We start from the raw sequence: 52436 nt of genomic DNA, 5'->3' as shown, positions 1-52436 counted from the left end.
GGATATGTACCCGGTCTGATCCAACATCCAGGCCAGCTGTCAGGCCGCCAGCGGGAGCAAGCTCCCTCGCCACAGGTCCTGCGCCATACCCAGGGTGGTGTAGATACCGAGGGCCCGATGGCGTNAGTCACCTGATGAATCGACTGACACACCGCTATCGGGGGCAAGCCCCCTCCCACATTTGGATCGCGGTCTAACCGTTAGATGGCGCTCGTCTGCTAGGCCGTNAAGCTCCCTCGCCACAGGTCCAGCGCCATACCCAGGGTGGTGTAGATACCGAGGCCCCGATGGCGCTGAATCAGTCACCTGATTAATCGACTGACACGCCGCTATCGGGGGCAAGCCCCCTCCCACATTTGGATCGCGGTCTAACCGTTAGATGGCGCGCGTCTGCCAGGCCGCCGGCGGGAGCAAGCTCCCTCGCCACAGGTCCAGCGCCATACCCAGAATTGTGTAGATGCCCAAGCCCCGATGGCGCTGAATCAGTCACCTGATGAATCGACTGACACGCTGCTATCGGGGGCAAGCCCCCTCCCACATTTGGATCGCGGTCTAACCGTTAGATGGCGCGCGTCTGCCAGGCCGCCAGCGGGAGCAAGCTCCCTCGCCACAGGTCCAGTGCCGCGCGCGAACTGCCCCGGTCAACGCATAACCAGCCGATAGACACGCTCATCAAGCCGCGTAACGCCATCCTGCACAAACTTCCAACTCTCGCCCAGGATGTCTCGCGCCTCCAACACCTCCAAGGTCCATTTCAAACCAAACAGCACCGCTACTTCGTCATCCGTCACCGCAAACGGCGGCCCGGCCTTTTGGGTCTGGTCATAATCAAGGGTGACCAACAGCCCCTGACACCCTGGGCGCAGCAAAGTGTTCAGCTGTTCGGCGTATTGCGCACGCATCAGCGGCGGCAAGGCGATCAATGCAGCGCGATCATATAGCGCGGTGCAGTCGGCCAGATCGTCGGCGCCCAGGGCAAAGAAATCGCCGCACCACACTTCAAGCAAATCCGCCTGGTAGACCGTGAAGGCGCCGCGCCGGGTGATGTGTGGCGTCAGGCTCTGCTCGCTGAAAAACGTTTCGACGGCCTGCTCCGACAGTTCCACGCCCATGACGCGCAACCCATGACTGGCCAGCCACATCAGGTCCAGGCTTTTGCCACACAGCGGCACCAGCACTTTGGCGTCATCGGCCAGGGACAGATGCGACCAATGCCGCAGCAGGTACGGATTGACCTCGGGCAAGTGAAAGCCGATCTGATTGCGCGCCCAGCGCTCTTGCCAAAACTTAGGCTCCATGGATCCCCCCGGAAATTCGATCAAAAGGCACTAAAACTTATATTAGATTTAGATCAGTGATCTGATTGAAGATGGGCCCATGTTAACGCTCAGGACCCCACTTATGCTCCCCAGCCTGTTTATCTCTCACGGTTCGCCCATGCTTGCCCTGCAACCCGGCGCCAGCGGCCCGGCATTGCAGCGTCTGGCTGCCGAGCTGCCACGGCCCAAGGCGATCGTGGTGGTGTCGGCACACTGGGAGAGTCATGAACTGCTGGTCAGCGGCAGCCCCGCGCCTGAAACCTGGCATGACTTCGGCGGCTTCCCTCGCGAACTGTTTGCGGTGCAGTACCCGGCGCCGGGCGATCCGCAACTGGCCAGCGAGGTTGTCCAACTGCTGCATACCGATGGCCTGAATGCACACATAGACGAGCGCCGCCCGTTTGACCACGGCACCTGGGTGCCACTCTCGCTGATGTACCCGGCGGCTGACATTCCGGTGGTGCAGGTGTCCCTGCCCAGCCGTATGGGCCCTGCCCTGCAGACACGCGTCGGGCATGCCTTGAGCAGTCTGCGTGAGCAAGGCGTGTTGTTGATCGGCTCGGGCAGCATCACCCATAACCTGGGCGAACTGGACTGGCACGCAGGGGCCGAAAGCATTGAGCCGTGGGCACGGGACTTCCGTGACTGGGTGGTGGATAAGCTGGCCGCCAATGATGAGGCTGCATTGCATGACTATCGCCGACAGGCGCCCCATGCGGTGCGCAGTCATCCCAGCGATGAGCACCTGCTGCCGCTGTATTTTGCGCGGGGCGCCGGTGGCGATTTCAGCGTGGCGCACCAGGGCTTCACGCTGGGCGCGCTGGGGATGGACATCTACCGTTTCGGCTGATGGAAATCGAACTGTGGGGCTTGCTCCCACCGTTGACCGAGTGCTGATCCAGAAATGCCAGGCAAAAAAAATCCCCGAACCAGTCGGGGATTTTTTATGTTCGATCAATCAGCCCAAGGGCGGATCAATCTTCGCGATAGCGACGCAGCTTCAGCTGCTTACCGGCAACGCGGGTGTCTTTCAGCTTGGTCAGCAGTTTTTCCAGACCATCTTCCGGCAGCTCCACCAGGGAGAAGCTGTCACGCACCTGGATGCGACCGATGGCTTCACGTGCCAGGCCACCCTCGTTGAGGATAGCGCCCAGCAGGTTCTTGGCAGCGATGCCATCACGTGCGCCCAGCGCGGTACGGCAGCGAGCACGGCCTTCAGCCAGTGGCACCGGAGCGCGACGCTCACGGTCACCGCGATCTGGACGGTCACCGGTACGCTCTGGACGATCACCGCGTGGCGCGTTGTTCGGCACCAGTGGACGTTCTTTCTCGATGGCTGCCAGGGTCAGGGCCTGACCGTTGGTGGCTTTGCGCAGCAGAGCTGCAGCCAGGGCACGCGGGGTGCAACCGATATCGGCGGTCAGGCGGTCCAGCAGGTCGCCGTGGGTCGATTCAGCGTCAGCCACCAGTGGCGCCAGGCTGTTGGTCAGTTTCTTGATGCGCGCATCCAGGACTGCCTGGGCATCCGGCAGGCGGACTTCTGCAACTTTCTGGCCGGTTACACGCTCGATCACTTGCAGCATGCGGCGCTCACGTGGAGTCACCAGCAGCAGTGCCCGGCCTTCGCGACCGGCACGGCCGGTACGGCCGATACGGTGAACGTAGGACTCTGGGTCGTACGGCATGTCAACGTTGAACACGTGGGTGATACGTGGAACGTCGAGACCACGGGCGGCAACGTCGGTCGCCACAACGATGTCCAGACGGCCATCCTTGAGGGAGTCGATCACGCGCTCACGTTGGTTCTGGGCGATGTCACCGTTCAGCGCAGCGGCTTTATAGCCTTTGGCTTCCAGGGCGCTGGCCAGGTCCAGGGTCGCTTGCTTGGTACGCACGAACATGATCAGGGCGTCGAAGTCTTCGACTTCCAGCAGGCTCAATACAGCCGAGGTCTTCTGGTCAGCGTGAACCAACAGGTGAGCCTGTTCGATCGCGGTAACGGTCTGAGTCTTGGTCTGGATCTTCACGTGTTGCGGATCGCGCAGGTGGCGCTCGGCAATGGCACGGATCGACTGTGGCAGGGTGGCCGAGAACAGTACGGTCTGACGGGTTGGTGGCAGCGCCTTGAAGATGACTTCCAGGTCATCCATGAAGCCCAGCTTCAACATTTCGTCAGCTTCGTCGAGAACCAGGTGGTTCACGGTCGACAAGACTTTCTCGTCACGACGCAGGTGGTCGCACAGACGGCCCGGGGTGGCGACAACGATCTGTGCGCCGTTACGGATAGCTTTGAGTTGTGGGCCCATAGGCGCGCCGCCGTAAACGGCCACAACGGTTACGCCTGGCATTTGCTTGGCGTAGGTTTCAAAAGCGGTTGCTACTTGCAGCGCCAACTCACGGGTTGGCGCCAGGATCAGGGCTTGCGGTTCGCGCTTGGCAGGATCGATGCAATGCAGGATAGGCAGGGCGAACGCGGCGGTTTTACCGGTACCGGTTTGCGCCTGGCCAATCATGTCCTGGCCGGCCATGATGATCGGGATCGATTGCTGCTGAATCGCCGAAGGTTCTTCGTAGCCGGTCGCGATGACGGCAGCGAGAATGTTCGGGTTAAGATTAAAAGCGGCGAAGCCGCCGGTTTCCTGGGTCATGGGTCTGCCTCTAAGTGCATCCGCAAAGACCCATGCTCCAAAGCTGCGCATGCCGTGTTGAGACTCAAGAGTCGCCCTGGCTGCTTTGTCGGCGGGGATTTGCGAAAACGAATGAATGAAAAAGATTCGTCAAGGGAGAGTCCGCTGTGCGGACGTGCAGCCGAAGCTGACTTCGGGGAATTGCGCTACCTAAACGCGGCCCGGTTAAAGGCCGGCGCGCACTATACCGGAAATAGCTGAAAAAGGGAGCTTTTTTTATCGCAAAGCATTGATAAACCGAGCTGCGTCAGAGCCTTTGCAGAGAACACCGGCAGGGTCTATTTTTCAAAGGCCCGGCCCTGCTGGTCATAACGCTTAAACGGTTCACCCGACCTTTCAGGCCCTTTGGTCTGAAACCCTTCCCCGCGCCCGAGGGCACCCCCGATGAATCCAGCCAGCAGCAGCCGCGTCAGCCGAGAACTCCAGGGCCATGTCCTGTTGCTGGGCCTGGACCGGGTGGCCAAACGCAACGCTTTCGACTTGGACCTGCTCAATGAGCTGAGCCTGGCGTATGGCGAATTTGATCGAAATGACGACGCGCGGGTGGCGGTGGTGTTTGCCCACGGCGATCACTTCACGGCCGGACTGGACCTGGCCAATGTCAGCGGTGTGATGGCCGGTGGCTGGCAACCGCCGCTGGGTGGGTGTGATCCCTGGGGCGTGTTTGCCGGGCCGCGCGTGAGCAAACCGGTAATCGTCGCGGCCCAAGGCTACTGCCTGACGATCGGTATCGAGTTGATGCTGGCGGCGGATATCAATCTTTGCGCGAGCAACACGCGCTTTGCGCAGATGGAAGTTCAGCGTGGCATCTTTCCGTTCGGCGGCGCGACGTTGCGCTTTCATCAGGTCGCCGGCTGGGGCAACGCGATGCGCTGGCTGCTCACCGGCGATGAGTTCGACGCCCATGACGCGCTGCGCCTGGGTTTGGTGCAGGAAGTGATGGCCAGCGAAGACCTGCTGCCGCGCGCCGTCGAACTGGCCCACCGCATCGCCCGTCAGGCGCCGCTGGGTGTGCAGGCCACGTTGATGTCAGCCCGGCTGGCGCGCATGGAAGGTGAAACCGTGGCGGCGGCCGCGTTGCCGCCGATTGTGGATAAACTGCTCAACAGCGAGGATGCCAAGGAAGGCGTACGGGCGATGGTCGAGAAGCGGCCGGGGGTGTTCAAGGGCATTTGAGTTCAGGCAGTGATGGCCTCATCGGGGGCAAGCCCCCTCCCACATTCGACCGCATTCCAAACTGTGGGAGGGGGCTTGCCCCCGATGGCGTCGGTACAGACAACTAAGTTGCCGGCCGAATCGCCTTGATCAACGGCTGCAACGAGTACCCCAACCGCGGCGCCAACGCTTCGGCACGGTCCGAGAGCGCGCCCCTGTCCAGTTCCTGGTCCAGCTCGGACGGCACCAACAGAATCACATTGCCCTCCTTCACCGGCAGTTCCCAATAATGGCGGTGGTACAAGCCACGCAACAACGCTGCGCCCAGCGGCTTGCCATCGTCGGTCGCCCACTGGTTGATCACCAGCCAGCCGCCGGGGTTGAGTTTCTTCTGACAGTTCTCCAGGAACGTCCACGCCAGGTGCCCGACGCCGGGGCCGACATCGGTATAAAGGTCGACGAAAATCAGGTCGGCCGATTCGGCGCTGTCGAGTAACTCCAGCGCGTCGCCGACACGGATGTACAAACGCGGGTCGTCATCCAGCCCCAGATACTCGATGGCCAGGCGCGGCACATCGGGTCGCAGTTCGATGGCTTCTACATCTTCCAGCGGCAGGAACTTCAGGCACGCCTGGGTCAGCGTGCCGGCGCCCAGGCCAAGGAACAGCGCGCTTTCCGGCTGCTCATGGCACAGCGCACCAATCAGCATCGCGCGGGTGTAGTCGTACTCCAGCCAGCTTGGGTCGGCAGTGAACACGCAGCTTTGCTCGATGGCGTCGCCAAACTCGAGAAAACGGTAATCGGCCACTTCGAGCACACGGATCATGCCGAAATCATCATGGACTTCAGCCAGCAGGCGCTCGACACGCTCCTCGGTCATCACTACTCCTAACGGGTTTGCTACACGGCAAAGGCGCGATTGTCGGCGAACCGGCGGCAACAGGTCACGCACTAATTGCTGATAACATTGGCACCCGACCGTCAACCACCCAATCGAGTTCATGATGAGCCAACCCTGGAGCCCCGACAGCTGGCGCGCCCTGCCAATCCAGCAACAACCCCAGTACCCGGACGCTGCGCACTTGCTGCACGTGGAGCAAAGCCTGGCCAGCTACCCGCCGCTGGTGTTCGCCGGGGAAGCCCGCGAGTTGCGCCGCCAGTTTGCCGAGGTCACCCAAGGTCGCGCGTTCCTGTTGCAAGGGGGTGACTGCGCCGAGAGTTTTGCCGAGTTCTCCGCCGCAAAAATCCGCGACACCTTCAAGGTGCTGCTGCAGATGGCCATTGTGATGACCTTCGCGGCCGGTTGCCCGGTGGTCAAAGTGGGGCGCATGGCCGGCCAGTTCGCCAAGCCGCGTTCGGCCAACGATGAAACCATCGACGGCATCACCCTGCCCGCCTACCGTGGCGACATCGTCAACGGTATCGGCTTCGACGAAAAAAGCCGTGTGCCGGACCCGGACCGCCTATTGCAGTCCTACCACCAGTCCACCGCCACCCTGAACCTGCTGCGCGCCTTTGCCCAGGGCGGCTTCGCCGACTTGCACCAGGTGCACAAGTGGAACCTGGACTTCATCGCCAACTCCGCGCTGGCCGAAAAGTACAGCCAACTGGCCGACCGCATCGACGAAACCCTGGCGTTCATGCGCGCCTGCGGAATGGACAGTTCGCCGCAACTGCGCGAAACCAGCTTCTTCACCGCCCACGAAGCGCTGCTGCTCAACTACGAGCAAGCCTTCGTGCGCCGTGACAGCCTGACCAACGACTACTACGACTGCTCGGCCCACATGCTGTGGATCGGCGACCGCACACGCCAACTGGACGGTGCCCACGTCGAGTTCCTGCGTGGGGTGAACAACCCGATCGGGGTCAAGGTCGGCCCGAGCATGAACCCGGATGAACTGATCCGGCTGATCGACATCCTCAACCCGGACAACGACCCCGGCCGCCTGAACCTGATCGCGCGCATGGGCGCAGGCAAGGTCGGCGACCACCTGCCCAACCTGATTCGCGCGGTGCAGCGCGAAGGTAAGCAAGTGCTGTGGAGCTCGGACCCGATGCACGGCAACACCATCAAGGCCAGCAGCGGCTACAAGACCCGCGACTTTGCGCAGATCCTGGGCGAGGTGAAGGAGTTCTTCCAGGTGCACCAGGCCGAAGGCAGCTATGCCGGCGGGATTCACATCGAGATGACCGGGCAGAACGTCACCGAATGCATCGGCGGCGCGCGGCCGATCACCGAGGACGGTTTGTCGGACCGTTATCACACCCACTGCGACCCACGGATGAATGCCGATCAGTCGCTGGAATTGGCGTTTTTGATTGCCGAGACGTTGAAACAGGTGAAGCGCTGAGATTTTTAGTTGCCTTTAGGGCCTCATCGGGGGCAAGCCCCCTCCCACATTTTGATCTGTGAATACATTCAAGTGTGGGAGGGACGGTGCGACGATTCGACTTGCCCCCGATGAGGCCTTAAAGACCAACATCCATGCTGATCATCGCTACCCGCAACCGGTCGGCACTCGGCCTTTGGCAATTGAGCTGCACCTGTTCCAGCCCCAGCCAGTCGGCCATTTGCCGAAGGTTCTGCGCCAGCGCCAACATGCCCTCCTCATCCAACCCCGGCTCTTCCTCATGCACCGCATGCACGGCCAGGCGCCCACTGGCGCGTTCGGCGCGTAAATCAATGCGTGCGGCGATGCGTTCATTGTGCAGAAACGGCAGCACGTAGTAGCCGTACACCCGCTTGTCTTGCGGGGTGTAGATCTCCAGGCGGTAACGGAAATCGAACAAACGCTCGGTACGCGCACGCTCCCAGACCAGCGAATCGAACGGCGACAGCAAGGCGCTGGCCGGCACCTTGCGCGGCACTTTGGGCTCGGGCAGGCAGTAAGCCGGTTGTTTCCAGCCTTGTACCTGGCACACCTGCAGTTGGCCATCCTCGACCAATTCGGCCAGGCGATTGCGGCTGTCGGCGGGGTCGAGACGGAAGTAATCGCGCAAGTCCTTCTCGGTCCCCACGCCCAGCGCAGTAGCACTGTGCAACAGCAAGCCGCGCAGGGCCTCAGCTTCAGTGACCGTGGTTTGCAGGATATCGCCGGGAATGACCCGCTCCGGCAAATCATAGAGCCGCTCAAACCCACGACGACCGGCCACCGTGACCAAGCCTGCGGCAAACAGCCATTCCAGCGCATGTTTCTCGTCGCTCCAGTCCCACCACGGGCCGGCGCGTTCCTCTCGGGTCGACAAGCTGCCGGCCCCCAATGTGCCCTGCTCCTCGACGGTCTGCAACACACGCTGAATCGTGGCCTGCTGCTCACGCCCGAAGCGCGCCATTTGCGAATAAATGCCCTGGCCCTGCTTGGCCCGCACCATGCGCCAGCGCATCAGCGGGTACAGCGCCATCGGCAACAGCGACGCCTCATGCCCCCAGTATTCGAACAGCGAGCGCCGCCGCCCCTGGCTCCAGGCGGCTTGTTCAAGTATCAGCGGGGAGTAGTTGCCCAGACGGGAAAACAGCGGCAAGTAATGAGAGCGCACCACGGCATTGACCGAATCAATCTGCAAGACGCCCAGGCGCTCGATCATGCGATTGAGGTGCGCAGCCCTGATCAGTGCAGGCGCCTGGCGCCCGGAAAAACCCTGGGCCGCCAGCGCCATGCGTCGAGCTTGCTTGAGTGAAAACGACAGGTCGGCGGGCATGGGGTTCTCCGTGTGGGCGCGCCGACCACCCTACTGCATCCGCGATCATTTGCGCAGCGGGTCTTGCCAGAAATGCAGGTGGCGGTCCTGCTCGACGTCGCCGCGATTGAGGCCGATGTCCTTGAGTGCATCATCGCTCAAGTTCGCCAGCATCTGGCGCTCCTCATGCAGCGCCTGCCAACGGGCCACCTTCTGAAAAAGCCCGGAAAACGGACGCTTCGCCATCAATACAAACCCTCGTTGACCTTTCATCTTCTCGCCCTCCAGTGGGGATGGCGCAAGTGTGTGCCTGGGCTTAAGATCAATCCAACGAATGTTTCTTATGTAATACATCTCGGAGATTGATCAATTGTCCGGCTACCCGAGCATCGACACTGAAGTGCTGCGCACCTTCGTCGCCATCGCCGACCAGGGCGGTTTTACCCGCGCCGGCGAACTGGTCAACCGTACGCAGTCGGCGGTGAGTATGCAGATGAAGCGCCTCGAAGAAGACGTGTTGCAGCGCAAGCTGTTCGAGCGCGACGGTCGCCAGGTGCGGCTGACGCCCGAAGGCCAGGTATTGCTGGGGTACGCGCGGCGCATCCTGAAACTGCACAGCGAAGTGTTCAACACCCTGCGCGAACCGCACATGGTGGGACTGGTGCGTATCGGTACGCCGGATGACTACGTGATGCGTTTCCTGCCGGGGATTCTCAAACGGTTTTCCAAGGCGTATCCACTCATCCAGATCGAGATGCACTGCGAGGCGTCGACGGTGCTGATGCAACGTCGCGACCTGGCCCTGACGGTCATCAGCCGCGAGCCCGGCAATGAAGTCGGCGAGCTGTTGCGTACCGAACGCATGGTGTGGGTGGCCGCCCCGTGCTTCTGCGTGGACGAGCACGACGCGCTGCCACTGGCGATTTCCGGGGTCGACAGTTTCTGCACCCAGTGGACCCGTGCGGCGCTGGACGCCGCCGGGCGCGATTACCGGCTGGCCTACCACAGCTCTAATGTGGCGGCGATTCAGGCCGTGGTGAGCGCCGGCCTGGCGGTGATGGTCAGCATGGAAAGCCTGGTGACGGAAGACCTGCGCATACTCGGCAGCGAAGAAGGTTTTCCGCCGCTGCCGTCGATGAATCTGCGCTTGCTACGCAACCCGGCAATGACCTCCCCCATCACCGAATGCTTGGCGGAGTACATCCTCGAAGGCTTCAGACTTTAAAGGTCAGCATCACTGCGCACACCACCAGGAAGCCGCAGAACAGACCGCGCAATACGCGCTCCGGCAGTGCATGGGCGACCTTAACGCCCCAACTGATACTGAGCAAACCGCCGACGGCCAACGGTACGCCGATCATCCAGTCCACTTCCTGGTGCCAGGCGTAAGTCACCAGTGTCACGCCGGTGCTGGGCAATGCCAACGCCAGGGACAAGCCTTGGGCAACCACTTGGGTGGTGCCGAACAGACTGGTCAGCACTGGCGTGGCGACCACCGCACCACCCACACCGAACAAACCGCCCATGGAGCCGGAGGCGGCACCCAGCACCCCAAGCCATGGCCAGGAGTAACGCATCTGCGCGGTCGGCGGCGCGTTGCGGGTGAACATGCGCAGCAGGTTGTAGGCTGAAAGCGTCAGCAGGAAAGCGATAAAGCCCATGCGCATGGCCCCCGCGTCCAGGCCCACCGCCCAGATCGAACCCAGCCAAGCAAAGGTGAACCCCATGACGCCCAACGGCAGCGCATGGCGCAGCTCAATGCGGTTGCGTTGGTGGTAGCGCCACAGCGCCAGCATCACGTTGGGCACCACCATCACCAGCGCTGTGCCTTGGGCCAACTGCTGATCCAGGCCGAACAGCACGCCCAGCACCGGGATTGCTATCAGCCCGCCGCCAATCCCAAACAGACCGCCCACCGTGCCGAGCGCCGCGCCCAAGACCAGGTACATCACTAAATCCACCACCGTTTGTTACTCCGCAATCCCAAGCCTTGCATGCTACGCAGTCGGCTCTAGCGTGGAAACGCACAGCAACGCACAATGGCTGTGCCAATCTCGCATAAGCGGCTTTTCGATGAACCCCAATACCCTCACCGATCAACTGGGCCTGTTCCTTGATGTACTGGAGACCGGCAGCTTTTCCGCCGCCGCGCGCCGCCATCCGCTGACACCTTCGGCCGTGGCGCGGCGTATCGACAGCCTGGAAAGCTCGGTGGGCAGCCGCCTGTTCCAGCGCAGCACCCACGCGGTGGTGCCGACCCCGGCAGGCTTGGCGTTTGCCGAACGGGCGCGCCGGATTGTCAGCGAGTTGCAGCTGGCGCGGGCTGAGGCAGTGTCCCTGAGCCATGCGCCGGAGGGCCTGATTCGGGTGGACGCGCCCGCAGCGTTTGGGCGGCGGCACCTGGCGCCGGTGATTGCGGACTTCCTCAACGTGTACCCAGGCCTGGATGTGCACTTGCATTTGATCGACAGCTTTGTGGACATGCAGGGCGCGCACCTGGGCAAGGTGGACCTGGTGTTGCGCGCCGGGCATATCGTCGACACCCGGTTGATCGCCACGCCCTTGGCCAGCATCGTGCGCATCGCCTGTGCCAGCCCGGCGTATCTGAAAAACCGTGGCACGCCACTTCATCCTCGGGAGCTGAGCGAGCACGACGGGCTCGACTGGGACGGTCTGGCGCCGATGTTCGCTTGGCGCTTCGAACTGGACGGACGCCGCGCAACTTATCGCCCGCAACGCATCCGCATGAGCGCCAATAACGCCGAAGCCTTGCTGTCCGGCGCTCTGGCCGGGCTGGGTATCGCCCACCTGCCGACGTGGCTGGCCAGTGAGTACCTGGTGCGTGGCGAACTGCTGCCGCTGTTTTGCGAAAACGGCCTGCCCAGCCCGGAGACCACCGGGATCTATGCGCTGCGCCTGGAACAACAACCCAATGCGCGCAGCCGGCTGTTGCTGGAATACCTGAAAACCCGTTTCAGCCCGGTGCCGCCCTGGGACCTGGCACTGCAAAGTGGCTTGGTCTGACCGCTCGAACAGAATTATCTGGCGCATTAAAGATTTGCCCGCTAGATTCCAGCGTAGACACGCTTTTCCGAGGTACCACCATGAGCAAAAACCCTGATCCCTGCGAATCACTGATGCTGGACAACCAGCTGTGTTTTGCCCTGCACTCCACTTCGCTGCTGATGACCAAGGTCTACAAGCCACTGCTGCATGCCCTTGGCCTCACCTACCCGCAATACCTGGCCATGATGGTGCTGTGGGAAGAGGATGGGTTGACCGTCGGCGAAATCAGCAGCCGCCTGCTGACCGATCCGGGCTCGCTCACCCCCCTGCTCAAGCGCCTGGAAGCTGAAGGGCTGCTTAGCCGTACCCGCAGTCGCGAAGATGAACGGGTGGTCGTCGTAGAGTTGACCGACGCCGGCCGGGCACTGCAGGACAAGGCCATGGGCATTCCGCAGTGCATCCTTGGCGCGAGCGGCCTGGCGCTGGAGCAACTGCGCAAGCTGCAAGTTGATTTGATCGCACTGCGCAGCAATTTGCAGAACGCAATTTAGAACAGCAAAACCATGCAATGTGGGAGGGGGTTTGCCCGATAGCGGAATGTCTGTCGACAGCGATGTTGACTGAGCGACCGTCATCGGGGCAAGCCCCCTCCCACATGGGTTTCTGCTACACGAAAATATTTTATAAATTTATCTTGCGCGCTAAACATTAGCGCTATACATTCACCTCACCAACTACTTAGCGCGCAAATGTTTGGCGCTATATACCAAAAGGAAAACACCATGCTAACGCTCTATACCGCAGTCGCTACCGCCACCGGCGGCCGTGACGGTCGTGCTGTTTCCAGCGACAACATCCTCGACGTCAAACTCTCCACCCCCAAAGAACTGGGCGGTGCCGGTGGCCAGGCCACCAACCCTGAACAACTGTTCGCTGCCGGCTACTCGGCCTGCTTTATCGGCGCCCTGAAATTCGTCGCCAGCCAGACCAAACGCAAAATCCCGGATGACGCCTCGATCACTGCCCACGTCGGCATCGGCCAGATCACCGGTGGTTTCGGTCTGGATATCGACCTGCACATCAGCCTGCCGGGCCTGGCCCAGGACGACGCGCAAAGCCTGGTCGACGCCGCTCACCACGTCTGCCCGTACTCCAACGCCACCCGTGGCAACGTCGATGTACGCCTGCACGTCACCGTCTAAATGACCTTGGCCGCCCCTGGAGAAGAACATGAACACCATTGGTAAAGCGCTTACCGGCACCCTGCTCGCCCTGTCCATCACCCACGCCTTTGCTGCGACCGGTGAGGTCGAGCACACCACCCAGGCGTTCCTGGATGTGTTGAACGCAGGCACCGGCAAACCGATCGAACAGCTGACGCCCAAGGACGCTCGTGCCGTACTGACCGGCGCCCAGGCCGGCGTGAAGCTCACCTTGCCCAAGGCGGATGTGAGCCAGAAGACCATTCAGGTCGATGGCAAGCCGCTGGACCTGACCATCGTGCGTCCGGCCGGGGTCAAGGGCACATTGCCTGTGTTCATGTTCTTCCACGGCGGCGGCTGGGTGCTCGGGGACTACCCGACCCATGAACGCCTGGTGCGGGACTTGGTGGTGGGTTCGGGGGCGGTGGCGGTGTTCGTCAACTACACGCCTTCGCCGGAAGCGCATTACCCGGTGGCGATCAACCAGGCCTACGGCGCGACAAAATGGGTGGCCGAGCACGGCCAAGAGATCAACGTCGACGGCAAGCGCCTGGCGGTTGCAGGCAACAGTGTTGGCGGCAACATGGCGGCGGTGGTCAGCCTGATGGCCAAGGACAAGGGCACGCCGGCGATCAAGTTCCAACTGCTGCTGTGGCCGGTGACTGACGCCAACTTTGACACCGCGTCCTACAACCAATACGCCGAAGGGCACTTCCTCACCCGTAACATGATGAAGTGGTTCTGGGACAACTACACCACCGACGCCAAGCAGCGCGCCGAGATCTACGCCTCGCCGCTGCGGGCCACCCCTGATCAGCTCAAGGGCTTGCCGCCCGCGCTGATTCAGACGGCGGGAGCCGACGTGCTGCGCGATGAAGGCGAAGCCTATGCGCGCAAGCTCGACCAGGCCGGTGTACCGGTGACCGCTGTGCGCTACAACGGCATGATCCACGACTACGGTTTGCTCAACGTCGTCAGCCAGGTGCCGGCCGTACGTTCAGCCCTGCTCCAGGCCTCGGACGAGCTGAAGCAACACTTGAAGTAAAAGGTAACGCCCACAAAAAAGCCCGACTCAAGGTCGGGCTTTTTTCGTATCGGCAGGGCCAGAATTACTTCTTGGCGCGACCTTTGTACGAACCACCTTCGCGGGTGTCGATCTCGATCAGGTCGTCGATTTCGATGAAATCGGCGACTTGCAGTTCGGTACCGTTGCTCAGCTTGGCAGGCTTCATCACTTTGCCCGACGTGTCGCCGCGAGCGGAACCTTCGGTGTAGGCCACTTTACGCACGATGGTGGTCGGCAGCTCTACGGAAACCAGGCGCTCTTCGAAGAAAATAGCTTCGCAGACGTCTTCCATGCCTTCTTCGATGAACGGCAGAACGGCTTCGATATCTTCAGCGTTCAGCTCGTACATGGTGTAGTCGGTGGTGTCCATGAACGTGTAGGTGTCGCCGCTGATGAAGGACAGGGTCGCTTCTTTGCGGTCGAGGATCACGTCGTCCAGTTTGTCATCGGCGCTGTAGACGATCTCGGTCTTGTAACCGGTCAGCAGGTTCTTCAGCTTGGTCTTCATGATTGCGCTGTTACGACCAGACTTGGTGAACTCAGCTTTCTGAACCAGCCAAGGGTCGTTTTCGAGACGGATCACTGTACCGGGTTTCAGTTCTTTACCAGTTTTCATTGCATATATCCGAAATTTGGATGGGATTTACAAAATTCAAGGTGGCGTATCATATCCAACTTTCATAAAACTGCACCAGCGCCGTCGCAAGATCGGCCTGCAAGCCCTGTTCCAGACACCATGTTTCAGCGTGCAGGCTCACCTCCGGCCAGTGTTCCAGCAGCCTTTTCCACGCTTGAGCCATATCGGCCTCGGTGTTCCAGGCTTGCCAGAGCCCGATCAGCGCCGCCCTTGCGTCCGGTGATAAGTCGGCGGTGTACAGCTCAAGGAACGCGTCGAGCTTGTCGAGATGGATGTCTTCGTCCTGTCGATAGATGTGCCACAGCAGCGGCCGACCGGCCCATTGGGCACGCACGAACGAGTCTTCGCCGCGCACGGCGTTGAAGTCGCAGCACCACAACAGCCGGTCATATTGCTCCTGGCGGACGAACGCAATCACCTGCACCGTCAGTGCTCCGCGCTGGTGGATATCCCCCGCTGCCAGCCGGTCCAGGCCCAGCCAGCGCTGCACATCGCCGAGAATGCGCCCCTCGGGAACCAACAGATGAGTGGCACACCCGTCCGTCGATAACACCTCCAGCCAACTGGCCAGCCCAGCATTTTCGTAGGCAAACAGTGAGATCAGCCGCGCTCCGGCTGTAGGATACACGCCCAAGGCTTGCAAGAAATGTTGCTGCGCGCTGGCATCCTGCTGAAACGCCTGACGCTGCTCCAGTAATCCCGCCTCGCGCAGCAGGCCACCGGTGCCAGGCCTGAACCCAGGAAAGAAGAAGAACTTCTGCACACCCTTGAATTTCACCGACGGCAGCTTGTGGCAGCCCACCACCCATTCTTCGGCACTGAGGTAATCCAGGTTCATCCACAACGGCACACGCTCGTGGGCCGCCATGGCTTCCATGTACTCAGGTGGCAACTGGCAGGCAAACGCGGCGATCACCACATCCGCCGCGGGCGCCGCCACCCATTCGGCCGGCCAATGGCGCACTTGCACGCCTTCCTGCCATTGCAGGTCTTGCCGCACATCAATGTCCGGGCACATGCGTTCGAAGGCGCGCAGGTCGTCGACCCACAAGCACACATCACAGGCATGCTCCACCACCAATTGCCGGGCCAGGCGCCAGGTCACGCCGATGTCGCCGTAGTTGTCGACGACGCTGCAAAAAATATCCCAGCGGGCTCTCATTCCGGGCTCCAACGTTCAAAGGCTCGATTGTCCGCATAAATGCACGGATGCAGAAGGCTTGATCGCGATTATTCTGCACAGTGGCTGTGCGACAATCGCCGCCACGCCGCAAATGCCCGCCAGGAGGCAATCATGTCCGATCGTTCGTTGTCGCTGTTCAAGCTCAGTGTCTCTATCGCGTTCGGCGTGTGGCTGGGGTTTATCGCCATCGTGCTGACCACCTGGCTGGCCTCGCGCTACCTGTTCCCGCAGAGCCTGGCGCCGGTGGCCCAGGCGGTGCAGCAATTGGGCAAGCCTGCGGTGGTGGCACCGGAACCGCCGAATCGTATGTTCGAGCAATACCAGCAGAACCTGCAGAAGCAGGAACAGCAACAAAGCCTGGACCAGGCGCGCAACAATGCGCGCAACCTGTCCAACCCCAAATGCCAGTTCTGGCTGCAACAGGACCAGAACGCACCCAACGAAAAGACACGTGCCAATGTCCTGCAATTCTGTGATTGATGACCATGAATAAACACGCCGTCCACCAGCTGATCCTGGAAAAGCTCAGCGTCGATCTCGACATTGCCCAACGTGCCGCGCAGACCGCCTATGAAACCGCGACCCACGAAGAAAATATCGCCGAAAACAAGTACGACACCTTGGGGCTGGAGGCCTCTTACCTGGCGGCCGGGCAAGCCAAGCGTGTCGAGGAGATCAAGCAGGCGTTGACGCTGTGCCAGGCCATGGCACTGCGCCCCTACGATGATCAGCGGGGCATAGCGATCGGCGCGCTACTGGGTCTGGAAGACGAGAATGGCCGCCAGCAATGGCTGTTCCTGGCGCCGGATGCGGCGGGCTTGAAAGTGGACGTGGTCGGGCAACCGGTGACCGTCATCACCCCGCGCTCACCGCTGGGCAAAAGCCTGCTGGGCAAGTTCGAAGGGGATGAGGTGGAGATTCTGGTAGCGGGCGCTCGGCAACATTTCACGGTTACCGAGGCTAAATAACCCTAGGGCCGGGCTTACTGTTGGGAGGGCGTTTGCGCCCTCCCAACAGTGTCAGTGAACCGGTAGCTCTACGCCGTCGAACAGCGCTTCCAGCTCCTGCTTGTTGTGGCACTGGATCGCCTTGGCCATGACCTCACGGGTGAGGTGCGGCGCGAACTTCTCAATGAAATCGCACATGAAGCCACGCAGGAACGTGCCACGACGGAAGCCGATCTTGGTCACGCTGGACTCGAACAGCTCGCTGGCATCGAGCACCACCAGGTCTTTGTCGAGTGCGGTGTCGACCGCCATCTTGGCGACGATCCCGACGCCCAGGCCCAGGCGCACGTAAGTCTTGATCACGTCGGCGTCGGCGGCGGTGAACACCACTTTCGGCGTCAGGCCGCGATGGCTGAAGGCTTCGTCAAGTTTGGAGCGGCCGGTGAAGCCGAACACGTAAGTCACGATCGGGTATTCAGCCAGGGCTTCCAGGGTCAGCTTCGGCAGCTTGGCCAACGGGTGACCCTGAGGCACGACGACGCAACGGTTCCAGCGGTAGCACGGCATCATCACCAGGTCACCGAACAGCTCCAGGGCTTCGGTGGCAATGGCGAAATCGACGGTGCCATCAGCGGCCATCTCGGCGATCTGCATCGGCGAACCCTGGTGCATGTGCAAGGCCACGTCAGGGTACTGCTTGATGAAATCGCGAATCACCGGCGGCAACGCATAACGCGCCTGGGTGTGGGTGGTGGCGATGGACAGCGTGCCCTTCTTCTCGTTGGAGAATTCCTGGGCGATCTGTTTGATGCTTTCGACTTTGCGCAGGATCTCGCCAGCGGTGGTGATGATGCGCTCACCGGCCGGCGTGACACGGGTGAGGTGCTTGCCGCTGCGCGCGAACACTTCGACGCCCAACTCGTCTTCGAGCAGGCGGATCTGCTTGCTGATACCGGGTTGCGAGGTGTAAAGGCTTTGAGCGGTAGCGGAAACGTTGAGGTCGTGGTGCGCCACTTCCCAGATGTAGCGCAGTTGTTGGAGCTTCATATGTGTCCCTCAAAGCAGATAGACGCCACGGGTATCAGCGACGGTATATAACTATATTAAAGGTTCGATGGATAAATCTAGAACTTTTTATCGTTTTTACCCATCAGGCGTCATCACTGCGTCGACGTTGCAACGAAGGCACCAGGTAAACCGGCACCGTAGACAACTGCAGCACCCGTGCAGCGGTGCGCCCCAACGGAGTAGCCGCTGCAGTTGCATGGCTATGACTGCCTACGATCAACAGATCCACGGAAAGTTTACGCAGTTGGTCGAGTATCACCTCGCACGGGTCGCCCTGGATCACCCGTACCGAACGAATCAACTTCAGGTCCTGCTCCCCATCCCCCAACTCCTCGCGAAAACTGTCCAGCACCCGCTGTTCGATCGTCGCCATCACCGTGGTCAGCCCCTGGCTCTGCCATTCACTCAGGGCCTGCTCATCAAGGTAGCTCTGCAGCACCGATTCGGCGAACAGCCCGATGGGCTCGACCACATGAATCACGTACAAGTCCGCTTTGAACGTCCGCGCCAACGCCAGCGCATGCTGCATCACATAAGGCGCATACAGGCCGAGGTCCGTGGCGTACAGCATCGAACGAATCATAGAACCTCCTGGGCTGCCAGGATGGCGGAGATGAACTGAGCTTAGCAGCGCCCGGACGACTTGGATTGAGTTACATCTTCACCTCATTACTGATGCCATGGGGTACATGCCCGGTGGCCACAAACTCCCTGGCTTTCTCGCAATGACCGGCCTGGTCATCGAAAAACACGTCGGCGGCGAACGCTTCCAGGAACGCGGATTTTTCCAGGCCGCCGAGGAACAAGGACTCGTCCAGACGTATATCCCATTCACGCAAGGTGCGGATCACACGCTCGTGGGACGGCGCCGAGCGGGCGGTGACCAGCGCGGTGCGGATGGGGCACGCGTCATCTGGAAACTCGCGCTGCAACAAGTTGAGTGCCGCCAAAAAACCTTTGAACGGACCGCCGTGCAACGGCTGGCGTGCCGACTCCCGCTCATTGGCCTGGAACGCTTCCAGGCCGCCGGCCTGGTACACCCGCTCCGACTCATCGGAAAACAGCACGGCGTCACCGTCAAAGGCAATTCGCAATTCTTCGCTGGAAGCGCGGTTCGGGCCGCCGGACAAAATCGTCGCCGCCGCGAACCCGGCATCGAGTGCACTGCGTACATCTTCAGCATGGGTCGAAAGAAACAGATGGCAACCAAAGGCGGCCAAATAAGGATAAGGACTACGACCTCCTACGAAAGCGGCGCGGGAAATATCCAGACCGTAATGCTGAATAGAGTTGAACACGCGCAGGCCGGTGTCAGCACTGTTGCGCGACACCAGTACCACTTCGACCCGGGCACGGCCGAGTCTGGCATTCAGGCTCAGCAGCTTTTTGACCAACGGGAAGGCGTCGCCGGGTTCGAGGAATTCTTCTTCGTGTTCGATCTGGTACTGGCGGTAAGCCTCGACGCCTTGCGCGAGGTAGACCTTGTGGCTGTCGCTCAGGTCGAACAGTGCCCGCGACGAAATCGCCAGCACCAGTTTGTCGCCCAATCCTTTTGCCATGGTGTGTCCCCCGACTCAGCGGTTATGCCGATCAATAAAACTCAAGGCCTGGTAAAGCGCCTGCATCCGCGGCAGTTCGCAACCGGCGGCTTTGGCGGCGGCGAGTGGCCGGGCATAGATCGCCGCCAGTTCCAGCGGACGTTTATGCACGTGGTCGTGGTACATGCTCGGCAGGTAGTCGGCCATGGTTTCGGTCATGGTGAACATCTGCTCGGCATAGCTTTGGGGAATGTCATGGCCACAAGCGTGGGCGCCCTGCACCACTTCGGCCATCAGCGCCTGGATCAGCTCACGACTGGACTCGTCCGCCATCATGGCCGTGGTGCCGGTGCCCAATAACACGGAGAGGCCGTTGTAGGGCACGTTCCACACCAGTTTGTGCCAACGGGCCTGATGCACATTGGCCATGGCCTGGGACTCGATGCCGGCCTGATGAAACAGCGCCGCACCGGCTTCGACAATCGCCTTTTGCCGGGCGTCATCATTGGCCGCCGAGCCACTGTGGTAACCCAGGTTGACCCGGCCCAACGCCTGATGCTCGACAACGCCGGGGGCAGAACGGTGCACGCCGATGTAGCACAGGCCTCCCAACAGGTGCAGCGATGCCGGCAAGTGTTCACGCAGGCTGTCTTCGACATCGAGGCCGTTTTGCAGCAATACCACCTTGGCATCCGGCGCCGCCACCTGGGCGAGGGTCGGGGCCAGCTCGACGTTGCCGGTCGACTTGGTGCCCACCAGCAGCCAGTCGCACGGCGGCATATCGGCAGCACGGGCGTAGGCCTGCACCGGGTGCAGGTGCAGGGTCCCATGCACCGTGCTGTTCACGTGCAGGCCGTGCTCGCTGACGGCCGTGTATTCACTGCGCAACAGGAAGTGCACATCGAAACCGGCGCGCGCCAGCATCAAGCCGTAGAAACCACCGATGGCGCCGGTACCGATGATGCCGATCCGTGGCGACTGGGGTGTAGCTGCTGTCATGGCAAATCCTCAGGTGGACGGGTGAGTGCCTGTTTTACGGCATCGAAAACGTCGTCACGCGTAAGACGTGTCTGTATCTGCCCGAGGAATTGACCCTCGCACACCACGAACAACGCCGGCAAATGAAAGATCTGGTAGCGTTCGACCGCACCGCCGTTGTGCCCGGCGTCCACCCAGCACAGCCGGTCCACCGGCAGCGGCCAGCCCGGTAATTGCTGGCGCGCCCAACGGCAACTGGAACACCCATGGCTTGTGAACACGACGAGCGAAATACCTGGCAATCCCAGCAATTGCTGGTCAATATCCAGGTCGGTCAATTCCAGTTCCTTCACTATACTGCTGCCACTGCCGTCAATTGGACGGTGCTCGGAGTCCGTGTACATGGGTCGTTTTTTACCTCACCCTGATGATGTCGCTGTCGAGTTAATCCAACGCCCCTCTCCCGCTGTCCCCCGCCAACGCCTGCACACTATCGGCCTGGGCGGTGTCGCCTGCAATTGGCCGCGTGCCTGGCGCGAGGGCACGGCGGTTGACCTGCATATCCCGTCCTTGGGCCCCAGTGCGCGTTATCCGGGTTATGTGGCGTGGTGCCGCAAGGTGGAAACCGGCTACCGCGTCGGCATTTCGTTTACCGATGAACATGCCTTGTTCGGTGCACGCATGGGTGAGCAAGCATGCCGGATAGAGCGTTACTGCCGCCAGCACGAAGATGCCGAGCCGACACCCCAGCAACTCGAAACCCTGGCCCGCGAGTGGGTATCGCGTCATGCCAGCGAGTTCTCCCATGAGGCCTTTGTGGCGCCAGCGCTGGATTAAAGCGGGCTTTGCCCATTGTCGCGGGCCCGTGTTACGCGCTAAGGTTCCTCCCCCCTGCATCCAAATCATGCTGTGCTCCGCCGCACGGGGATGGCTGGCGGCCGGCACCCGTGACCCTGACGAGTAACACGATGGCTGATTTACCGATCAATGACCTAAACGTCGAATCCAACGAGACGCTGATCACACCCGACCAGCTCAAGCGCGAAATCCCCCTGAGCGACGCTGCCCTGCAGACCGTCACCAAGGGCCGCGAAGTCATCCGTGACATTCTCGACGGCACCGACCATCGCCTCTTCGTCGTCATCGGGCCTTGCTCGATCCACGACCTCAAGGCTGCCCACGAGTACGCCGAGCGCCTGAAAGTGCTGGCGGCGGAAGTGTCGGACACCCTGTACCTGGTGATGCGCGTCTATTTCGAAAAACCGCGCACCACCGTCGGCTGGAAAGGCTTGATCAACGACCCGTACCTGGACGACTCGTTCAAGATCCAGGACGGCTTGCACATCGGCCGTCAACTGCTGCTGGACCTGGCCGAGATGGGCCTGCCCACCGCGACCGAGGCCCTGGACCCGATTTCCCCGCAGTACCTGCAGGACCTGATCAGCTGGTCGGCCATCGGCGCACGCACCACCGAATCCCAGACTCACCGGGAAATGGCGTCCGGCCTGTCCTCGGCCGTGGGCTTCAAGAACGGCACCGACGGCGGCCTGACCGTGGCGATCAACGCGCTGCAATCGGTCTCCAGCCCACACCGTTTCCTGGGCATCAACCAGGAAGGTGGCGTGTCCATCGTCACCACCAAGGGCAACGCCTACGGTCACGTGGTGCTGCGCGGCGGCAATGGCAAGCCCAACTATGATTCGGTCAGCGTTGCCCTGTGCGAGCAGGCATTGAACAAGGCCAAGATCAAGCCGAACATCATGGTCGACTGCAGCCACGCCAACTCCAACAAGGACCCGGCCCTGCAGCCGCTGGTGATGGAAAACGTCGCCAACCAGATCCTGGAAGGCAACCAGTCGATTATCGGCCTGATGGTCGAGAGCCACCTGAACTGGGGTTGCCAGGCGATTCCAAAAGACCTGGCCGACTTGCAGTACGGCGTGTCGATCACCGATGCCTGCATCGACTGGTCCGCCACCGAAAACACACTGCGCAGCATGCATGCCAAGCTCAAGGACGTCTTGCCGAAACGCAAACGCACCTGACTTAACGCTGCGCGCACAAAAACGCCGGGCTTAGCCCGGCGTTTTTCATGGTGCGGTGTATGGCTTACAGCTTCGCGGCATGGCGCTGGTGGCGCTCCATGTAGCGTTCAACATAGGAGCAGGACGGGATCACCGTATAGCCAGCCTCTTCGGCGAACTTCAAGGCCTCCTCGGTCAGTGCCGCCGCAATACCACGACCCCGCAGTGCATTGGGCACGAAGGTCCGATAGATATCCAGGGTCTGTTTCCCGAGGTCCATATAGGTCAGATAGGCACGATGACCGTCCACATTGGTCTCGAACTGATGACCAGCCTGGTCATGGTGGATGGACAACGCCTCGCTCATCACTACTCCTCGCGGGTCTTGGTTTCTGACCCCTACCTTACCGATGTTTTTCCGGCGAAGGAACATCTACGCCACCCCGTGCCGGTTTCGACAACGAGAAAACCTTGAGCGCTTACAACCAGCACGTAGGGAATAGTAGGCGCCAATCCCGGGATTGCTCAAGGCGCACTCGTCATCCCCTGCCGCTGGTGGATATAGAAAGGGCCCCCGATCAACCAACGATCGAAAGCCTGAACATTGCCGGCAGTTGAACCTTGAGACGAACAGGCGCTCTTAAAGTCACCTCTACATGCACAAAAGATGCAGGGCAACACAACGCCGTGCTGAACGGAAGTGTCAGCGCGGATATATAAAATTTCATCTGTTTACAGGGCTTAACACATGCGGGCCGGCCCTTTCAGCCTGGATCCGGTGTTCGCCTGAATGAAAAAATTTGGACAGTTTTTATACAAACCTCCAAAAGATTAGCCAAAATAGATTCGGCGCATGAATTTTTTTTGCTTCTTGCGCTACGTCAGTTTACTTACTACAAGTAATGGGTAGTATGTACGCCGGCTATTAGCTCACTCTGAGAAACTAGCCATCTAATAGAAAGTCCTTGAAGGGGAACACGATGAACAACGTTCTGAAATTCTCTGCACTGGCCCTGGCCGCAGTTCTGGCTACCGGTTGCAGCAGCGTCTCCAAAGAAACCGAAGCACGTCTGACTGCAACTGAAGACGCTGCAGCTCGCTCCCAGGCTCGTGCAGACGAAGCCTACCGTAAAGCTGATGAAGCGCTGGCTGCTGCTCAAAAAGCACAACAGACTGCTGACGAAGCTAACGAGCGCGCTCTGCGTATGCTTGAAAAAGCTAGCCGCAAGTAATAATCCCTCGGGATTGTTATCAAGCCGATCCATTTATGGGTCGGCTTTTTTATTGCCTGGGGTTTGATCACAAGCCCCACTAGCAGGCTTTTTGTGGAGAGGGCGCTTGCTCCCGTTGACTGCGCAGCAGTCCCCGCTTTTGAGGACCTTTAAACAAGCCTGCTAGCCACAACGATCTCGCGCCTATTGCAGCTCGATCGGAGCGCTTGCCGCGACCGAGGCTGCGCCAGGCACGCCGATTTCCGTCGGCAACCCATCTTCCGCCGCGACCACGTCACGCACCTGATCCCAGTTGACCCGCAGGTTGTTGGCCAGGTCTTCAAGCTTGAGCAAGGCGTTGATCACCGCGGTGTGTTTGTCGACCACCGACGGTGTACCGTCATCGTTCAACGGCGTATGCGCTTCCAGGTACACCTTGCCGCCACTGCTGCCGAACTTGTAGGCATCGTTGATGATGCGCACCGACGTCCCCACCGGCACCATGCCCGCCATCTCCAGCACGTTGTTGTTGAACATACGGAAGCAGCCGTGGCTTGTACGCGTGCCGATACCAAATTTCATGTTGGAGCCGTGGATCAGGTAACCCGGCGTGCCCAGGGTGAACTTGAACGGGCCCAACGGGTTGTCGGGGCCGGCCGGCACCACGTTAGGCAGCGGGTCGCCGTTGGCGGCGTGCTCGGCCTTGATCGACGCGGGCGGGGTCCAGGTCGGGTTGGGTGTCTTGGCAATGATGCTGGTGTGGGCGATGGGCGAACCCCAGCCTTCACGACCGATCCCCAACGGGAACGTGTAGACCACGTTCTGGCCCTTGGGGAAATAATAGAGCCGGTATTCCGCCAGGTTGATCACGATCCCTTCCCGAGGACCGGGCGGCAGGATGAAGCGCGTCGGCAACACGATCTCGGTGCCCGCCCCCGGCAACCACGCATCCACGCCGGGGTTGGCGGCGACCATCTCCGAATAACCCAGGTCATAGGTGGTGCCCAGGTCGGCAAAGGTGTCTTCGTACTTGGCCTTGATCACCTGGACCTGGCCGACGATGTCTTCACCCGGTGGAGGCAAAGGCAACTGCAAGGCTGAAGCGGAGCCAACCGCACAAAGTGCAGCGAGGGACAGGCAGCAGGTGACGACGGAAAGGCGCGACAACATCCGGAAAATCCTTCGCAGAACGACGGGTAGGTAAACATCGATTGTATACGTGAAGCGCGCTTCTAGCTGCCCCCTACAACTCGAAACGCAACTCCGGCCAGATCGGCGGCGTCCCGCGCTTCTGGGACTCCAGGATGGCGCGGCACAAAGGGCACAGGCGCTGGTCCTGGAAGATCGAACGATCCACCAGCGACCAACGCGGTTGCGCCGGCAATAGCGTGCCGCACAAGGTGCGATCGATGGTGCCGCCCAGTTCCAATTGACGCGTCACCAGATGCACCCGCACTTCCTGGCAGGCGAACAGATCCAGCTGCTCGTCCGGCTCGATCAGTTGATAGTTAAACAGGGACCAGGCAGGACGCGACATCGAGGGCTCCAAATCGGGGGGGCGCCACCTTAGCCGAAAGCCTGCCGGTAGAAAAGCGTCATAACAGTGGTTTTAGCGTCGGCCAGACATTTTCCAGCAACTTGCCCTGGGCGCCGACCGCCGGGTGCAGTTGATCCGCCTGCATCAGCTCCGGATGACCACCCACGCCATCGAGGAAAAACGGTACCAGCGGGACGTTTTTTTCCTTGGCCAACACACCATAGACTTCGGCAAATGCGGTGGTGTATCGCGGGCCATAGTTGGGCGGCAGCTGCATACCCAGCAACAACACCTTGGCACCGCCGGCCTTGGACTGGTCAATCATCGATGCAAGATTTTGTTTCAATTGCGCCGGCGGTTGCCCGCGCAAGCCATCATTGCCGCCCAACTCGATCACCACCACGTCAGGCTTATGCTCTGCAAGCGCCGCCGGCAGCCGCGCCAGGCCTCCGGCACTGGTGTCGCCACTGATGGAGGCGTTGACCACTTTATCGTCGAAACCCTCCTGCTTGAGCCGTTGCTCCAGCAGTGCCACCCACCCTTTGCGGGTATCCAGGCCGAAACCGGCACTGATACTATCGCCAACGATCAGGACTGTACCCGCCGCTGCGTTCTGGGCCATGCACATCAAGGCCAGGCCAGCACTCAAAAACCACATTCGCATCGGATTCTCCATGGGCGCAAGCATTCTCACCGCGCGGAACCTTAGCAAAGTGGTTCCCAGCGCGGAAGGTGAACTGACTATCCTGCACGAACTGAGCCTGGAACTGAACAAGGGCGATAGCCTGGCTATCGTCGGCAGCTCCGGTTCCGGCAAATCCACTCTCCTGGGCCTGCTGGCCGGCCTCGACCTGCCCAGCAGCGGCGAAGTCACCCTCGCCGGCCAAGCCCTCAGCACCCTGGACGAAGACCAGCGCGCACGCATCCGTGCCGAGCACGTGGGCTTCGTGTTCCAGTCGTTCCAACTGCTCGACAGCCTCAACGCGCTGGAAAACGTCATGCTGCCGCTGGAGCTGGACGGCCGCAAAGACGCCCGCGAACGCGCCCGGCACCTGCTGGAACGTGTAGGCCTGGGCCAGCGCCTGACCCACTCACCACGCCAACTTTCCGGTGGCGAGCAGCAACGGGTGGCGATTGCCCGTGCCTTTGCCGCAGAACCGGACGTGCTGTTTGCCGATGAACCCACCGGCAACCTCGACAGCCACACCGGCGAACGCATCAGCGACCTGCTGTTCGAACTCAACAAAGAGAGCGGCACGACCCTGGTGCTGGTCACCCACGACGAGCGCCTGGCCCACCGCTGCCGACGCCTGATCCGCCTTGAAGCCGGCCTGATGGTCGCGCCCCTGGAGCCTTGATGGCACGTTTGCCGCTGTTGCGTCTGTTCAGCCTTGCCATGCGCCAATTGCTGCGCGATGCCCGCGCCGGTGAGTTGCGCGTGTTGTTCTTCGCCCTGTTGGTGGCCGTGGCCGCCAGCACCGCCATCGGCTACTTCGGTGCGCGCCTCAACGGCGCGATGCTGCTGCGCGCCACCGAATTCCTCGGCGCCGACCTGGTGCTCGAAGGCAGCTCGCCGGCCCGCACCGAGCAAATCCAGTCCGGCACCGAGCTGGGCCTGGATCACGCCCGCGTCGTAGAATTCTCCAGCGTCATCGCCACCGATAACGGCATCCAGCTCTCCAGCATCAAGGCCGTCAATGAGCAGTATCCCCTGCGGGGCCAGCTGAAAAGCGCCGCTGCGCCCTTTGGTGACGAGACGCCAGGCGGCGGCCCAAAACCCGGAGAAGCCTGGGTGGAGGCGCGGCTGCTGACGGCACTCGACCTCAAGGTCGGCGACAGCATCGATGTGGGCATGAAGACATTGCGCCTCGCCCGCGTGCTCACCTACGAGCCGGACCGCGCCGGCAACTTCTACAGCCTCACGCCCAGGGTAATGATCAACCTGGCGGACCTGGACGCCACCGGCGTCGTGCAGCCCGGCAGCCGCGTCAGTTACCGCGAATTATGGCGCGGGCCACAGGGCAGCACGGTGCTGCAAACCTACCGTGACCTGGTCAAGCCGGGGCTCGCCGCCAACCAGCGTCTGCAGGATTCACGGGACGGCAACCAGCAGATCGGCGGCGCGCTGGGCAAGGCCGAACGCTACCTGAACATGGCCAGCCTGGTGGCCGTGTTGCTGGCCGGCGTGGCCGTGGCCTTGTCGGCCAACCGCTTTGCCACCCGACGTTTCGACGCCAGCGCGTTGCTGCGCTGCCTGGGGTTGTCACGTCGGGAAGCCATGTTGCTGTTCAGCCTGCAACTGAGCGTCCTCGGCCTGCTGGCCAGCCTGACCGGCGCGCTGCTCGGCTGGCTGGCGCAGTTTGGCCTGTTCTACTTCCTCCACGACTTGCTGCCGGCGGACGTTCCACCCGGCGGGCTATTACCGGCGATTGCCGGGATCGGCACCGGGCTGGTTGCCCTCGCCGGTTTCGCCCTGCCGCCCTTGGCCGCCTTGGGGCGCGTACCACCGCTACGGGTGTTGCGCCGCGACCTACTGCCGATCCCCTCCAGTACCTGGATGGTCTACGGCGCGGCGCTGTTTGCATTGGGCCTGATCATGTGGCGCTTGAGCCTCGACCTGGTGCTGACGTTCGCCCTGCTCGGCGGTGGCGTGGTCGCTGCATTAGTGCTTGGCGGCCTGCTGCTGCTTCTGCTGCAAAGCCTGCGCCGCCTGCTGGCACGCGCCTCCCTGCCTTGGCGCCTGGGCCTGGGCCAATTGCTGCGTCACCCGCTGGCAGCCGCCGGTCAATCCCTGGCGTTTGGCTTGATCCTGCTGTCCATGGGCTTGATCGCCCTGCTGCGTGGCGAACTGCTCGATACCTGGCAAAACCAACTGCCCAAGGACGCGCCCAACTATTTCGCCTTGAATATCCTGCCGGCCGACAAGGAAGCCTTCGGCGCACGCTTGCTGGAAGTGCAGGCACAATCGGCGCCGCTGTACCCCGTGGTGCCGGGCCGCCTGATCAGTATCAATGGCGAACCGGTCCAGGAAATCGTCAGCAAGGACTCCAGCGGCGATCGTGCGGTACAACGTGACCTGAGCCTGACCTGGGCCGCCGACCTGCCGCCGGGCAACGCACTGACCGCAGGCTCCTGGTGGTCACAGCAACCCGCCGACGAAATCCCTGGCGTCTCTGTTGAGGCCAAGGTGGCGGAAAGCCTCAAGCTCAAGCTCAATGACCACCTGGTGTTCACGGTGGGCGGCGAAAATCGTGAAGCGCGGGTGACCAGCCTGCGGACCATCAATTGGGATAACTTCCAGCCCAACTTCTTCATGATTTTCCAGCCGGGCACCTTGAAGGACCTGCCGACCACCTACCTGACCAGCTTCTACCTTGCGCCAGGCCATGACCAACAAATCGTCGACCTGTCCAGGGCGTTCCCGGCGGTGACCATCCTGCAAGTCGAAGCGCTGCTGGAGCAGTTACGCAGCATCCTCGCCCAAGTGACCCTGGCGGTGGAGTACGTGTTGTTGTTTGTCCTCGCAGCAGGCATGGCGGTGTTGTTCTCCGGCCTGCAAGCCACCCTGGATGAGCGCATCCGCCAAGGCGCGCTGCTGCGCGCACTGGGCGCCGAGCGCAAGCTGTTGGTCAAGGCCAGGCGTATCGAGTTCGGCTTGCTGGGTGCCGTCAGCGGGCTGCTGGCGGCGCTGGGCACCGAGCTGGTGACGTTCGTGCTGTACCGCTACGCGTTTGACCTGGCCTGGCACCCTCACCCGTGGCTGTTGCTGCTGCCGTTGATCGGTGCGGTGCTGATCGGCGGTGCCGGTGTGTTCGGCACCCGCCGCGCACTGAATGCCAGCCCGCTGACCGTGTTGCGCGAAGGTTAAAACGCGATGGGCCCGCATTCCTTACAGAATGCGGGCCCATTTCGCTCACTTTACGTACTCGATCCCGGTGATCCACCAGCACACGTCACCACTGGGGGTCTGAACGATGGCCTCATCGTCCACTTCCTTGCGCAACAACGCACGGGCCATCGGCGAATCGATGGAGATGTAGTCCATGCGCTCATAAATCTCGTCATAACCGACAATGCGAAAACGCTTGGTCTCACCTTGCTCGTTTTCGATGTCCACCCAGGCACCGAAGAACACCTTGCCCTCCTGCTCGGGCATGTACTCCACCACGCGCATGTCTTCCAGGCGCTTGCGCAGGTAGCGCACGCGGCGGTCGATCTCGCGTAGCAGCTTCTTGTTGTACTGGTAGTCGGCGTTTTCGCTGCGGTCGCCCAACGAGGCCGCCCATGTCACTTTGCGCGTGGTGTCCGGGCGTTTTTCACGCCACAGGTAATCCAACTCCTTTTTCAGCGCTTCATGACCTTCTTTGGTAATCAGCTTGGTACTCAAACGCGTGCATCCCCAGGCATGTCCATAGGTACCGAGATACCTGGGTTTCACACCCGGGCCTCGGCTGGCTGGCCCTGATGATAAATGAACCCGTGAAAGTAGCCAGGCCAGTCTAGCCATCCAACGCCTGATCCAGCTCCAGCAGCATGCCCCGCAGGCTCTGGCGCAAGCCCGACACCTGCGACGTCATGGCCTTCAGGGCTTCAGCCCTCTGGCTGACAGCAAGCGAATGGTCATGGAGTTGAGTGGTGCGTTGCTCCAGTTCTCGAACCTTCTGATCCAGTTGACTCTGCTCTTGCTGCAATCGCGCCTGCCATTGCTCAAGTGCCGACTCCCGTTCGAGTGCTGCGCGTTTTTGCTGGGTCAGCTCCTGAGCGACACGGGCAAGGTTGGTCAAGGTGCTGTCGACTTCGAACAACGTACTGTGCTCGCCGGATGCAGGGAGATCCGATTGCGTCGGCGCATCAGGCTCATGCGGGATAGCAGGCACGGCCGGCGTCATGATCACGGGCGCTTCGACGCGCGCCTGCCGGGGCTCCTCAACAGGTTGTTCATGCACCGGGGGCCGGGAAGACTCGGATGCGCCCGCCCCTTTGGGAGGAGACGTCATTTGCGACGAGAACCGAATGGACGGCACGATCACTGAGGCACTTTCGATCGCCGGTAGCGTTGGCGCCGACATGCCCAAGGTGATCACTTTCATCACCAACGCCTTCTTGATGATCACCGAATGATGATCCTCGGGCCTGGCAGGCGGCAGCTTGCAACCTTTCAAATCGAGAAAATGATAGGGCACCTGCGTTTCGGTAACCCCCCCCGCCTTAATGCCCGACGCGGCCAACGTCAGTATTTGCTTAAACACATGCAAGGCTACTTGTAGATCTTCCTTGGACTCAACGCCACTCAAAAAATAGCGGTCAAGTTTCTTACGCAAGGCCGCGATATAAACCCTCGAACTTCCGGGTTCGACCTCTTCATCCAAACTATAAACAAGAAAGTTGGAGGCCGCCTGACCTACAGCAAACCCACAGAGCAAGGCACCGTTAACCGGAGCATCCTGACCATTGCGTTCAAGAATAAGGGTACGTAGCAGCATCATGGCAATCAGGCCTCAATATGCGGGGCAGAAAGTTTACATAAACAACAAATAAACACTCGAAATCCGGACACTCTAAAACACGCCCCATTGTTTCAGTGGCCCGCCTGACTCGCACGTAGGACTTCTCTTATTAAGACTGATCGACGTTCCCAAAAACGATCATTACCCGTACCCTTTTTTTAGCCCCCCTACGTCATGCCAAACTTATTCGGTAAAAAAATGATCGAAATAAGCAATCTGACAAAATACACGGGTAACACAACAATAATCAGTGACTTTTCATTCATTGCACACCCACAAGAATGTCTGGGGCTGTTCGGGCAAGACCCTATTGTCAAGACAGCCTTGCTCAATGTAATAGCCGGTTCAACGCAACCCTCCAGCGGCGCTATAAATATCCAGGGGTTCAACACACAAACCCATGCACTTAAGGCGAGGCAACTCGTCGGCTATCAACTGTCCAAGGACCTCGGCCATCCGACGATGTCCGTCAAAGCGTTCCTTGACTTCATCGCCGCCCTCCGTGGTTTCCACGGTGCCGAAAAGCGCGCCAGGTTGGAACAGGCTATCGCGCGACTGGAGTTGTTTGCGGTGCTCAACGCGCCGCTCGACGCTCTTTCCATCGGCTGGAAACGCAAAGTCGCCATCGCCCAGGCCATCCTGCATGGTCCTTCCCTTTTACTGCTGGATGAACCCAGCGAAGGACTCGCGCCTGATCAGAGGCATACATTCCAGGCGCTGATCCATTCATTGACGCAAGAAATGACCGTGATCATCGCCTCTCGCCACTGCGATGAATTGTCCGAGCTGTGTACCCGCGCCTTGGTCATTGCAGGCGATCGCCTGGTGGCCGATACCCCCCTTCCCGATCTACAGCGCGACTCGCGCCACTTCCAGGCCGTCACGCTCCGTGCCGAGACCCCGCTGGATTTACTCGCACTGGCCGTACTGCCAGGCGTGGCAGGCATCGAAGAGCACCGGCATGCACCCGGTACGGTGACCGTTCTCGCCATGCCGGGACACACCATTTATCCCCATATCAACACGCTGATTGCCAGCCGCCGCTGGAAAATCAACTCACTGAACCTGGAGCCAGGTCGCCTGAATGATGTGGTCCACCACCTGAGCCAGGAGGCGCCCCTTTGAAACTATTGCTCGTCATTTTAAAGCGTCAGCTCACCAGCTATGCGCGCGCACCCAGTACGTACCTGAGCATCGCCATCTTTCCGATGCTGTCGGTGGCACTGGGGTTCTACATAAGCCCGTGGCTGGAACAAAATGGCAGCGACCTGCAGGTGTTTTTCCAGTTCCATCCTTGGCTCTATCTGCTCCTGATTCCCGCCCTGGCGACGCAACTATGGTCGGACGAAACCAACGCGGGGTTTTACGGCCTGATGAAAACCATGCCCATCACGCTGTTTGAATGGGTCATCGGAAAATTCATCGCCGCCTGGCTCGTGGCAGGCACCAGCCTGTTGCTGATGTTTCCTCTCGTTATTATCGCCAACTATCTGGGTAAGGCAGACAACAGCGTGATCGCCTCGCAATTCTTGGCGAGCTGGCTGCTGGCGGGAGGCTACCTGTCCGCGGGATGTTTTATTTGCGCGCTTGTATGTCAGCGCACGGTCATTTTCGTACTGACCGTGGGTTTATTGCTCACAGCCAGCGGGCTTTCTTCTCTACTGGATGCGCTTGAGCACCAAGTGCCTATAGGGTTCGCCGACAGTTTAGTGTCCCTCAGTCCTTCCTGGCGATTCAGCAGCATCGACGATGGAAAACTCACACTTCACGACTTACTTTACTTCTTCAGCATGATCCTCGCCTTTCTCACTGCGACCACGGTCACACTCAACTACAAACACAGCTGAGAAGGGAAACCCCTAATGCGGTCCATTCTGCGCACCGGTATGACACTTACCGTTATCTTGCTGCTATTCCTGGCTTTTAACCTGGTTTGGATAGGTAAAATTCCTGATGCAAGGTGGGATCTTTCTCAACAAAAAGTTCACACTTTATCGCTGCCGGCACAACAACTACTCGCGACACTGGAAAGCCCGGTGGACTTATATTATTTCAATTCAAACAACCATCCGAAAAGAAGCTACGCCGTGAAACGCTACGGCAAACGGATTGAAGACCTACTGAAGGAGTACGAAAAAAACGCCAAGGGCATGATCAACCTGCACGTTATTGAACCTGCACCTTTTTCGGAAGACGCCTACAAAGCCCGGCTATCGGGTCTCGACGACAACGCTGGATTTCTCGGCCTTATAGCCACCCGCGCCGGTCACGGCGTGCGACGTATTGGATCCTTCAGCCTCGACCGGGAGCCGTTGCTCGAGTATGAAATCAGCCATCTGCTCTATAAGTTGCAGCACCCGGAGCGCCCGGTGATTGCGCTGCTGTCGGGTCTGGCGATGGACGAATCTGCAAGTCGACTGCTGAAGGCGCTGCAGCATGAATTCGATCTGGTGAATCTGGAACCGTCTGCCGCGCAAATACCCGAAAACATCCACACACTGATGGTTGTGCACCCTCAGACGTTTTCTGAGCGAACCCTGTACGGGATTGAACAATTTGTATTGAGAGGCGGTAGGTTGATGATGTTTATCGACCCGTTGAGCGACCAACGCGCCAACGCCGGTCCAGTCAACACTCGGCTGGACGAACTGCTTGCCGCTTGGGGCATCCAGATGCCGGCGCACACGCTGGTGTTCGACTACCTCTATACGCCTTTGGAAACCCAAAACGCCCCCAATCAGGCCAGGTTGAACCTGCCCCGGCAGGCAATGAACCCAAACGATATCAGCACATGGAACCTCAATAGGGTGACCGCCTCGAGCAGTGGTGCCCTCACACGAGTGAGTAAAAGTCGAACGACCTTCACCCCTCTCCTGCAAAGTTCCGAACAATCGGTGCTGCTGGATGCCGGCAGTTTTACCAGCGCAGCCCCATTCGACGCATTGATTGAAGAGGCGGCGAGCAAAGAGCAACGCCATGTCATTGCCGCGCGTATCGAGGGACCGACCTATTCGGTATTTCCCGATGGCATCCAGGGGCAGCACCCAGGTTTGCAGAAAGCAACGCAGATCCACGTCGTGGTCATTGCGGACACGGACATGCTCACGGATAAGGTCAGCGACTCGGCGCCAGACAGCAACGCCCTGTTTGTCCTGAACACATTGGATAACCTGTCCGTCCCCGACAGGCTTGCTGCGATTCGTCCTCGAGTGGCGCAGCAAATGCCGCCGACGGTACTGGAGAACATGCGGGAAGCCGCAAAACACGCCTATCGCTCAAAGGCCGGTGAACTGGAACGACGCCTGCTACGAACCGAGCAGGAATGGCAGCGGCTGACCCCTTGGGCAACGCCCCTCGGCACTCAGGCCGTGGACACCACCACCCAACTACAAGCACTCAACAAAGAACGCCTGCGCCTGCCCATGGAGTTGCATGCCTTGCAGCACCAAGCGTATGCCCAGGTGCGTCGCCTGGAACTGGTCATCAAGTTGGTCGTGACCTTTGCCATACCGCTGACGTTGTGCCTGATCGCCTGGACGGTCTTTCTAGGCCAGCGCCGTCGTCGGCTGCAAGCCGGCAACGTGATTCACTGAGCGTTCAACGACGGGCAATCAGCCCCTGCCGGGCAACGCGGGTCAATTCGCGGATGACCTCATCGGCATCACTGGCGCTGGGGGCCTGGATAACCGCGAGGTCAAAACTGTTGCTGGCAAAACGCGCCAGGGAATCGCCGTCCTCGACAAACTGGATGAGGAACGCTGACGGTCGGCCTGTGCGACGCGGCCAACCATCCAGGTAACGCAACAGCGTCGGCTGGTGCTTGCCGCCCAGGAGAATTTTCGGATTGCGTTGAGTGAGGTCCGCAGTGATCGGAGCCAGGCGTATCAGGGGGCGTAATGCATTCATCGTGTCGTGTCTCTGCCTCAAAAGTCTGCGGGCAGGTGAGAGGCAACACCGAACCAGCGCTTTAGCGGAATTTCGAAGCATGGAGCATGCTTCTGTCGGGATCGATAACGATCACCCATGGCGCCCCGCAATTAGCTGTTTAAATCGGCGCATGAGCGGCATCCTAGAGAAGCCGGTGGGGCGGTGTCAAGAATCTCGAGCAACGAAAAGGCCCGCGCATGGCGGGCCGATTCAGGGTTCTGCAGAATGATCAGTGAGCGATAGCGCGGTCGGCAGACAGCTTGCCGGCACCTTCCAGCAGCACCGCAAGGGAGCCGCCCAGCAAGGCCAGTGCGAACTCATAACCGTTGTTAGCCATGAACAGACCGTTATGGATATGCACCGAGAAAATCGCCACCAGCGACAGGATAGTCAGGCCCAATGCCGCTGGGCGAGCCAGCAGGCCGATGATCAGCGCCAGGCCCGCGAAGAACTCGGTACCGCCCGACAGCAGCGCCATCAGGGTACCTGGGGCCAGGCCGATGCTTTCCATCCACTGGGCAGTGCCCGCCAGACCGTAGCCGCCAAACCAGCCAAAGAGTTTTTGCGAGCCGTGGGCGGCGAAGATGATGCCGACCACAATACGCAAGAGGGTCAGGCCGTAGCCGGCGCGGGTAGACAGAATGCTTTTGATCAGTGGGCTCATGGTGATAATCCTTTTCTAAGTAGGGGTTGGTTGGCCGCTATATTAATCAGTTTAAAGAATGATAAAAGCCGAAAAAATGCCTGATTAATATCGAAATAACCGATTACTTTCGCGAGGCGATTTTCGGCGTCGGCGGCTCCAGGGACTCCCGTTCCCGGTCGAACGCCAAATAGTATTTGTTGACGCTATTAACATAGCTGACGCCGCCCATCCCTACTTGCTCCATGGCTATGCGTTCAACCTGGAAAAACCACTGATTGGGGTTAAGCCCCCGGCGCTTGGCCTCGGTGCGCATGCCCTGCACCCGCTCGGGCCCCATGTTGTAGGCCGCCAGCACAAAGGCCATGCGCTCACGCTCATTGAGCTTGGGGCTGGCGAAGAACTTGCGACGGATCATCGCCAGGTAGCGTGCCCCCGCCTGCACATTGCTATCGAGGTTCTCGATGTTGTTGACCCCCACACGCTGCGCCGCCGACGGCGTGATCTGCATCAGGCCGGTGGGGCCACCGCTGTTGCGTGCACCCGGGTCAAGCGCCGACTCCTTGAAGGCCAGCGCAGCGAGGTTGAGCCAGTCCATGCCCTGCTCGCGAGCATGCTTTTGCAAGACGGGGCGCAGTTTTTCCAGGCGCTGGCGGTCGACGCGGGCCAGTGGGTTGCGCACCTGATAGAGGCGACGGTAGATACGCTGGAACGCCACGTCTTGATCGGAGGGGGTTCGATAGGTCTTGAGAAATCGATCGATGCTGGCCCGCAGCATCGACGCATCCTGGCGCACAAACCAATATTCGTCACCGGGTGCACTGACCACCACCTGCTTATCGAAACGCAACTTGGGCAGGATCTTCGACCAGCGCTCGGCAATCGGCTTCTCGACAATAGTCAGGTGGAAAATCCCCGCCTGAACCATCTCAAGCACATCCTCCACGGCCAGGGTCGGGTCGACCCATTCCACCTTGATCGGTGGCTGTTTGTGCAGGGCCAGCTTCTGGTTGACCTGGCTGATGGCATCCGCCGCCGCGCTGCCGGTGGTCAACGCCAACGTACGCCCGGACAATTGCTCCAACTTGGTGAACCGTCGCTCGCCCTTCACGCCTACCAGCCACAGCGGCACATCGCTGGCAATCGGGTCGCTGGTGCTGATCTTGTGCACGGCCTTCACATCCAGCAATTCACCGGGTGCGACCAGGTCACCCTCGCCACGCGCCAGCGCGCCGAGCAACTGGTCCTTGGCCTTGGGAATGATCTTGAGGTTGATTTCCTGGCCATCACGGGCGTGGCCGTTGAGGTATTGCTCGAAGGCGCGCAAGCGATGGTATTCCACACCAATGGCCTGGCCCTGGACCTCGCCGGAACTGTTGCGACTCTGGTTGACCAATACGCGCAGGGTGCGGCTCGAGCGAATCTCCGCCAGATCGCGAACCTTGCCGGGCTTGGTCACTTCCAGCGGCCCGTCCAGACGCGCGACCGCCTCCAGGGGCAGCCATAACGTCAGGCACAACATAAGCAACGCCGAGGGTCGGATCATCCGCTCTCCGGAAAGAATACTGGCCAACGCCCTCGCGAAAAATGAAGGCGTGGGAGTCAGAAACAGAGCGCTTTATGCGCAGGCTTTGCGCGCAACGGTGGCACGGGCAAGGCGTTGAGCCAAACACAATGTCACTTGCGACGTTCAAAGACAGCTATAACTCGTTGTAGTTCTTCGATTTTCTTATAAATCTACAGCTCTGATATGCTTTCCGGCCGCAGGCGGAGATAGCACCATGCAACTCATTGATATCGGCGTCAACCTGACCAACCCCAGTTTCGACGAGAAGCACCAGGCCGTGCTCGAGCGTGCCTACGCCGCCGGCGTGCAACAATTGGTACTCACCGGGACCAGCGTCGAGGGCAGCGAACAGGCCCTGGAGCTCTGCATAAAACAGGATGAAAGCGCTCAACGCCTGTTCAGCACCGCCGGCATTCACCCCCACTCCGCCAGCGACTGGAACGGCGACAGCGCCCAGCGCTTGCGTGGATTGCTCGGTGAAAGCCGCGTGCGTGCCGTGGGCGAATGCGGGTTGGATTTCAACCGCGACTTCTCGCCCCGCCCCCAGCAGGAAAAAGTCCTGGAAGAACACCTGGCCTTGGCCGTCGAGCTGAAACTGCCGGTGTTCCTCCACGAACGCGACGCCAACGTGCGCCTGCTGGAGATCCTCAAGGGCTACCGCGACCACCTCACCGCCGCCGTGGTGCATTGCTTTACCGGCGAACAGCAAGCGTTGTTCAGCTACCTCGACCTCGACTTGCACATTGGTATCACCGGCTGGATCTGCGACGAACGCCGTGGGACGCACCTGCACCCACTTGTCAGGGAAATTCCCCGAGGACGTCTGATGCTGGAAAGCGACGCGCCCTACCTGCTGCCACGCACACTGCGCCCAAAACCGAAAAATGGTCGCAACGAGCCCGCCTATCTGCCGGAGGTACTGCGCGAAGTCGCCCTGCACCGCAACGAAAGCGTGGAAGATCTGGCCCAACACAGCACCGCCAGCGCATGCGCTTTTTTCGGTTTGCCTGCCATTGTTTGATGCGGCACATTGACCCATGTCAAAACGGTTTTCCTGAGTAGCGGCACAATAATGGCACCTTGCCAATGCTGTTTCCGCTATCAGAGAAAACCTTCCATGGGTGCCTGGCTTAGCAATATCTCGCTGAAGTACAAATTCTGGGCCGTCAATGCGGTCGCCTTCATTACCACGCTGCTGCTGGTGCTCTACGCCGTGCAGCTTGAACAACAGGCCCGCAGCACGGCGTCACACGCCTCGGCGCAGGCGCAAGCGCGGTTACTCAGCGTCTGGCCGGCGGACAAAACGCTGCCCAAGGGAGAGCTTTGGCTGACGTTCGCAGGTGGCCAAGTCCCACAACTGGCCGATCAAGATCTGTCAGCCCTGAGCAACGCCAACGGCTGGGTCGAACTCAATCACATGCCCCTCTTTGGCGAAAACCCACTGATGGGTGCCGAAGTGATCGCCCGCACCGACGGGCAACACGTCGCCGTGCTCGCCTACGCCCCCAGCTTGAGCCAGGTGTTCGCCGAACGCTTCGCCAACTACGCGGTGGCGGTGTTGATCCTGATGCTGGCGATGCTCGGTGCCTCGCAATTGCTGATCCGCTTCCTACTCAGCCAGCTCAACACGCTAAAAGACGTGATGCTGCACGTGGAAAAAACCGGCGACCTTTCCGCCCGTGTGCCCTTGGCGTGCAAGGATGAAGTTGGCCAGATGGCCAGCGCCTTCAACGCCATGCAGGCCGGTTACCAGCGCGTGGTCAACACCGTCGCGCGTACCGCCAGGCAACTGGACGAGGGTGCTGCGCGGCTGGCCAGCAGCATGAACGAGGTGCAGCACGGCATGCTCGGCCAGCAAAGCGAAACCGATCAGGCCGCCACTGCCATTAACGAGATGACCGCCACCGTCCACCACATTGCCCAACATGCCGGCGCTACCCGGGATCTGTCGCAGACCGCCGACACCCTCGCCGGCAGCGGCCAGGAAGTGGTCACCCGTGTGCAACGCTCGATTGCAGGCCTGTCCACGGGGGTGCAACAGACGGCCGAAATGATCCAGAAACTCGCCGAGGACAGCCAGAAAATCAACGGCGTGGTCAGCGTGATCCACAGCATCGCCGAACAGACCAACCTACTCGCCCTCAACGCCGCCATCGAAGCCGCCCGCGCCGGGGAAATGGGCCGTGGCTTTGCCGTGGTTGCCGACGAAGTGCGTAACCTGGCCAAACGCGTGCAAAGCTCCACCGACGAAATCACCCGCATGGTCTCGGCACTGCAAGACGGCACCCGTGACGCAGTGGACTTCATGCAGGAAAGCTCGTTCAAGGCCGACGATTGTGTACAGCAAGCCCAGGAAGCCGGCGCCGCACTCGCCGAAATCACCGGCGCGGTGGCGCAGATGCGCGAAAGCAACACCCAGATCGCCGTCGCCGCCGAACAGCAGAGCCACGTCGCCGAAGAAATGAACCGCGCCGTGGTGAGCATACGAGATGTGACCGAGAACACCGTGCAGCAAACCGTGGACTCGGCGACCACCAGCAATGAACTGGCAACCTTGGCCGGGGAGTTGAGCAAGGCAATTGGGCAACTGAAGCTGTAGGACTGTTCAACCTGTAATCTTCTGCCTACACCAAAACCACGGTTTACCCGAGGTTTTGGCGAAACTTCCTAGCGTTACCCGCGAATAACGCCGACATCTTTTCCCTTTCAACCTCTCCAAAGTCTCTCGCCTGATCAATCAGCGCGAGGGACCGCCGATGCACTTCTCTATCCGTGCCCCACTGAATGGGGCCGTCGCATGATTCCGGTTATCGCCAAGTTCGTCCTGTCCCCCATGGATGGCAAGAAGCCGGACGTCGACAGCGTTTTTCGTGACTTCCGAGTTCTTCTGGCAAGGCGACACACTCATCGCCGAGCACCACCAGGACCGTCACCGCAGCTATGTCTACGAACCCGAAACCTTCCGCCCGCTCGTCCTGCTGGAAGGCTTCGGCCCAAATGAAACCAAGGCCTACCATTACCAACTCGACCACCTCGGCACCCCACAAGAACTCACCGCCCCAGCTGGCGAAATCGTCTGGTCCGCGCACTACCGCGCGTACGGCGAAATCACCCGACTCGACATAGGAAAAATCCACAACCCGCTGCGCTTCCAGGGCCAATACTTCGATCAAGAAAGCGGACTGCACTACAACCGCCATCGCTACTACAATCCGGATATTGGACTCGGTGAAGCTGGCGGGAGGGATCAATGCGTACCAGTACGTGCCCAACCCTACGGGATGGATAGATCCTTTGGGGCTCAGCGCAAATTGCCCTGGGCCGATTAAGAAAAATCCTGCTTGCTCAACTCCTACTGAACCGGACGTTCCAGAAGTTTCTCGTAAGGGGGCTTTCAGGCAAGCTAAAAGGGATGCCCATATACCGATGAATCAAAGCCCAGATATTTCTATCCACCCTACAACAGGACAGCGACACAGTACAAAACAGAACCAATGACCGATAAAAGTAATAAAAAAATACTCAATGACGCCGGCCAACCAATAGAGACCAGGGTATATCAATTTACAAGAGAAGATGGCTCACAAGTACTTATTCAGGATCACTCAGCAGGACACAAATTCGGCAGAGCAGATGGAGTTGGTGATCAAACAACACACTTCAATTTACGACCTATTGAGCAACCTCGAAACGGCAAACTCAGCGATGCTGAAGCACATTATTTCTTCAGGAGAAAAAAATGAAATACTGGAACGAACTCGATAAGAACATATTTCTTGAGATGATTTTCAGCCAGCCTGTCGAGATAGGTGAAATCACACTAACCTCTCTACAGATAGACAATGACCGCCCGAGCCTAGGTGTCGGTTTCGACATATCTGAATTCCCAGATAGATTACCAAAGAAATGGGAAAATAGAGGCTACAACGTTTGTAGATTTGGCATTGACTGCTACGAAATTAGGGATCTAAAAATACTAAATATACCGACTTATAAAAATCTCACTTTAAAAATAATAAAAAAACCTGACCACCTTCTATTCCAAGCCACCAACAAAGACTCTTTAGTCGAATTTAAAGCACAATCCATTTCACTTTGTGATCCAAACGTTTACATCAAAGGCAACGATGAGAATTTTTAAGAGGCAGGCATCAACAAAAAAACAGACATACAGAAGAAACCAAAAAAATGAAGCACTGGAACGAACTAGATAACAGTAAATTTCTCAGCAAGGTTTTCAGCCGTCCTGTCGAAATTGGAAAGATCGCCCTTTTTTCTTTAAGGATAGAAAATGATCAACCTTGTATTGGAATGGGTTTCGACATACCCGAATTCCCTGACAACCTACCAGAAAAATGGAAAAACAAAGGGTATAACATGTGCAGGATTGGCATAACCTGCAATGAAATTAAAGACCTAAAAATCTTGGACATTCCTGCACATGAGATATTTACCGTAAAAATCATCAAAGACAATCACTACTTCACATTCGAAGCTATAAGTGACAGCGCCTCAATAAAATTCAATGCAAAATTTATTTCACTTGGCGGACCTAGTGTCTACATCAACGGCTCGGACGATTACTACTTCAAATAGCTGAATGACACTTAGCAAATAAAGACTCCACTACCTATCGGCAAAGACTCCTACACTTACTTCACGAGGTAATCAATGAACACAGTACTAATACACGAAACCGGCATTCACCCTTGGGAGCAATTGGATACTAGTACTGATGAAAAATTCATAACGATGACATTTCTCAACCAAGAGTATGCGGGAGCGTGGAAAACCTGGTGCGAGGTCAGCTTATCAATTCAAAAAAAATGGCCAAAAATTGTGAAATGGCACACAAAACTATTACCTCACCACAGTAAAAGCCAAGAATATATATTACAAAAAAAGTTCTATGCGCATTCAAAACCAGAGGATATTTATAGAAAAAACGAATCAACCAACATCTACTCCCAAATAATTAATTTAGACAGCGACGTTTATAATACAGACCCTAAAAGCATGACAGGCCATCATACATCCATGGTACTTATACTGAAAAAACATACCAACCTTGATGATCTATGGAGCAAACTAAGCAATCTCACTGACATTTCAAAAACTGAAAATTTAAAATTGATACTTTCCGGTGAAAGCTCCATCTATCTTAGATTCCACGACTCAGAAACACATGGCGTCACCCAACTCATCTTCCATTCAAAACATTTTCCACTCTTAGAAAAAATCATCAAAAAAATTAATCTAGAAGAAATTCAGCAGGAAGATGTTTACGAGTTCATCCACAAATAGCGCATAAAAAAATAATTTTCACCTTTTAATCTACGCGTTTACAGTTTCAAAAAAGCCTGAGCAGGGCAGATAGCCAGCGCCTATTATTTTATGTCAAACCTATAGACCCCATAGCCAACCCCAATTCGCCCCCCCACCCAACCCCACCTAAACTCTCTCCATGTTGTTTCAACGGACAGAGGATTCACCATCATGGGCAAACGTCATCCCAATCTCCCCGCCTGGCAATGGCGTAACTACCCGCAGAACCATCAGCACCCGACCAACCTGGCGTTGCACCTGATTGCCGTGCCGCTGTTTATCATCGGGTTTCTGTTGATCGTGTCCGGTGTGTTCAGCCTGAGCCTGGCCAGTTTTGCCATCGGGGTTGTCGGTATCCTGGCCGGCTTGGCGCTGCAGCGGCATGGCCATAGCCTGGAAGCCCAGGCCAGTGAGCCGTTCAGTGACCGTAATGATGCGGTACAACGCCTGGTGGTCGAGCAGTTCGTGACCTTTCCGCGTTTTGTGTTGAGCGGTGGCTGGTGGCGTGCCTGGCGGCAGCGCCACAGGCATTGAGGTCAGGCGAAGACCACCACGGTCTGGCGGCTGATGGCGATGAGTTCGCCGGTCGGGCTCCATAGCGCGGCGGCGGCATGGCCGTAGCCGTCGCGGGCGTGCTCGATGTTGACGTAGTACTGGCACCAGTCGAGAGTCGTGAGGTCTTGCAGGGGCTGGATGAATTCGATGGTCCACGTCAGTGTGCTGCCCGGTGCCGGTTTTTTGAGGTGCGGCAACAGTGCCGGGGGCCAGGCATCGACCAGGGCGAGTATATGTGCCTCGGTCAGTGGCTCTTCTTTCACATCTCCACGTAACCGCACCCAACCGCCCATATCGCGGGATTTATTGCCCGTGAACGGCAAGCCGCCGACGCTCCAGCGCATCGCCAGGTGGCGCATGAATTCGGGGGTGACGCCCTTGATATAGGGCACTTCCTGGCACTCATCCCAGTGTTTGAACACGGGTGGCGCTTGACTCTCAACCGCAATTTCCGACTCACGGGACGCGCCAAAACTGGCTTGTACCAACGTTGCCACTTCTCCGTTCTGCACCACGCGGCCGAGCAACTGGCTGACCGCTTTGCCTTCGCGTAACACTTCGACTTGATAACTGGCGCAAACGTCGGGCGCTACAGGGCCAACGAAGGTGATTGCCAGCGACCGCAGCGGGCGATCGGCCGGCACCTGGGCACGCAGGGCTTCGTATTGCAATGCGGCGACCAACCCACCAAAGGTCGCGCGACCCTGGCCCCATTCGGCGGGAATGGTGACATCCAGCGGGTTGCTACGGGCGGCATCGAGCAAATCACTAAAGCGCATAGCGGTCTCACATCAAGAGGAACAGATGAGCGATCTTAACCATCGAACCGGCCAGGTACAGCGCCTATTCCGGCCAAAAGCCGGACCGGCTCAGAAACAATCGGCGCTGAGTTTGTCCAGCACCCGATCCGCCTGCCCTTCAGCCTTGGCCATGGTGCGATGCCACACCGCAACACAAGGTTGCAGATCCGCCTGATGCTCGGCTTGCGCCAACCATTGCCAGCAATCATGCCAATCCCCCAAGGCGCCTTGGGCCTTTTTCAGCCGCGACAGGGCGTTGGCAGGCAACTTGTCCAATTCGGGGTAAGCCTCAGCGGCGTATCGCACACGCTTGATCAACAACCGCAGGCGATGGCGATCATGGTCGGGGTCCTTCAAGGCTTCATCGAGCTTCTGCCATTGCTTGGCCAAGCGTTTTTCGATTCGCGCACGCAAACCTTTGAGCAGCTTCTGGTGTTCAGAAGCCCGGATGAAACGTGGGAAAGCGTCGAGGATCAGCAGCAAATGCGCGAGCTCCGGGCTCTGCGCCACTTGGCGATAGGCAGCGGGTTGCAGGCGCAGTCGCCGGTCGGCGGCCTCGTGATGACCATGCTGAAGTAAATAAGCCGCCAGCACCTCACGGTCGCGTAGCGGCGTCGTCAATTGGCCGACAGTACGGGCGGCCGATTCAAGCTGCTCAACCCCAGGCAACCCACGCAAGGGGCGCAACAAACTGCGCAAACGGCGCACGGTGGTGCGCAGGTCGTGCAGGGCTTCATCGTCGGTGACGGCGGCGAGGCGAGCCTGGCAGCTCAGTAACCCTACTTCCAGGCCAATGACCTGAGCGACTAACTGATCGACCAAAGCTGACATTCTGCCCTCGCTAGCTGATGAAATGTCCTACTCACAGCAGGTTAACGCCCTGCGCGAGACTCTCGGATATAGAACCGCGCTTTCTCGGCCTTGTTGGAGCAGCCTTCAAACGCCTCGAACTGTTGCTGGGTCTTGGCCCCTGTCAACAAAGACAAGGCTTTGGAATAGCTCACGGTCCCGGCAAAACCTTCCGCCTTGGCCAAGTCCAGCTCTTTCCAGGCGGCGTCCAGTTGCGAGCCGCAGCTGTCGCGATACGCGGTTTTCCCGGCGCAACCGGCAAGGGCCAACACGATCACAGGCACACACATCCAGGCTTTCATCGATGACACCTCAAAATAAAGAAAAAACAGTCGTACGCTGTAGACGTTGCCTACATGGAAAAGTGCCTGTCCTTAGCCTGAAATCGATAGTACCTACATACCCGAGCAATACCAGAGCATACCCGAGCACTGCGGCTATCCTGGAAAAATATTGCAGGCCCCGCGAAGATTGAAGCCGCCCCCTCAATGGGTGCATTGTGGGCACCTGCTTTGGGGAGGACATGGACCATGAATAAACGTGTTGCCTTGGTGCTGGGCTCCGGCGGGGCCCGGGGCTACGCGCATATCGGCGTGATCGAGGAAATCGAACGGCGTGGCTATGACATTGCCTGTATCGCCGGGTGTTCCATGGGGGCAGTCGTCGGCGGGATCTACGCCGCCGGCAAACTGGATGAATATCGGAACTGGATTGAAAGCCTCGACTACCTCGACGTGCTGCGCCTGGTCGACGTGAGTTTTCGCTTGGGGGCCATTCGTGGCGAGAAAGTCTTCGGGCAGATCCGCAAGATCGTCGGCGAGATCAATATCGAAGAGCTGCGCATCCCCTACACCGCCGTCGCCACCGACCTCACCAACCAGCAGGAGATCTGGTTCCAGGAAGGCTGCCTGCACCAGGCCATGCGCGCCTCGGCGGCGATTCCCAGCCTGTTTACTCCGGTGATGCAAGGCAATCGCATGCTGGTGGACGGCGGCTTGCTCAACCCTCTGCCCATCGTGCCGGTGGTGTCGAGCCACTGTGACTTGATCATCGCGGTCAACCTTAACGCCACCAACCAGAAGCACTACCAGTTGCCGGTGATCCAGCGCCCGCCAGCGTTCAAGAGTCGCTTCAACAACTTGGCGAAATCACTCGGTTCGCACTTGCCGTTTCGCCGCAAGCAGGCCGAACAACTGATGAAGCTGGAGCAGGAAGCCTTGGAGGCCCAGGCGGCGGAGATCAACCCGTGGCTGGAGTCTGCCGAGCCCGAGTCCCAGCAATCCGCCGCCGCGCCGGAAAAGCCCGGCGCCCCCAAGTCAGCGACCGGTTCGTTCATTATCGATAACGTCGGCCCGGCGTCGCTGCTCGACCTGATCAACCAGAGTTTCGAGGTGATGCAGACGTCGCTGGCGCAATACAAGATTGCCGGTTATCCGCCGGATGTGTTGATTAACGTGCCAAAGCGCGTGTGTCGGTTTTTCGAGTTCTACAAGGCGCCGGAGTTGATCGCGCTGGGCCGGGAGATCGCCAGTGACACGTTGGATCGCTATGAGAGTGAGCAGCGCTGAGACCCTTGGTGATGCTGATGGCCCCATCGCAGGCAAGCACCAACGATCTACCCGCCTAACAACCGATACCCCACCCCCGCCTCAGTCACGATAAACCTTGGCTGGGTCGGGTCATCCGCCAGTTTTTGCCGCAGATGCCCCACCACAATGCGCAAGTAATGGCTGTCTTCCGTATGGGTCGGCCCCCAGATATCCTTGAGTAACTGTTGCTGGGTAATCACCCGCCCCGGATGCCGCGCCAGTTGCGCCAGCACCGCATATTCCTTGCGGGTCAACGCCACTTCCGCCCCGTCCAGCAGCACCCGGCGATAGGCCAGGTCCACCGTCAACGGGCCAAAACTCAAGGCCGCTTCCTGCGCTTCACCGGCCGGGGCCTGACGCAGCAACGCGCGTACACGGGCGAGAAACTCCTGGATGCCGAAGGGTTTGGTCACATAGTCATTGGCACCGCTGTCGAGGGCCTCGACCTTTTGCCCTTCGCTGGCCCGTACCGACAGCACCAGCACCGGCACCGTCGACCATTCGCGGAATTCGCGCAGCACCTGCTGGCCGTCCATGTCCGGCAGGCCAAGGTCGAGCACCAGCAAGTCCGGCTTGCTCAGCGCCGCCTGGGCCAGACCTTCGGTGCCGGTGCCGGCCTCGATCACTTTGTAGCCCTGGGAGGCCAGGCTGATGCGCAGGAATTTGCGGATCTGCGGTTCGTCATCAATGACCAAAATCGTCGCGGTCTGGCTCATGGTGTCCAATCAAAATCCGTGAAGACAGCAGGGTAGCTCATGCCTCGCGCTCCAGGCCAGGCTGTGTCGGCAAGGGCAGGAACAAGGTGATGCAGGTGCCACGCCCGTCGATACCGTCGGCCACGCTGATATGCCCACCGTGGGCACCGACCATGCCTTGGCAGATCGCCAGGCCCAGGCCTGTGCCCTGCCCGCCCCGATCACCGCGAGCGGCGGTGTAGAACATGTCAAAGATCTTTGCGCGTTCGTCTTCGGGAATGCCGGGGCCCTCATCAGCCACGGCGAAAAACAGCTGGTTATCCAACACCCCGGCACTCAGTTGCAAGCGGCCTTGCGGCGGCGAAAAGCGTGCGGCGTTTTCCAGCACATTCACCAGGGCCTGCTCGATCAACGCGGCATGCACATACAACAACGGCAACTCCGGCGGCACATCGGCCCTCACCTGCAACGGCGCCAGCACCGCCCGCAAACGACCGAGGGCGCTGCCGACGATATCGCCCGGCGAGACCCAATCCCGCGCCAGTTTCAACGCACCGTGGCCAAGGCGTGTCATGTCCAGCAAGTTCTGGATATAGCGATCCAGGCGCTCGGCCTCATCGCGGGTGCCCTCGAGCAATTCGCGGCGATCCTCCAGGGGGATGGCCTCACCGAGTGCCAGCAGGCTTTCGATGCTGCCGCGCATGGAGGTCAGCGGCGTGCGCAAATCATGGGACACCGAAGCCAGCAACGCACTGCGCAGTTGTTCGGTTTCGCCATGCAGCCGAGCGGACTCAAGCTCCTGGGCCAGTTGCGCCCGCGCCAGTGCCTGGGCCAGCGGTTGGCTCAAGGCGGTCAGCAAGCGACGGCGTTGACCGCTCAATTCAAGACCGGGCCTGGGACTGACCCCCAGCAACCCCAGCGGGCCCTCTTCGCCCGACAGCGGCCACCACCACCAACGCCCGAACGGCAACGTGCCGGTGCCCATGCCCGCCGGTTGATCGTGCTGCCAGGCCCAGTCGGCGGCGGCGCGCTCGGCTTCGGTCAGCGTCAGCGGGCCCCCGGTCTCAATCGCCCAGCCGCCCTGGCCGTCGCGGTTGACCAGGCACAGGTCGAGGTCGCTCCAGCCTTCCAAATGATGCGCCGCCGCGCTGATCACTGCCTGGCGATCGGTAGCGGCGGTGAGTTTGCGTGACAGGTCCAGCAGTTCGCTGGTTTCTTCCTGGGTATCGCGCAGCGCCTGCAACTGGCGGCGTTGGCGCGCAGCCAGGTTGCCCGTCAGCGCCGCCATCAATAGGAAGAACAACAGGGTCAGTACGTCTTCTTCGCGCTGGATGGCGAAGGAAAAATTCGGTGGGATAAACAGGAAGTCGTAGGTCATGAACGACAACCCCGCACACACCAGCGACGGCCCCAGGCTGCTGCGCACCGCCACCAGCAATACCGCGGCCAGGAACACCAGCGAGATATTCGGCAACGGCAACACGCTGGACACCGCCCAAGCCACTGCCGCCGCAACCACCGTCGCCACGACCGCCAGCGCGTAATCGAACCACACCAGCCCGCGCACCTCCGGCAAACGGGGCGACGCGGGCATGTCGTCGCTGTCGAGGATGTTGATTTCCAGACCCCGCGCATGACGCAGCAAACGCGCGGCCAGGCCACCCCCGAATAACCGACGCCGCCAACGCATCCGCGATTGCCCCACCAGCAACAGGCTGGCACGGCGTTCGGCGGCATGCTGGATCAGCGTCTTGGCCACCTCCCCCGCCCGCAGCAACACCACCTCACCGCCCAAGCGTTCGGCCAGTTGCTGGGCATTCTGCAGGCGTAGCCTCGACTGTTCATCCCGCGCCCGGCCGTTGTCGATATGCACCAGGCTCCACGGCAAATGGCGGCGCTGGGCAACGCGGCTGGCGTGCCGTACCAAGCGTTCGGCCTGCGCATCGCCATCCACCCCCACCAGCAAGCGCCCGCGCACCGCCGGCGCGGACTGGCCCAGTTGGCGATAACCCTGGGCCAGATCGTCATCGACGTGGGCGGCGGCGGTTTGCATCGCCAACTCGCGCAGGGCCATCAGGTTGGTCTGGGTGAAAAACGCATCGATGGCCGCGCGGGCCTGTTCCGGCACGTAGACCTTGCCGTCGCGCAAGCGCTCCAGCAATTCGCGGGATGGCAGGTCGATCAGCAGCAGTTCGTCGGCCTCTTGCAGCACCCAGTCCGGCAAGGTTTCGCGCACCTGCACGCCGGTGATACCGCGCACTTGGTCGTTGAGGCTTTCCAAGTGCTGGACGTTGACCGTGGTAAACACGTTGATGCCGGCGGCAAGCAATTCCTGGATGTCTTGCCAGCGTTTTTCGTGGCGACTGCCGGGGGCGTTGCTGTGGGCCAGTTCGTCCACCAGCACCAGCCTGGGCTTGGCGGCGAGCAGGCCGTCGAGGTCCATTTCTTCGAGCATCACGCCGCGGTATTCGCTGCGCAGCAAGGGTTGCTGTGGCAGGCCGCTGAGCAAGGCTTCGGTCTCGGCGCGGCCATGGGTTTCGACCACGCCGGCAACCAACCGCACGCCTTGGCGCAACTGCGTGTGCGCGGCCTGGAGCATCGCGTAGGTCTTGCCCACCCCCGGCGCAGCGCCGAGGAAAACTTTGAGCCGGCCACGGCCGTCCCGGGGCAGATCGGCTAACAGGGCGTCGGCGCGGCCGGAGTCGCTCATGCTCGGGTTCCTTCAGATGTTTATGGGTTGCACCTCAGGCCGCCATCGCGGGCAAGCCCACTCCCACATTTGGAATGCATTCCCCTGTGGGAGCTGGCTTGCCTGCGATGCCGGAGCCACTGCCTACAACTTTTCCAGGGCCATATTCAGCGCCAGCACATTCACCACCGGCGGGCCCACCAACGGGCTTTCGATGTGTTCATCCAGCAACCGCTGCAGGGTCGACACCGGCACATTCCGCGCCGCCGCCACCCGCGCCAGTTGATAGGCAATCGCCTGGGGTGGCAAGTGTGGATCAAGACCGCTGCCAGAGGTAGTCAGCGATACCAAGGGCACCGGCCCCTGGCTCGGCACTAACTGTTTGCTCGCGTCATCGAAGATACGCGTCGCCAGCGCCGGGTTGCTTGGGCCGAGGTTACTGGCGCTGCTGGAAACCGTCGCAAAAGCACCGGCAGACGGACGCGGGTGGAACCAGCCGTCGCCGGTAAAGTCCTGGGCGATCAGGCTGGAACCGCGCACTTTGCCGCTGGCGTCGCGTACCAGGCTGCCATTGGCCTGGTCCGGGAAGGCGACTTGGGCGACGCCGGTCACCACCAATGGGTAGGCGACGCCGGTGATCAGGGTCATGAGCACCAGCAGGCTCAGGGCCGGGCGGACGATGTTGGACATTTCGGATTCCTCAATTTGTGGGACGCTCTGCTGTGTTGCAATGGGGCTGCTTCGCAGCCCGGCGCGGGGCAAGCCCGCTCACTACAAAGAGCAGGTTCGGTTACACCAGGTGCAGCGCAGTCAGCAGCATGTCGATCGCCTTGATGCCCACGAACGGCACCAGAATCCCGCCCAGCCCGTAGATCAACAGGTTGCGCCGCAGCAACGCCGCCGCACTCGCCGCCTGCACGCGTACACCGCGCAGCGCCAACGGAATCAGCACCACAATGATCAAGGCGTTAAACACAATGGCGGAGAGAATCGCGCTCTGCGGGCTCTGCAAGTGCATCACGTTGAGCACGCCGAGTTGCGGGTAGATCGAGGCGAACAACGCCGGCAGGATCGCGAAGTACTTGGCCACGTCGTTGGCGATGGAGAAGGTGGTCAGCGCGCCACGGGTCACCAGCAATTCCTTGCCGATCTGCACCACGTCCAACAGCTTGGTCGGGTCGCTGTCGAGGTCGACCATGTTGGCGGCTTCGCGAGCGGCCTGAGTGCCGTCATTCATGGCCATGCCGACGTCCGCCTGGGCCAGCGCCGGGGCGTCATTGGCACCGTCACCACACATCGCCACCAGGCGGCCGTCGTTCTGTTCATGGCGAATGCGCGCGAGTTTTTTCTCCGGCGTGGCTTCGGCCAGCACATCATCCACGCCCGCTTCGGCCGCAATCGCGGCAGCGGTCAGCGGGTTGTCGCCGGTGACCATCACGGTGCGGATGCCCAGTTTGCGCAGTTCAGCGAAACGCTCACGAATGCCGGGCTTGACCACGTCCTTCAGGTGGATCGCGCCGAGCAACTTACCATCGGCACACACCAGCAACGGGGTGCCGCCGCTTTGGGCGATCTTGTCGATTTCCCGCGACAGCGCGGGCTGCAGGTCGCGACGTTGTAGACCGATGAACGCCAACAGCGAATCCACCGCGCCTTTGCGAAATACGCGGCCCTGATAATCGACACCGGACAACCGCGTTTCGGCACTGAACGGCACGGCCGTCAGCTCGTCCGCAGTCGGCTCGGCCTGAGGGTGCAAGGCGCGCAGGTATTCGACGATGGACTTACCTTCCGCCGTGTCATCCGCCAGCGAGGCAAACAACGCGCCTTCGGCCACTTCCTTGCCACTGACGCCAGGCGCCGCGACCACCGCCGCACAGCGACGATTACCAAAGGTGATGGTGCCGGTCTTGTCCAGCAGCAACACATGCACGTCGCCCGCCGCTTCCACGGCACGCCCGGACTTAGCGATGACATTGAGGCGCACCAGACGGTCCATGCCGGCGATACCGATGGCCGACAACAAGCCGCCGATGGTGGTAGGAATCAGCGTCACCAGCAGTGCGACCAGGAACACCAGCGGCAAGCTGCCATTGGCGAAGTGGGCGAACGGTTGCAGGGTCACCACCACCAACAGGAAGATCAGGGTCAGGCCGATCAGCAGGATATCCAGCGCGACTTCGTTGGGGGTTTTCTGGCGTTTGGCGCCTTCCACCAAGGCGATCATGCGGTCGAGTGTGGACTCGCCGGGGTTGGCGGTGATGCGGATCAGCAGCCAATCCGAGACCAGGCGGGTGTTGCCGGTGACGGCCGAACGGTCGCCGCCGGACTCACGGATCACCGGGGCGGATTCCCCGGTGATCGCCGCTTCGTTGACCGCCGCAATACCTTCGATGACTTCGCCGTCCCCGGGGATCATTTCCCCGGCGGCGACGCGCACCACATCGCCTTTGCGCAGGCTGGTGGCCGGCACGACCTTGAAGCTGCCATCGGCTTCCTTGCGGCGTGCGCTCAGGCCTTCGCTACCCGCCTTGAGGCTGTCGGCACGCGCCTTGCCACGCCCTTCGGCCAGGGCTTCGGCGAAGTTGGCGAAGAGCACGGTGAACCACAACCACACGGCAATCTGCACCGCGACGAACGTCGGCACGGCGGTGTCGGGCACGAAGCACAGCACGGTGGTGAGGATAGCGGTCAGCTCGACCACCAGCATCACCGGCGAGCGTTGCAGTTGACGCGGGTCCAGCTTGACGAACGCCTGGACCAGCGCCGGGCGCCACAGGGCTGAGATAGCGGTTTTGGCGGGCTCCTGGGTTTTGACCGGGGCCGCGTTTTTTGCAGGCATATTCATTTTCATATCCCTTTACTAGAAGCCCATGCTCAAGTGTTCAGCGATGGGGCCTAACGCCAGCGTTGGCAGGAAAGTCAGGCCGCCCACCAGCAAAATGGTCACGGTCAACAGGGTCACGAACAGCGGGCCGTGGGTCGGGAAGCTGTTCTGGCCAATCGGTGCGGTCTTCTTCATCGCCAGGCTGCCGGCCAGGGCCAGTACCGGAA

At 60.1% G+C, this 52436-nt stretch carries 55 protein-coding genes and 1 pseudogene (1 of these 56 cut by a window edge); 26 read left to right on the top strand and 30 right to left on the bottom strand.

Annotated features, from left to right (window positions below; genetic code table 11):
• Nucleotides 1-641: 641 nt before the first annotated feature.
• Nucleotides 642-1298 (bottom strand): thiopurine S-methyltransferase, encoded by a 657-nt coding sequence (locus tag AO064_RS03465; protein ID WP_064052381.1) that lies wholly within the window; start codon nt 1296-1298, stop codon nt 642-644.
• A gap of 103 nt (nt 1299-1401) precedes the next feature.
• Between AO064_RS03465 and AO064_RS03460 the strand changes: the two genes are divergently transcribed.
• The gene (locus AO064_RS03460) at nt 1402-2169 is read left to right on the top strand and encodes a DODA-type extradiol aromatic ring-opening family dioxygenase (RefSeq protein ID WP_064052380.1); all 768 of its coding nucleotides are present in this window, start codon (nt 1402-1404) and stop codon (nt 2167-2169) included.
• A 124-nt stretch (nt 2170-2293) separates the two neighbouring features.
• Here the strand turns inward: AO064_RS03460 and AO064_RS03455 are convergent, their stop codons facing one another.
• A complete protein-coding gene (locus tag AO064_RS03455; protein ID WP_003233351.1) occupies nt 2294-3967 on the bottom strand; it encodes a DEAD/DEAH box helicase in 1674 nt (557 codons plus the stop codon).
• A gap of 423 nt (nt 3968-4390) precedes the next feature.
• Between AO064_RS03455 and AO064_RS03450 the strand changes: the two genes are divergently transcribed.
• On the top strand, nt 4391-5182 hold the full coding sequence (locus AO064_RS03450; RefSeq protein ID WP_064052379.1) for a crotonase/enoyl-CoA hydratase family protein: 792 nt from the start codon (nt 4391-4393) through the stop codon (nt 5180-5182).
• 103 nt (nt 5183-5285) lie between these two features.
• Here AO064_RS03450 and AO064_RS03445 read toward each other — a convergent pair whose 3' ends face one another.
• The gene (locus AO064_RS03445) at nt 5286-6041 is read right to left on the bottom strand and encodes a spermidine synthase (protein WP_064052378.1); all 756 of its coding nucleotides are present in this window, start codon (nt 6039-6041) and stop codon (nt 5286-5288) included.
• 124 nt (nt 6042-6165) lie between these two features.
• Between AO064_RS03445 and AO064_RS03440 the strand changes: the two genes are divergently transcribed.
• Nucleotides 6166-7512 carry a class II 3-deoxy-7-phosphoheptulonate synthase gene (locus AO064_RS03440; RefSeq protein WP_064052377.1) on the top strand — a complete coding sequence of 449 codons (1347 nt, stop codon included), beginning with the start codon at nt 6166-6168 and terminating at the stop codon, nt 7510-7512.
• Between the two features lie 118 nt (nt 7513-7630).
• Here the strand turns inward: AO064_RS03440 and AO064_RS03435 are convergent, their stop codons facing one another.
• Entirely contained in the window at nt 7631-8860 is a 1230-nt protein-coding gene (locus AO064_RS03435; RefSeq protein WP_064052376.1) for a winged helix-turn-helix domain-containing protein, read from the bottom strand.
• Nucleotides 8861-8905: 45 nt separating this feature from the next.
• Complete coding sequence (locus AO064_RS03430; protein WP_064052375.1) at nt 8906-9112, bottom strand: DUF1127 domain-containing protein; 207 nt, start codon at nt 9110-9112, stop codon at nt 8906-8908.
• Nucleotides 9113-9209: 97 nt separating this feature from the next.
• On the opposite strand from AO064_RS03430, the gene AO064_RS03425 reads away from it, so the two are divergent.
• Nucleotides 9210-10064 carry a LysR family transcriptional regulator gene (locus tag AO064_RS03425; RefSeq protein ID WP_064052374.1) on the top strand — a complete coding sequence of 285 codons (855 nt, stop codon included), beginning with the start codon at nt 9210-9212 and terminating at the stop codon, nt 10062-10064.
• Here the strand turns inward: AO064_RS03425 and AO064_RS03420 are convergent.
• The gene (locus AO064_RS03420; protein ID WP_064052373.1) at nt 10054-10803 is read right to left on the bottom strand and encodes a sulfite exporter TauE/SafE family protein; all 750 of its coding nucleotides are present in this window, start codon (nt 10801-10803) and stop codon (nt 10054-10056) included. The genes AO064_RS03425 and AO064_RS03420 overlap by 11 nt on opposite strands.
• A gap of 109 nt (nt 10804-10912) precedes the next feature.
• On the opposite strand from AO064_RS03420, the gene AO064_RS03415 reads away from it, so the two are divergent.
• The 4 genes from AO064_RS03415 (at nt 10913) to AO064_RS03400 (ending at nt 14092) form a co-directional block, all read left to right on the top strand.
• Nucleotides 10913-11863 (top strand): LysR family transcriptional regulator, encoded by a 951-nt coding sequence (locus AO064_RS03415; protein ID WP_046035033.1) that lies wholly within the window; start codon nt 10913-10915, stop codon nt 11861-11863.
• An 80-nt stretch (nt 11864-11943) separates the two neighbouring features.
• On the top strand, nt 11944-12396 hold the full coding sequence (locus AO064_RS03410; protein WP_064052372.1) for a MarR family winged helix-turn-helix transcriptional regulator: 453 nt from the start codon (nt 11944-11946) through the stop codon (nt 12394-12396).
• 231 nt (nt 12397-12627) lie between these two features.
• Nucleotides 12628-13047 (top strand): organic hydroperoxide resistance protein, encoded by a 420-nt coding sequence (locus AO064_RS03405; RefSeq protein WP_064052371.1) that lies wholly within the window; start codon nt 12628-12630, stop codon nt 13045-13047.
• 28 nt (nt 13048-13075) lie between these two features.
• Nucleotides 13076-14092, top strand: coding sequence for an alpha/beta hydrolase fold domain-containing protein (locus AO064_RS03400; RefSeq protein ID WP_064052370.1), 1017 nt, complete (start codon nt 13076-13078; stop codon nt 14090-14092).
• Between the two features lie 64 nt (nt 14093-14156).
• Here the strand turns inward: AO064_RS03400 and AO064_RS03395 are convergent, their stop codons facing one another.
• Together AO064_RS03395 and earP are read right to left on the bottom strand one after the other, a co-directional pair.
• On the bottom strand, nt 14157-14729 hold the full coding sequence (locus AO064_RS03395) for an elongation factor P (protein ID WP_003172723.1): 573 nt from the start codon (nt 14727-14729) through the stop codon (nt 14157-14159).
• A gap of 49 nt (nt 14730-14778) precedes the next feature.
• A complete protein-coding gene (earP, locus tag AO064_RS03390; protein ID WP_064052369.1) occupies nt 14779-15912 on the bottom strand; it encodes an elongation factor P maturation arginine rhamnosyltransferase EarP in 1134 nt (377 codons plus the stop codon).
• Nucleotides 15913-16044: 132 nt separating this feature from the next.
• On the opposite strand from earP, the gene AO064_RS03385 reads away from it, so the two are divergent.
• Complete coding sequence (locus tag AO064_RS03385) at nt 16045-16413, top strand: hypothetical protein (RefSeq protein ID WP_043205008.1); 369 nt, start codon at nt 16045-16047, stop codon at nt 16411-16413.
• Nucleotides 16414-16418: 5 nt separating this feature from the next.
• On the top strand, nt 16419-16901 hold the full coding sequence (locus tag AO064_RS03380; protein WP_064052388.1) for a GreA/GreB family elongation factor: 483 nt from the start codon (nt 16419-16421) through the stop codon (nt 16899-16901).
• A gap of 51 nt (nt 16902-16952) precedes the next feature.
• On the opposite strand, the gene cysB is transcribed toward AO064_RS03380, so the two are convergent.
• From cysB to AO064_RS03355, 5 genes are all read right to left on the bottom strand, one after another.
• Complete coding sequence (gene cysB, locus AO064_RS03375) at nt 16953-17927, bottom strand: HTH-type transcriptional regulator CysB (protein ID WP_010211864.1); 975 nt, start codon at nt 17925-17927, stop codon at nt 16953-16955.
• A 103-nt stretch (nt 17928-18030) separates the two neighbouring features.
• The gene (locus AO064_RS03370; protein ID WP_064052368.1) at nt 18031-18531 is read right to left on the bottom strand and encodes a universal stress protein; all 501 of its coding nucleotides are present in this window, start codon (nt 18529-18531) and stop codon (nt 18031-18033) included.
• Nucleotides 18532-18601: 70 nt separating this feature from the next.
• Complete coding sequence (locus tag AO064_RS03365; RefSeq protein WP_064052367.1) at nt 18602-19507, bottom strand: 5'-nucleotidase; 906 nt, start codon at nt 19505-19507, stop codon at nt 18602-18604.
• A 15-nt stretch (nt 19508-19522) separates the two neighbouring features.
• Entirely contained in the window at nt 19523-20485 is a 963-nt protein-coding gene (locus AO064_RS03360; RefSeq protein ID WP_046035037.1) for a putative 2-dehydropantoate 2-reductase, read from the bottom strand.
• The gene (locus AO064_RS03355; protein ID WP_012722984.1) at nt 20482-20868 is read right to left on the bottom strand and encodes a YbbN family protein; all 387 of its coding nucleotides are present in this window, start codon (nt 20866-20868) and stop codon (nt 20482-20484) included. The genes AO064_RS03360 and AO064_RS03355 overlap by 4 nt, the downstream gene beginning before the upstream one ends.
• On the opposite strand from AO064_RS03355, the gene AO064_RS03350 reads away from it, so the two are divergent.
• Together AO064_RS03350 and AO064_RS03345 are read left to right on the top strand one after the other, a co-directional pair.
• Nucleotides 20867-21301 (top strand): PilZ domain-containing protein, encoded by a 435-nt coding sequence (locus AO064_RS03350; RefSeq protein ID WP_012722983.1) that lies wholly within the window; start codon nt 20867-20869, stop codon nt 21299-21301. The genes AO064_RS03355 and AO064_RS03350 overlap by 2 nt on opposite strands.
• A gap of 131 nt (nt 21302-21432) precedes the next feature.
• Nucleotides 21433-22509, top strand: coding sequence for a 3-deoxy-7-phosphoheptulonate synthase (locus AO064_RS03345; protein ID WP_010211874.1), 1077 nt, complete (start codon nt 21433-21435; stop codon nt 22507-22509).
• Nucleotides 22510-22573: 64 nt separating this feature from the next.
• Here AO064_RS03345 and AO064_RS03340 read toward each other — a convergent pair whose 3' ends face one another.
• Nucleotides 22574-22855 (bottom strand): GNAT family N-acetyltransferase, encoded by a 282-nt coding sequence (locus tag AO064_RS03340; protein ID WP_003189869.1) that lies wholly within the window; start codon nt 22853-22855, stop codon nt 22574-22576.
• Between the two features lie 613 nt (nt 22856-23468).
• On the opposite strand from AO064_RS03340, the gene oprI reads away from it, so the two are divergent.
• Nucleotides 23469-23720, top strand: a complete 252-nt coding sequence (oprI, locus tag AO064_RS03335) for an outer membrane lipoprotei OprI (RefSeq protein ID WP_003172710.1) — start codon at nt 23469-23471, stop codon at nt 23718-23720.
• Nucleotides 23721-23903: 183 nt separating this feature from the next.
• Here oprI and AO064_RS03330 read toward each other — a convergent pair whose 3' ends face one another.
• The 3 genes from AO064_RS03330 to AO064_RS03320 all read right to left on the bottom strand — a co-directional run bounded on the left by AO064_RS03330 (nt 23904) and on the right by AO064_RS03320 (nt 25900).
• The gene (locus tag AO064_RS03330; protein WP_064052366.1) at nt 23904-24869 is read right to left on the bottom strand and encodes a L,D-transpeptidase family protein; all 966 of its coding nucleotides are present in this window, start codon (nt 24867-24869) and stop codon (nt 23904-23906) included.
• 73 nt (nt 24870-24942) lie between these two features.
• On the bottom strand, nt 24943-25236 hold the full coding sequence (locus tag AO064_RS03325) for a hypothetical protein (RefSeq protein ID WP_043205006.1): 294 nt from the start codon (nt 25234-25236) through the stop codon (nt 24943-24945).
• A 58-nt stretch (nt 25237-25294) separates the two neighbouring features.
• On the bottom strand, nt 25295-25900 hold the full coding sequence (locus AO064_RS03320) for an arylesterase (protein WP_012722978.1): 606 nt from the start codon (nt 25898-25900) through the stop codon (nt 25295-25297).
• A 10-nt stretch (nt 25901-25910) separates the two neighbouring features.
• Between AO064_RS03320 and AO064_RS03315 the strand changes: the two genes are divergently transcribed.
• Together AO064_RS03315 and AO064_RS03310 are read left to right on the top strand one after the other, a co-directional pair.
• On the top strand, nt 25911-26594 hold the full coding sequence (locus tag AO064_RS03315; RefSeq protein WP_005786391.1) for an ABC transporter ATP-binding protein: 684 nt from the start codon (nt 25911-25913) through the stop codon (nt 26592-26594).
• Nucleotides 26594-29104: an ABC transporter permease gene (locus AO064_RS03310; RefSeq protein ID WP_012722977.1), complete on the top strand. Its 2511-nt coding sequence runs from the start codon at nt 26594-26596 to the stop codon at nt 29102-29104. Before AO064_RS03315 ends, AO064_RS03310 begins: the two co-directional genes overlap by 1 nt.
• A 45-nt stretch (nt 29105-29149) precedes the next feature.
• Here AO064_RS03310 and greB read toward each other — a convergent pair whose 3' ends face one another.
• Both greB and AO064_RS03300 read right to left on the bottom strand, forming a co-directional pair.
• Nucleotides 29150-29623 carry a transcription elongation factor GreB gene (gene greB, locus AO064_RS03305; RefSeq protein ID WP_012722976.1) on the bottom strand — a complete coding sequence of 158 codons (474 nt, stop codon included), beginning with the start codon at nt 29621-29623 and terminating at the stop codon, nt 29150-29152.
• 112 nt (nt 29624-29735) lie between these two features.
• On the bottom strand, nt 29736-30722 hold the full coding sequence (locus AO064_RS03300) for a hypothetical protein (RefSeq protein ID WP_064052365.1): 987 nt from the start codon (nt 30720-30722) through the stop codon (nt 29736-29738).
• Between the two features lie 219 nt (nt 30723-30941).
• Between AO064_RS03300 and AO064_RS03295 the strand changes: the two genes are divergently transcribed.
• The 3 genes from AO064_RS03295 to AO064_RS03285 are packed head-to-tail and all read left to right on the top strand — an operon-like array spanning nt 30942 to nt 34336.
• Nucleotides 30942-31868, top strand: a complete 927-nt coding sequence (locus tag AO064_RS03295; RefSeq protein WP_064052364.1) for an ATP-binding cassette domain-containing protein — start codon at nt 30942-30944, stop codon at nt 31866-31868.
• Nucleotides 31865-32590: an ABC-2 transporter permease gene (locus AO064_RS03290; protein WP_064052363.1), complete on the top strand. Its 726-nt coding sequence runs from the start codon at nt 31865-31867 to the stop codon at nt 32588-32590. The genes AO064_RS03295 and AO064_RS03290 overlap by 4 nt, the downstream gene beginning before the upstream one ends.
• Nucleotides 32591-32605: 15 nt before the next feature.
• On the top strand, nt 32606-34336 hold the full coding sequence (locus AO064_RS03285; protein WP_064052362.1) for a Gldg family protein: 1731 nt from the start codon (nt 32606-32608) through the stop codon (nt 34334-34336).
• Between the two features lie 4 nt (nt 34337-34340).
• On the opposite strand, the gene AO064_RS03280 is transcribed toward AO064_RS03285, so the two are convergent.
• From AO064_RS03280 to AO064_RS03270, 3 genes are all read right to left on the bottom strand, one after another.
• On the bottom strand, nt 34341-34649 hold the full coding sequence (locus AO064_RS03280) for a hypothetical protein (RefSeq protein WP_043205003.1): 309 nt from the start codon (nt 34647-34649) through the stop codon (nt 34341-34343).
• 250 nt (nt 34650-34899) lie between these two features.
• Complete coding sequence (locus AO064_RS03275) at nt 34900-35334, bottom strand: DoxX family protein (RefSeq protein WP_012722970.1); 435 nt, start codon at nt 35332-35334, stop codon at nt 34900-34902.
• A gap of 103 nt (nt 35335-35437) precedes the next feature.
• Entirely contained in the window at nt 35438-36859 is a 1422-nt protein-coding gene (locus AO064_RS03270; protein ID WP_012722969.1) for an MltF family protein, read from the bottom strand.
• 235 nt (nt 36860-37094) lie between these two features.
• Here AO064_RS03270 and AO064_RS03265 point away from each other — a divergent pair, with 235 nt between their 5' ends.
• The 7 genes and pseudogenes from AO064_RS03265 to AO064_RS03235 all read left to right on the top strand — a co-directional run bounded on the left by AO064_RS03265 (nt 37095) and on the right by AO064_RS03235 (nt 42739).
• Entirely contained in the window at nt 37095-37901 is an 807-nt protein-coding gene (locus AO064_RS03265; protein ID WP_064052361.1) for a TatD family hydrolase, read from the top strand.
• A gap of 96 nt (nt 37902-37997) precedes the next feature.
• Entirely contained in the window at nt 37998-39479 is a 1482-nt protein-coding gene (locus AO064_RS03260) for a methyl-accepting chemotaxis protein (protein ID WP_064052360.1), read from the top strand.
• Between the two features lie 274 nt (nt 39480-39753).
• Nucleotides 39754-40623 (top strand): annotated as a pseudogene (locus AO064_RS31625) (HNH/endonuclease VII fold putative polymorphic toxin); the annotation flags it as partial.
• The gene (locus AO064_RS03250) at nt 40620-41021 is read left to right on the top strand and encodes an Imm50 family immunity protein (protein WP_064052358.1); all 402 of its coding nucleotides are present in this window, start codon (nt 40620-40622) and stop codon (nt 41019-41021) included. The pseudogene AO064_RS31625 and the gene AO064_RS03250, both read left to right, overlap by 4 nt.
• A 47-nt stretch (nt 41022-41068) precedes the next feature.
• Nucleotides 41069-41476, top strand: a complete 408-nt coding sequence (locus AO064_RS03245) for an Imm50 family immunity protein (protein WP_064052357.1) — start codon at nt 41069-41071, stop codon at nt 41474-41476.
• Between the two features lie 75 nt (nt 41477-41551).
• Nucleotides 41552-42184, top strand: coding sequence for a hypothetical protein (locus AO064_RS03240; protein WP_064052356.1), 633 nt, complete (start codon nt 41552-41554; stop codon nt 42182-42184).
• A 192-nt stretch (nt 42185-42376) separates the two neighbouring features.
• Nucleotides 42377-42739 carry an Mpo1-like protein gene (locus AO064_RS03235; RefSeq protein WP_012722965.1) on the top strand — a complete coding sequence of 121 codons (363 nt, stop codon included), beginning with the start codon at nt 42377-42379 and terminating at the stop codon, nt 42737-42739.
• Nucleotides 42740-42741: 2 nt separating this feature from the next.
• Here the strand turns inward: AO064_RS03235 and AO064_RS03230 are convergent, their stop codons facing one another.
• The 3 genes from AO064_RS03230 to AO064_RS03220 form a co-directional block, all read right to left on the bottom strand.
• Nucleotides 42742-43539, bottom strand: a complete 798-nt coding sequence (locus AO064_RS03230) for an acyl-CoA thioesterase (protein ID WP_064052355.1) — start codon at nt 43537-43539, stop codon at nt 42742-42744.
• 90 nt (nt 43540-43629) lie between these two features.
• Nucleotides 43630-44391, bottom strand: a complete 762-nt coding sequence (locus AO064_RS03225) for a CHAD domain-containing protein (RefSeq protein WP_064052354.1) — start codon at nt 44389-44391, stop codon at nt 43630-43632.
• A 41-nt stretch (nt 44392-44432) separates the two neighbouring features.
• The gene (locus AO064_RS03220; protein WP_012722962.1) at nt 44433-44711 is read right to left on the bottom strand and encodes a hypothetical protein; all 279 of its coding nucleotides are present in this window, start codon (nt 44709-44711) and stop codon (nt 44433-44435) included.
• A gap of 228 nt (nt 44712-44939) precedes the next feature.
• Here AO064_RS03220 and AO064_RS03215 point away from each other — a divergent pair, with 228 nt between their 5' ends.
• Nucleotides 44940-45977 carry a patatin-like phospholipase family protein gene (locus tag AO064_RS03215; RefSeq protein WP_064052353.1) on the top strand — a complete coding sequence of 346 codons (1038 nt, stop codon included), beginning with the start codon at nt 44940-44942 and terminating at the stop codon, nt 45975-45977.
• Between the two features lie 47 nt (nt 45978-46024).
• Here the strand turns inward: AO064_RS03215 and AO064_RS03210 are convergent, their stop codons facing one another.
• The 5 genes from AO064_RS03210 to kdpA all read right to left on the bottom strand — a co-directional run.
• Nucleotides 46025-46714 carry a response regulator gene (locus AO064_RS03210; RefSeq protein ID WP_043204998.1) on the bottom strand — a complete coding sequence of 230 codons (690 nt, stop codon included), beginning with the start codon at nt 46712-46714 and terminating at the stop codon, nt 46025-46027.
• Between the two features lie 37 nt (nt 46715-46751).
• Nucleotides 46752-49403, bottom strand: coding sequence for a sensor histidine kinase (locus AO064_RS03205; protein ID WP_064052352.1), 2652 nt, complete (start codon nt 49401-49403; stop codon nt 46752-46754).
• Nucleotides 49404-49526: 123 nt separating this feature from the next.
• A complete protein-coding gene (kdpC, locus tag AO064_RS03200) occupies nt 49527-50072 on the bottom strand; it encodes a potassium-transporting ATPase subunit KdpC (RefSeq protein WP_043204996.1) in 546 nt (181 codons plus the stop codon).
• Between the two features lie 100 nt (nt 50073-50172).
• On the bottom strand, nt 50173-52230 hold the full coding sequence (gene kdpB, locus AO064_RS03195; protein WP_177410659.1) for a potassium-transporting ATPase subunit KdpB: 2058 nt from the start codon (nt 52228-52230) through the stop codon (nt 50173-50175).
• Between the two features lie 15 nt (nt 52231-52245).
• A protein-coding gene (kdpA, locus tag AO064_RS03190; RefSeq protein WP_046035051.1) for a potassium-transporting ATPase subunit KdpA crosses the window boundary here: on the bottom strand, nt 52246-52436 show its 3' portion. 1504 nt of this gene lie beyond the right edge of the window; 191 of the gene's 1695 nt are visible here — the last part of the coding sequence; its start codon lies beyond the right edge, outside the window — the gene reads right to left on this strand; the stop codon is at nt 52246-52248.

This window comes from Pseudomonas marginalis (genome assembly GCF_001645105.1).
GTDB lineage: Bacteria > Pseudomonadota > Gammaproteobacteria > Pseudomonadales > Pseudomonadaceae > Aquipseudomonas > Aquipseudomonas petroselini.
The sequence above is the reverse complement of the archived record's forward strand: the minus strand, read 5'-3'. Positions and strand labels throughout refer to the sequence as shown.

Excerpts from the sequence above, each read along its gene's own strand:
- AO064_RS03465 (WP_064052381.1), bottom strand. The coding sequence starts at position 1,298 with ATGGAGCCTAAGTTTTGGCAAGAGCGCTGGGCGCGCAATCAGATCGGC.
- AO064_RS03460 (WP_064052380.1), top strand. The coding sequence starts at position 1,402 with ATGCTCCCCAGCCTGTTTATCTCTCACGGTTCGCCCATGCTTGCCCTG.
- AO064_RS03455 (WP_003233351.1), bottom strand. The coding sequence starts at position 3,967 with ATGACCCAGGAAACCGGCGGCTTCGCCGCTTTTAATCTTAACCCGAAC.
- AO064_RS03450 (WP_064052379.1), top strand. The coding sequence starts at position 4,391 with ATGAATCCAGCCAGCAGCAGCCGCGTCAGCCGAGAACTCCAGGGCCAT.
- AO064_RS03445 (WP_064052378.1), bottom strand. The coding sequence starts at position 6,041 with ATGACCGAGGAGCGTGTCGAGCGCCTGCTGGCTGAAGTCCATGATGAT.
- AO064_RS03440 (WP_064052377.1), top strand. The coding sequence starts at position 6,166 with ATGAGCCAACCCTGGAGCCCCGACAGCTGGCGCGCCCTGCCAATCCAG.
- AO064_RS03435 (WP_064052376.1), bottom strand. The coding sequence starts at position 8,860 with ATGCCCGCCGACCTGTCGTTTTCACTCAAGCAAGCTCGACGCATGGCG.
- AO064_RS03430 (WP_064052375.1), bottom strand. The coding sequence starts at position 9,112 with ATGAAAGGTCAACGAGGGTTTGTATTGATGGCGAAGCGTCCGTTTTCC.
- AO064_RS03415 (WP_046035033.1), top strand. The coding sequence starts at position 10,913 with ATGAACCCCAATACCCTCACCGATCAACTGGGCCTGTTCCTTGATGTA.
- AO064_RS03410 (WP_064052372.1), top strand. The coding sequence starts at position 11,944 with ATGAGCAAAAACCCTGATCCCTGCGAATCACTGATGCTGGACAACCAG.
- AO064_RS03405 (WP_064052371.1), top strand. The coding sequence starts at position 12,628 with ATGCTAACGCTCTATACCGCAGTCGCTACCGCCACCGGCGGCCGTGAC.
- AO064_RS03400 (WP_064052370.1), top strand. The coding sequence starts at position 13,076 with ATGAACACCATTGGTAAAGCGCTTACCGGCACCCTGCTCGCCCTGTCC.
- AO064_RS03395 (WP_003172723.1), bottom strand. The coding sequence starts at position 14,729 with ATGAAAACTGGTAAAGAACTGAAACCCGGTACAGTGATCCGTCTCGAA.
- earP (WP_064052369.1), bottom strand. The coding sequence starts at position 15,912 with ATGAGAGCCCGCTGGGATATTTTTTGCAGCGTCGTCGACAACTACGGC.
- AO064_RS03385 (WP_043205008.1), top strand. The coding sequence starts at position 16,045 with ATGTCCGATCGTTCGTTGTCGCTGTTCAAGCTCAGTGTCTCTATCGCG.
- AO064_RS03380 (WP_064052388.1), top strand. The coding sequence starts at position 16,419 with ATGAATAAACACGCCGTCCACCAGCTGATCCTGGAAAAGCTCAGCGTC.
- cysB (WP_010211864.1), bottom strand. The coding sequence starts at position 17,927 with ATGAAGCTCCAACAACTGCGCTACATCTGGGAAGTGGCGCACCACGAC.
- AO064_RS03370 (WP_064052368.1), bottom strand. The coding sequence starts at position 18,531 with ATGATTCGTTCGATGCTGTACGCCACGGACCTCGGCCTGTATGCGCCT.
- AO064_RS03365 (WP_064052367.1), bottom strand. The coding sequence starts at position 19,507 with ATGGCAAAAGGATTGGGCGACAAACTGGTGCTGGCGATTTCGTCGCGG.
- AO064_RS03360 (WP_046035037.1), bottom strand. The coding sequence starts at position 20,485 with ATGACAGCAGCTACACCCCAGTCGCCACGGATCGGCATCATCGGTACC.
- AO064_RS03350 (WP_012722983.1), top strand. The coding sequence starts at position 20,867 with ATGGGTCGTTTTTTACCTCACCCTGATGATGTCGCTGTCGAGTTAATC.
- AO064_RS03355 (WP_012722984.1), bottom strand. The coding sequence starts at position 20,868 with ATGTACACGGACTCCGAGCACCGTCCAATTGACGGCAGTGGCAGCAGT.
- AO064_RS03345 (WP_010211874.1), top strand. The coding sequence starts at position 21,433 with ATGGCTGATTTACCGATCAATGACCTAAACGTCGAATCCAACGAGACG.
- AO064_RS03340 (WP_003189869.1), bottom strand. The coding sequence starts at position 22,855 with ATGAGCGAGGCGTTGTCCATCCACCATGACCAGGCTGGTCATCAGTTC.
- oprI (WP_003172710.1), top strand. The coding sequence starts at position 23,469 with ATGAACAACGTTCTGAAATTCTCTGCACTGGCCCTGGCCGCAGTTCTG.
- AO064_RS03330 (WP_064052366.1), bottom strand. The coding sequence starts at position 24,869 with ATGTTGTCGCGCCTTTCCGTCGTCACCTGCTGCCTGTCCCTCGCTGCA.
- AO064_RS03325 (WP_043205006.1), bottom strand. The coding sequence starts at position 25,236 with ATGTCGCGTCCTGCCTGGTCCCTGTTTAACTATCAACTGATCGAGCCG.
- AO064_RS03320 (WP_012722978.1), bottom strand. The coding sequence starts at position 25,900 with ATGCGAATGTGGTTTTTGAGTGCTGGCCTGGCCTTGATGTGCATGGCC.
- AO064_RS03315 (WP_005786391.1), top strand. The coding sequence starts at position 25,911 with ATGGGCGCAAGCATTCTCACCGCGCGGAACCTTAGCAAAGTGGTTCCC.
- AO064_RS03310 (WP_012722977.1), top strand. The coding sequence starts at position 26,594 with ATGGCACGTTTGCCGCTGTTGCGTCTGTTCAGCCTTGCCATGCGCCAA.
- AO064_RS03300 (WP_064052365.1), bottom strand. The coding sequence starts at position 30,722 with ATGATGCTGCTACGTACCCTTATTCTTGAACGCAATGGTCAGGATGCT.
- AO064_RS03295 (WP_064052364.1), top strand. The coding sequence starts at position 30,942 with ATGATCGAAATAAGCAATCTGACAAAATACACGGGTAACACAACAATA.
- AO064_RS03285 (WP_064052362.1), top strand. The coding sequence starts at position 32,606 with ATGCGGTCCATTCTGCGCACCGGTATGACACTTACCGTTATCTTGCTG.
- AO064_RS03280 (WP_043205003.1), bottom strand. The coding sequence starts at position 34,649 with ATGAATGCATTACGCCCCCTGATACGCCTGGCTCCGATCACTGCGGAC.
- AO064_RS03275 (WP_012722970.1), bottom strand. The coding sequence starts at position 35,334 with ATGAGCCCACTGATCAAAAGCATTCTGTCTACCCGCGCCGGCTACGGC.
- AO064_RS03270 (WP_012722969.1), bottom strand. The coding sequence starts at position 36,859 with ATGATCCGACCCTCGGCGTTGCTTATGTTGTGCCTGACGTTATGGCTG.
- AO064_RS03265 (WP_064052361.1), top strand. The coding sequence starts at position 37,095 with ATGCAACTCATTGATATCGGCGTCAACCTGACCAACCCCAGTTTCGAC.
- AO064_RS03260 (WP_064052360.1), top strand. The coding sequence starts at position 37,998 with ATGGGTGCCTGGCTTAGCAATATCTCGCTGAAGTACAAATTCTGGGCC.
- AO064_RS03250 (WP_064052358.1), top strand. The coding sequence starts at position 40,620 with ATGAAATACTGGAACGAACTCGATAAGAACATATTTCTTGAGATGATT.
- AO064_RS03245 (WP_064052357.1), top strand. The coding sequence starts at position 41,069 with ATGAAGCACTGGAACGAACTAGATAACAGTAAATTTCTCAGCAAGGTT.
- AO064_RS03240 (WP_064052356.1), top strand. The coding sequence starts at position 41,552 with ATGAACACAGTACTAATACACGAAACCGGCATTCACCCTTGGGAGCAA.
- AO064_RS03235 (WP_012722965.1), top strand. The coding sequence starts at position 42,377 with ATGGGCAAACGTCATCCCAATCTCCCCGCCTGGCAATGGCGTAACTAC.
- AO064_RS03230 (WP_064052355.1), bottom strand. The coding sequence starts at position 43,539 with ATGCGCTTTAGTGATTTGCTCGATGCCGCCCGTAGCAACCCGCTGGAT.
- AO064_RS03225 (WP_064052354.1), bottom strand. The coding sequence starts at position 44,391 with ATGTCAGCTTTGGTCGATCAGTTAGTCGCTCAGGTCATTGGCCTGGAA.
- AO064_RS03220 (WP_012722962.1), bottom strand. The coding sequence starts at position 44,711 with ATGAAAGCCTGGATGTGTGTGCCTGTGATCGTGTTGGCCCTTGCCGGT.
- AO064_RS03215 (WP_064052353.1), top strand. The coding sequence starts at position 44,940 with ATGAATAAACGTGTTGCCTTGGTGCTGGGCTCCGGCGGGGCCCGGGGC.
- AO064_RS03210 (WP_043204998.1), bottom strand. The coding sequence starts at position 46,714 with ATGAGCCAGACCGCGACGATTTTGGTCATTGATGACGAACCGCAGATC.
- AO064_RS03205 (WP_064052352.1), bottom strand. The coding sequence starts at position 49,403 with ATGAGCGACTCCGGCCGCGCCGACGCCCTGTTAGCCGATCTGCCCCGG.
- kdpC (WP_043204996.1), bottom strand. The coding sequence starts at position 50,072 with ATGTCCAACATCGTCCGCCCGGCCCTGAGCCTGCTGGTGCTCATGACC.
- kdpB (WP_177410659.1), bottom strand. The coding sequence starts at position 52,230 with ATGAATATGCCTGCAAAAAACGCGGCCCCGGTCAAAACCCAGGAGCCC.